Consider the following 57,671-nt stretch of genomic DNA (forward strand, 5'->3'; position numbering starts at 1 on the left):
AATCAACTACTCACCAGAGGCACATCCGGTGTTCTATGGCAAACCCCTTCTGCTATAAGTATACCTAACGGAACAGGTACTAGCGGACAACTTGCATTATGGTCTGGAACAAATAGTTTGCAAGGAACTTCAAATCTTTCATGGGGAACAAGCTTACAAGTTTCAAGTTTGACCAGCGCAGGCTCTGACGATCCAATTTTTGAGGTGAGAAATAAGGATGGCAAAGTAGTGTTCGGTGTTTACCAAGGAGGCGTTAGGGTATATGTTGAAGATGCAGTGGTTAAAGGAGCAAAGGGTGGATTTGCTGTTGGTGGTCTTTCAAACCAAGCGAAGGCACTACCTGTAGAATATTTTCGCATAACCCCCGATAGTGCTCGTATCTGGGTTAAAAACACCCCAACGGTTAAAGGGGCAAAAGGAGGATTTGCTGTCGGTGGTCTATCAAATCAAGCTAAGGCAGGAACTCTAAATGAACTAATGTATATTGGTTCCGATAGTGCGCGTATTTATATCGATGATACACCATCAAAAGGAGCCAAAGGGGGTTTTGCTGTAGGTGGTCTTTCGAATCAAGCAAAAGGCGGTAGCGCTAACTACTTTAATGTTTCAACAAATTCAACCGGAAATATTTACCCAAGTCAGAAACGAGTAATGTGGTATCCTCTTAAAAATGCTTTCTTGGCTGGTCAGGTTATTATCGAAACACCTGATAGCGTTGGTGTAAATTCCTTTGCGACAGGATTCGAATCAAAGGCAAAAGGGAATTACAGCCAAGCATTGGGATATAATGCTATTGCTCGTGGACAATATTCTACGGCAATTGGGTATCAAGCTTTAGCACATAAAAATAACTCATTTGCCTTTGGTTATCAGGCCAAAGCAACATCTGATGATTCGTATGCCTTTGGTTCTGGGGCTCAAGCATCTGGAAATAAAAGTTTTGCCTTCGGTTCCGTTGGTATAGACTCAACCGGAACTGTAACCGGCAATACCAAAGCAACCGGAGATTATGCATATGCGTTTGGTTTAGGCTCTATAGCATCAGGAAAAGCATCGCTTGCTTTTGGAGCAAATAATATTGCTAGCGGTTCATTCGCCACTGCAATTGGATACAAAACAAATTCAGGGAACTGGTACTCAACAGCAATGGGCGGATATACAACTGCGAGCGGCTTTTACACTGTAGCAATGGGGTATAAGTCCACAGCATCAGGTATTGCTTCGTGTGCATTTGGTAACCAGTCAACTGCAAGCGGTGTATACTCGTTTGCATGTGGAGATGGTGCTAAGGCAATTGGCGCACGATCAGTAGCACTTGGTGCCTTTTCTAATGCTCAAGGAGCTTACTCTTTCGCAGTAGGTTATTCATCAATAACAGGTCCATCGGCAACCGCTGCTACCGCATTAGGTCGCGAGACAAATGCAAGCGCAACATACTCAACAGCAATTGGGTATCAATCTGCTTCGAGCGGAATATACAGCTTGGCTGGAGGCAATGTATCAACAGCAAGTGGAATATCATCCATAGCACTCGGTGATCATGCCAGCGCATCTGCAAACTATTCAATCGCCCTTGGAAGAAATGTTACCGCTTCAACACAATATGCTATTGCAATAGGAAATACAACAACTGCAAGTGGTGATAATTCTACGGCTTTTGGAAATCAAACAACAGCCGTTGGAAAATATTCTTTAGCCGTTGGTTATGGTTGCACAGCAAACGCCTATTCCTCTACAGCAGTAGGCTCTTATAATGTAATAGAAGGTACGCCAGGTTCTTGGGTTGCTACAGATCCAATATTTGCGGTTGGTAATGGAACATCCTCATCGAGTCTAAGCAATGCGGTTACTGTTTATAAAAATGGTACGATGAAACTGAAAAGCAATTTCTACCCTGATGCTGATAATGCGGCCACTTTAGGTACATCTTCTAATAGATGGAATATTCTTTATTCTGTGAATGGAACTGTAGCTACCTCTGATTTAAGATTAAAAGACAATATTATAGAGATATCGTATGGTTTAGCAGAACTTCTAAAACTTAAACCCGTTAGTTTTCTCTGGAAAAAAAGTCCTCAGGAAGGGAGAAAACTTGGATTTATAGCACAAGATGTTAAGCCAATTATTGGTGAAGTGGTTAATGAAGGGGATGATCCAGATAAAACATTAGGTATAAACTACAGTAGTATTATCCCCGTTATTGTTAAAGGGATGCAGGAACAGCAACAGATTATTGATAGTCAAAAACAACAGATTAATGAGTTGATGGAAGCCAATAAAAGATTATTAGAAAGGGTTGAGAAACTTGAAACTTTGAATAAATAGTAGACAATAAAAAACGGGCAGGTTCTAATCAACCTGCCCGTTTTTTATGCTTTACCTAAAAATGGATTATTCCTAATTTTTGAAGAATCATAAATATTGTCCAAAGAATTATTAATATCCAAACTAATGTCCTCAACCATGCTTTCCCTGTATGTGCATTAACATAACGAAGGAGTAATATTAAGACTAAAAGGATTAATATTATGTACTGCCAAAAATGAATTTTTGGTGTTGGAAAACTTCCTTGATAAAGCAATTCCCCCATTACATTAATTTTTATATCTGGTTTTACATTTGGTGGAATGTTTACAATTGTATAGGTATAACTACCATTCAAGTTATCCTTTGCAGATTTTACAACACCCTGCTTTGGATCTACACTAAACTTTATTCTCGATAAATAACCTGGACCGATTAAGTGTCCAAACTTATTCTTGGGTTTAACTATAATAGTTGCTATTCTACTTTTACTGTCGTGTGTTGTTGTGGCTGGGGGTGTGGTTATCGTTGCATCAATTTCTGTAGCACTAGGACTAATCTGTCCAAATTTAAAAACGGCAGAGTATTGTTTCTGTCTTTCAAATTTTCCATAACCCGGAATTTCCCCATTAACAATATATAATAACTGATAAATCCCTGTTAAATCAGTATTTTTATAATGTCCTGTAAATAACCCATTTGAACTTTCAGCAAGATCAATAATTTGACTTGTAGGTAAAAGTTCTTTATAAAATGAGCTATCGCTTTGAATTAGGTGTAAATATTTTGTTTCAGCACCTGATGCAACATCTTTTAATGAATCAGTTCTTCTATCAGTATAGTTCGCAAGTAAATCGCCTAAATCGTCTCCGGGTTTAAGAAGTACAACCTGAACTTTGTTTCCAGCACCTGTTAACGGTTTCCCTGCATAAGATATTTTAGCATTTAAATTAAGCGTATCACCTACAGTGTATACAGCCTTTTGAGGTTGACAGCTAAAACTAACAAAGTGATCATCAACAAAGCAGGTTAATGAGTATTTTTTTGAAGAAGTGCCTGAAAGTGTTAAGTTCCAATTACCTTCAGAACCTACTAATTCTGGTGTGAGGATTGGTAATGGCAAGCTAAGCGTTTTGTAAAATGTGCCATTTGTAACATGTACAAAGGAGGTTAAATCTTTTCCCCCTTTTTCGAGTTTAAATGTGACATTAGTAGCATTGGGATTAATGAATTCAAAGTACAATTTTGTTACATTTCCATTAATAGGAAACGAATAGGTTGTTCCTGTTGATGTAAGAAATCCTGTTTTTTGCGAAACAATCTGTGGGCTACTCCCCGATAGCATATTTGCGAATTGATTCTGGAAGAAATTATAAATATCACCTTCTTCTGCACCAGTAGTTGTTGTTAATGCCACTCCTCCATTTGCCTCTGCAATGTGAGCCAAGACTTCTGGTACTAATGTAATATCCCCCATACCTATTGTATAGTAATGGATGCTGTCAAGGCTATTACATGGTCCACTATTTAAAACGTAACCACCAGGTGAAAGAGTTACACCATCTGGGTTAACCAAAGGTTGAACATTCTGAAGTCCATCAGTAAACAGTAAAACCAACTTGCGAGCATTAATGGGATTATTATCATCAAGTTTTAACTTTGAGTTTAGTAAACCCTTTCCCATTGCCGTTAAAAAGGTTGGTCCTCTCCCAGACATATCTGCTTGAACAATAGAACTCGATCTTGTGGGATCAGAATCGGATGTTATTGAGATAAATCCAGCGTTCATTGGACTTCCGGGTTGTGTAATATTTGTGGAGAAATAAGTTGCCGCAATAGAGTCTTTATCCTGTCTAAATGTTTCAAGTTTTTGAACAAAAAGCAACACAGCATTCTTCAATACCTCCCAACGAACAATTGTCCCTCCCGGAACTGGAAGCGACATACTTCCAGACATATCCAAAACTAGTACAACTTTGATGGGATCGCGAAGAATTGGGAGGTAATATTTTTGTCTATCGGAAGTCCCATCACTACCACTAATTGTCTCGAGGTCTAATTCAATAAAGTTATTCACTTCTGGTCTACAACTGCTAGCGGCAAGCATTTCAACCTTACCATCAGTAGTGAAATTAATCGCTCCTTCGCTACAATTTGTAACCTGAGTAAAAATAAAAGATATATCAGATCTTGTGATACCGGCCTTTAATGGGATTGAAAAGGAATAACTTTCTCCGTATTTTGCGGGTGGAAGAGTGATAATGCACCCTGTATATGGAGCCGTTGAACAAGTTGAAGAGAGGCTTCCTCCAGGATAATCTGTAACTTCTCTGCTTATAATATTTTGAGAGTAAAGTTTATGATTAAAAGAACCCAGAAAAACTAACAAAAGGACAAATGGCAAAATATTTATACCTCTTCCCAAAAGGTATTTTTCAGTTTGGTAGTTCATGGCTTAAAAAGATTAGGTAAGTGAATGGTTTGTAAAAACTTACTGCTAAATACGTTGCACAATCTCCCCCACAAAATATCCAAAAATAAAAATACAAAAATATTTTATATGCAATTAAAATTTGCAAGGTTTTTTATGGTAAATGAAAATCTATTCTTCAGTTTATCATAAATATGTTTATTCTTCACTTTTGATTTAAAAAATTGTACGGACTAATCAAAAAGTTAATAAATCCTCAATGATTAAATATCAATAACGATTCTTACTAGCAAATTTGAAACAATCTTCACCCTGAAAAGGGTGATTCATTATTGTTCTAGGCAACATCCATGTGTAAAATAGAACTCATTAGAACTGACCGAATTTAAAATTTCCTAAAAATAAACTTCATTAGAACAATATTCATACCCTCTGTCTATAAATTTGTTAGAACTATTTAGTCTATATCAATAAAATGAAAAAGGTGACATATAATATCGAAATGATTGTCAAATATCTCCTCGGTATCGTTGTGATAGATTAAATATTATTATAAATTGACTGCTTATTAAAATCATCAATTTGGAAAAATTTTACTAATTAATATTCCCCAAATGAAAAGGATAATGTTAGTTGCGCTGTTTCTCTTAATGGTAACAGCAGCATTTAGTCAAACAACAAATGGTTTCAATTACCAAACTGTTGTCCGAAATGCAAGTGGAACGGCTCTATCAAATCAAACTGTAACGTTCCATATCATTTTAACGAATGGCGATGGTTCAATCACTCATTATTCTGAAAATCAGAATATAACTACAACTCAATTTGGTATTGCTAACTTGGTGGTTGGCCAAGGAACAGTTGAAACAGGTATATATAACAATATACCATGGAACTCTGGTGATATTGTGATGAAGGTTGAAATCAAACTTTCCGGAAGTTCAACCTTTACAGACATGGGGTCAGTTATTTTAAGGCCTGTTCCTTTTGCAATGTATGCGCTTAATGGCCAACCTGGACCTCAAGGGCCAAAAGGAGATCAGGGTATTCAGGGTGTAAAAGGGGATACGGGGGATCAAGGAATTCAAGGAGTTCCCGGTCAAGATGGTAGAAGTTTAACAAATAAAGGTACTTGGGTTTCTGGAACAACCTATTCACATGGGGATTATGTTTTTGCTTTGGGATCGGTAAACCCAAGTTCTATGTGGATAGTAAAATCCAATACATCTTTTGTTTCAAACACTCAACCTTCCAGTGATACGGGTAACTGGACAGAATTTGAAGCACCTGTTGGCCCTCAAGGGATTCAAGGAATCGAAGGGAAGGAAGGCCCCCAAGGAATACAAGGCCCTCAGGGGATTCAAGGGGTTGCAGGAACAGGTTTAACCAACAGGGGTAGTTGGAGTGGAAGTGTTTCTTACCTATCTGGCGATTATGTGTTTGATAGATCAACCGCTAGCGCCTCGGTAAATTCGATGTGGATTTGCCAACAATCCGTTACGTCTTCAACACAACCCTATCAGGATCTTGCCCACTGGGTTGAGTTTGAGGCTCCCGCTGGACCTCAAGGAATACAAGGTCCTCAAGGAGTTAAAGGGGATGCAGGGCCAACTGGTGATACGGGTCCTACTGGTCTTCAAGGTAATGGAATTTCACAAACCATTAATAATGGCGACGGAACCTATACTTTTAAATACACTGATAATAGCCAGTTTACAACTTCAAACCTTACAGGACCTCAAGGAGCAAAAGGAGATCAGGGAATTCAAGGCATTCAAGGGATAGCTGGAAATCCGGGTGCTGCTGGCTCTGATGGCATATCAATACAGTGGCTAGGAACACTTACAACAAGACCTGCTTCACCCACGCTAAATCAAGCCTATTATAATAGTACTACTAAACTTGCGGAAATTTGGACTGGCTCTGCTTGGGGTACCCTTGCTAAAGACGGAGCCACAGGAGCTACCGGTGCTACTGGTACTACTGGTACTACTGGTGCTACTGGTGCAACTGGACCAAATGGGATTTCAGTGCAATGGATAGGCTCTTTGGCTTTGCGGCCATCTTCACCAACATTAAATCAGGCTTACTACAATACTGTAACAAAAATATCAGAAATATGGAATGGCTCCTCATGGAATACGATTGCTCAAGATGGAGTTATGGGGGCAACCGGAGTAGCCGGATCGAATGGAACTAATGGAACTAATGGAACTAATGGGAGCAATGGCGTTTCAATTCAGTGGTTAGGAACATATACTATAGCACCATCATCACCAACGTTAAATCAAGCTTATTATAATTCCAACGATAAAAAATCTTATGTTTATAACGGTTCAACTTGGAATATTTTAGCTCAAGATGGCTCGACAGGTGCTCAGGGGATTCAAGGTATACAAGGTATTCAAGGAATACAAGGAACACAGGGACCTGCTGGTACGGGTCTTACAAATAAAGGGAATTGGACAAATGGGGCATCTTATGTTTCAGGAGATTATGTGTTTAATAGGTCTTCCTCCAATCCTGCAGTGAATTCAATGTGGATTTGCCAGTTAGCTCTTACTTCAACAGTTCAGCCCTACTCAGATCTTCCGCATTGGTCAGAATTTCAAGCACCTGCTGGACCACAGGGGCCACAAGGAAATACAGGGGCAACTGGGGCTAATGGAACGAATGGAGTTTCAATTCAATGGCTAGGAACTTTAGCAACTGCACCCGCATCTCCTACAATTAATCAAGCCTACTATAATTCAACAAGTAAAATATCCTATATATATAATGGATCTTCATGGAGTATTCTGGCTCAGGATGGCGTACAGGGGCCTCAGGGAATTCAAGGAATTCAGGGGCCTGTTGGGCCGCTTGTTTCAGGAACATCAGGACAGACTCTATATAACAATGGCTCAACATGGGCTGCCACCTCTTCCTTAATTAATGATGGTGTAAATGTCGGTATTGGTACAACACCAACTCAGAAATTGGATGTAAACGGTAGCTTGCGATTAAGAAGCACTCTTTACGACTATAATAACCTACCGGGTTCTTTAAATCAAATTCTTACTAAAGGAGCATCAGGAGTTCTCTGGCAATCGCTTCCTACTTTGGGCTTAACAAATGGGACAGGAACTTCTGGTCAGGTTGCATTATGGAGTGGTACTAATAGCCTGCAAGGTTTATCCAATATAACATGGGCATCAAGTCTTCAAGTTGCAAGTAACCTAACCGCCCTACCCGATGATCCTATTTTTGAGGTTAAGAACAAAGATGGCAAAGTTGTTTTTGGAGTATACCAAAGTGGTGTGCGTGTGAATTTTGATGATTCACCTACTGCGAAGGGTGCAAAAGGGGGATTTGCTGTTGGAGGCCTTTCAAACCAAGCAAAAATAGCACCCTATGAGTATCTTCGTATATCACACGATAGCGCAAGAATCTATGTAAATGATGCATTAGTTAAAGGAGCAAAAGGGGGATTTGCTGTTGGAGGCCTTTCTAATCAAGCAAAAGGAGGTGCTAATAATTTTATGAAGTTAACACCGGACAATTATTTTATTGGGCAACAAAGCGGAAGCCAAAATACTACAGGTTTATATAATTCATTTATTGGCTACCAATCAGGGTTGTCTAATACAACAGGCAATAATAACGTTTTTCTTGGTTTTTCCTCTGGATATACAAATAGCACTTCAAGTAATAATGTTTTCCTGGGTTATGAAAGCGGTTACTCATCAAATAGTACTTTCGGTGGAAATGTTCTTATTGGATATCAGGCTGGAAGAAATAGTACAACTGCTTACTATAATTCTGTAGTAGGTTATCAGGCTGGATTTAACAATTCTGGAAATTATAACTCGCTTTTTGGATATAATGCAGGTTATACAAATACTGGAAATTATAACTCGTTTTTTGGGTATAACGCAGGTTATTCAAATTCTGGAAACTATAATTCATTTTTTGGGTTTAATACCGGTAGTTCCAACACAGGAAGCTATAATGCTTTCTACGGATGGAACTCAGGTAAAACAAATACCGGCAACTATAATGCTTTTTATGGTCCTTACGCAGGATATAACAACGATGGTGTTGCAAACTCATATGTTGGTTATCTAAGTGGGTATTATAATCAAACTGGTGGCTACAACGTTTTTATGGGCAATCAATCTGGGTATAAAAATACAACAGGAAGTAGCAACGTGTTTATTGGAAACCAGAGTGGCTATAATAACACTACAGGACAGTATAATACTTTTATAGGTTATCAAACTGGATATACCAACAACGCCAGCTATAACTCATTTATTGGATACCAATCAGGATATGCAAATTCTACTGGACAGTACAACACTTTTATGGGTTACTATGCTGGAAGAGCGAATACCACAGCAAGTAGCAATTTATTCTTAGGCTACCAAAGTGGTTATAGTAATACAACAGGCTCATCTAATATTTTCATGGGTGAAAGTGCTGGTTACAATAATTTAACGGGGCAACACAATGTGTTTATAGGAAGATTTGCTGGTTACTCAGGCACGCTTATTCATAGTAACATATTCATTGGGGATAGCGCAGGTTACTTCTCAAACAATCAATTTGCAACCAATAACGTTTTCCTAGGTTATGCCGCTGGTAAAAATACTCAAAGTTATAATAACGTTTTTATTGGCAACCAAGCAGGATGGAGTAATACAAGTGGTCAAAATAATATCGCAATTGGCGATATGGCTGGATTTAAGAACACTTCAAGCCAAAACGTTTTCATTGGTACATCAGCGGGTGAAAAAAATACTACCGGATTCTTTAATATTATGATAGGTAGATGGACTGGTAAAAACAACACAACTGGAGCGCAACAAATTCTTATAGGTGGTGGAGCAGGAGGCTCTCTAACTACTGGCGGCGAAAACGTTATGATTGGAAATAATGCCGGAGCAGTGAATACTACTGGAATTGGTAACGTTTATATTGGAACAAGTGCAGGGTGGAGTAATACTGGTACAAAAAACATCTTTATTGGTTATAAAATAGGATATGCCGCATTCCAAAATGTTTCCAACGCATTAGTAATCGGAACTGATGTTAACGGCGCAACACCCCTTTTATATGGAGAGTTTGATAACAAAATTCTAAAATTTAATGCCAATGTTGCTGTTAATGCAGATCCTACCTCTTCAAAATTCTACTCATACGACGACAGAACTACTGCTGTTGATGATCCTGCAATAATAGGAGAACATACGCTTAATACAACCAGCTATGGAATCGGGGTAAGAGGAATTGGTGGTTATTACGGAGTGCAGGGTTTATCAACAGTTTCGGGTACTGGTTCGCGCACAGGGGTTCGCGGTAATGCATCTGGAGGATCTTCAAACTTTGGAATTTATGGGTATGCAAGTGGAACAACCACGAATTACGGGATTTATGGTTATGCTACAAGTGGAACAACTAATTATGCTGGCTATTTTGCTGGAAATGTAACCGTAACAGGTACTTTCTCAAACCCTTCGGATAAAAATTTGAAGAAGAACATTAATCCTCTTACTGGTTCACTTAAAAAAGTTCTTAACCTTCAAGGCGTTACTTATGATTGGAAGTCTGATCAGGAATTAACCGATTTTAGAAAATCATCTGATTCAAATGGCAAGGAAGAGACCAGGAAATTTAACTTCCCAAAAGGAACTCAGATTGGTGTAATTGCTCAGGATGTTGAGAAAGTTCTACCTGAACTTGTGCAAACCGATGGTGAAGGGCTAAAATCTGTTGATTATATTAAGATGATACCCATTCTAATTGAAGCAATTAAGGAACAACAGAAGCAGATTGAAAAATTATCGGAAGAACTTGAGGCAATAAAAGCTAAGAAGTAGAAAATTTTTAAATTGTAAAAAAGCCCGAGGCAGATCCTTCGGGCTTTTTTACTCGAATATGTGTGCCAAAACATTTTTAAATGCAAGAGTTTGCCATATAAAAAAGGATTAAGTTATATTTGTATAGATCATAATTACCAAATTTTATCTATTTTTAATGATTATTCATATTTCGCTTTGATATGAAAGTCTTTAGGCTATTATTCATATTTATTTTTTGCGGTACAAGTCTGATTGGACAGGTTGTAAACAAACTTGGCCATCCATTATTACGGAATTTTACACCTGAGGAATACGGTGCTAGTGAGCAGAATTGGTCCGCTATTCAGGATAAAAGAGGTGTAATGTATTTTGGGAATCTAGACAAAGGGATTCTTGAGTACGATGGTAGGACATGGCGTAAAATTGCCATTCCCAACAACTCAGAGGTGCGTTCTCTTGCAATGGACGATAAGGGGACTATCTATGCTGGAGCCATTGGTGAATTTGGCTATCTGTCGCCAGACATTCAAGGTAATTTGAAATATGTATCATTGAATACTTTTAATAGAGATAGTTTTAAAGTATCTAATATTTACAAAACTTACTATTACAATAATAAAATCTACTTCTGTTCCAAGAAATATATTATTATCTATAATAAACAAAATACCAAAATAATTGATATTGAAAAACCGGTGGATTGTGCAAACTTTTTTTCTTTTATTGTCAATAATCGGTTCTACGTTGGAAGTTATGTTAAAGGATTAAGAGAGTTAGTTAACGATTCCCTTGTGAATGCAACCAATGGTGGCTTTTTTAAGGATAAGAATATTTATTTTATTTTGCCAAATAAAGATGAGCATGTAATTATTGGTACCGATGTTGGATTTTACATATACAATCAACGCACGGGTGAGATTAAACAATATACTGATAAATCAAACTTAATAAATAAGATCCTTGAAGAATCTATCGCTTATCATGCCTTGGAGCAACCAAATGGTAACTATGGATTTGCATTTCCACTTTCAACCAAGTATAACTATCTTGAAACGGAAAAAAATGGTGTCCCCTATGAAGCCATTAATCCATCTATAGGATTAAAAGATCCATCTATCACTTTTCTGTACCGTCCATCCGAAAACATTTCTGAGCAACCCTTGTGGTTAACTCATTTTAATGGGGTTTCAAGGGCGGAAATTCAATCACCCTTTCGCAGATTTGGAGAGGAATCGGGATTCGAGGGTTCAATTATTGATATTATTCGATTCAATGGTACGTTATACCTTGCTACGCTAAAAGGACTGTATAAGCAGGTAGAGGACAACGGTTTTTTAAAGTTTGTTCCAGAACCTATTGTAAACTCAAATACTTGGTCGTTCTTAAAATTTAATAATCCCGAAACGGGAAAACAATCTTTATTGGTAGCATCATCTTCAGGTATTTTTGAGATAAACGAGAGGGGGATTATAAAATCTATAAGTGAAGAGTTTAAACGTTATGCAAATATTGTTGGCTATTTTCTTTTTCAGTCAAAAACAGATCCTTCAACTCTTTACGTTGGAGATCAAAGTGGTTTAATTGGAATTCGATTTGTAAAAGGGAAATGGCGTCTTATCGGTGAAGGTAGAATTAATAAGAAATTTTTAAAGTCTAACATCCGAAGTATCGATGAGGATACTAATGGAGCCCTATGGTTAGGCACTTATGTCGATGGTGTGGCTAATTACAACCCAAAAACTGATAGTTTAAAATTCTTTGGAATTGAAAGTGGACTACCAACACTTAAAGAAATTCAAGTATTGAATTATAAAAATCAGTTCTTCTTTTGCACATCAAAAGGTTTCTACAAATTCGATTCAAAATTAAATAAGTTTATTCCCACTGGTTTACCGGGTGATTCAACAAAACTTTTTGATCATGGTATAAATCGAGTTGCTCGTATCCCCAAAGGATTTGTTATGGCCTGTTTTAATAAAACCACTAACTGGATTGAAACCATTGAATCAGATAGCACTGGAAAATATATTATTGATGATATTCCATTCAAACGATTACCCGATAAATTTAGTGACGCTCTTTTTGTAGATGATGATGGAACTATTTGGATTTCAAAAGCCAATGAATTATATAGTTTTAATCCAAAAACTAAAAGGAACTATAAAAGTACATTTAATGCTTTAATCAGAAAAGTTACATCTAGAGATGACTCCGTGCTTTTCAATGGTACCTATAGAATCAAGTATTTTGATGGCCGTTACCTAACCTCATTAATACAGCAGCCTGAGCAAATATATAAGCTACCTTACCATTTCAACCGATTAGTCTTTGAGTACAGCGCTACCTTCTACGAGAAAGAAGAGGATACTCAGTTCAGCTATCTACTTGAGGGATCTGATGAAAGTTGGTCCATTTGGAATAAAAAAACAGAGGCAACCTATACCAACCTAAAGGAGGGTAATTATACGTTTAAAGTTAAGGCTCGAAATATTTACGGAACCGAGAGCACCGTTGCAGAGTATAAATTCTCTATAACACCCCCTTGGTATCGTACTATTCTTGTCTATATAATTTATGCATTGCTATTTATTGCTCTTGTATGGATTCTTGTTCGTTTGAATTCCCGAAGGTTAATTGCAGAAAAGGAGGCGCTCGAACAAATTGTTAAGGAACGTACCGCAGAAGTTGTTGCACAAAAGGATGAAATTGAAGTTCAGAATGAAAAAATATCCATTCAAAACGAGGAGATCAAAAGCAGTATTCATTATGCAAGTCGAATCCAAGGGGCAATTCTTACACCAGACGAGCAAATCCAGAAGGTTTTCGATGAGTATTTTATCCTTTTCTTACCTCGCGACATTGTTAGTGGTGACTTCTACTGGATTACAAAAGTTGGTACAAAGAAGATTTGCGTTGTAGCCGACTGTACAGGTCACGGTGTTCCTGGAGGATTTATGAGCATGCTGGGTATGTCATTCATCAGCCAGATTATTAGTAAGGGTGGATCCTACCATCCCGGAGATATTCTAAATCAGCTCCGTTCATCTGTTATCAACTCACTACACCAAACGGGCGAAGTTGGTGGTAGTAAGGATGGAATGGACATTGCTATTTACGTAATTGATGAGGAAACCAATATACTTGAGTTCTCCGGAGCAAATAATCCTCTTGTACATATTAGAAATAATGAACTAACCCATATCAAGAGTGACAAGATGCCAATTGGTATTCACCTACGTGCAAATGAGCCGTTTACTACTCACACTATTCAACTGCAACCAGGTGACTGTGTCTATACCTTCTCCGATGGTTACGCTGATCAATTTGGTGGACCCGACCAACGTAAGTTTATGATAAAGAACCTGAAGGACTTACTTCTTGAAATACATCTACTTCCAATGACTGAGCAGAGAGAGCGTCTTCACAAAAACCTTCTCGACTGGCACAAAGATTCTCCACGAATTGATGATGTTGTTGTTATGGGAGTTAGAATTTAACATAAACAATTATATTCATTACTATCTGAATTTTTCTAATTTTGCTTGAACCCTAAAAACTAAAGTTTTGGAAATTAATATCGTTATCAGGGAACTTCTGGCAAAACACAATTATATCAGCCTCCCTGGCCTTGGAAGTTTTGTTCAAACATACGAACCAGCACACCCTTCAGCAGATGGAAATAGTTTTATTGCTCCTAAGCAAACTGTTACCTTTGATGATTCGCGAACTTTTAATGATGAGGCAATTGAGAATTACCTTTGTGAAAAAACGGGAATTAGCCATTCAAATGCTTCTGAATTGCTCGCAGAGCATGTGAAAAAAATAAATGAGTATGTCAATAGTGGTAAAGAATTCATTTTTGAAAATGTTGGTGTTCTTAGCAGAGATAAAAAAGGTAAAATACGTTTTGAACAAGCCAAAGAGTTAGATATTGCAATATCTACCTATGGTCTTAAAGACATTGTTGTTTCAAAAACCAATTTCAAAGTTGATAAACCAAAAGCAAAAACTGATTCTCAATCTATTCCAGCAAAAGCAGAAGTTCATCCGTATAAAAAATCCTCTACACCTAAAATTTTAATCGGGGTCTCTATTTTCATGGCTATTGCGGTACTGTCCTCTATGTTTATTTTGATACCTGACTTCCGTTTTTGGAAAAAGGCTGGCGAAAGCAGTAATTCATTAACAACTACAGATACTCTTAAAAAGGTTGATACTAATTTGACTCAAACATCGGTAGTAAAGAATGACACTGTAAATTCAAAAATAGATAAAACAATTACAGATAATACTGTAAAGAAAACCGCACTATACTACAAAGAACCAATAATTCAAGAAAATAAAACGTTCTACCTTATTGTAGGGAGCTTTGGCAAATTGGAAAATGCCCGAAAACTTGCAGAAAAATATTATCAGAAAGGGTTTAAAACCGAGATTATACAAGCCAACGCAATGTACCGTGTTTCAATCAACAAATTCACTGATAAAAACATTGCGGTAAGCGAATTTAATAAATTTCATAACAATAATCCTGATGTATCTGCTTGGTTATTGGGAATATAACCGCTTTTACTTTTACCACCCAATTAAATCAATGCCTTGATGAGAAAACTAAGAACAACCATCTGGTTAGCAATATTATTGCTAATAAATTTAATAACATCTGCACAGGAAAAGCATTTAATTTCTGACCATTCATATCGAAATATTGTTCACAATCAATTTCTTAAAAGTAAAGAGCTAGCAAAAGGAAGAGCGAATATTCTCTTTGGAGTATTTAACAATCCTATTTCCCTTGAACAAAAAGAGGCTCTCGAATTCCTTTATGCTTTTATGCCCTTAAGTGATCTTGCTATGCATAATGGTAATTATGTTCTTTCGCAGGTCAACACCGCTCTTCAGGCTCGAGAATTCTTCTCCTGGGGAAAATCAATTCCTGAAGAAATCTTTAGGCATTTCGTACTACCGTATCGAATCAATAACGAGTATACCGATACCTCTCGTCAGGTTTTTTATAAGGAGATAAAAGATAGAATAAAAGGATTGTCTATGTATGAAGCCGCATTGGAGGTTAACCATTGGTGTCATGAGAAGGTAACTTATAAAGCCTCTGATGATCGTACATCTGGCCCTCTTACAACTGTTCGGAATGCTCTTGGTCGTTGTGGCGAAGAATCAACCTTTACCGTTGCTGCATTGCGTTCTGTGTGCCTTCCTGCTCGTCAGGTTTATACTCCCCGTTGGGCTCATACCGATGATAATCATGCATGGGTTGAGATTTGGGTTGATGGGAAATGGTATTTCCTTGGAGCTTGTGAACCTGAGCCAGAACCTAATATGGGTTGGTTTGCAGCACCAGTTAAACGAGCGATGATGACCCATACTGTGGTGTTTGGGCAATATCAGGGATTCGAGGAAAAACTGCAAGTTGAGGACAAGTATACTCGCATAAATCTGCTTGCCAACTACACGCAAACTAGGACGATTCCAGTAAAAGTGCTGAAAACTGATGGTAAATCTGCGGCATTTGCAAAGGTTGAATTTATGCTCTATAATTATGCTGAATTCTATCCAATTGCAACTAAATACTCCGACAGAAAAGGCATCTGTTCAGCAATTTCGGGTTATGGCGATTTAATCATTTGGGCATCGCATAATGGTTTCTATGGCTACCAAAAAGTTTCGGGTAATTCTACTGATACTATAATTGTAGTATTAACACCTCCAAATTATAAATCATTTGTAGAGCAATACGACCTTGTACCCCCTGTAACGCAGTCCATTCCTGTGACCGATGCAAATAAGGCAGCAATTAATAATCAGTGTTTACAAAATGAGGATTTGATCCGAAATAAATACATATCAACATTTATTGATTCCGCATCAATCATTAATCTAGCAAAACAGAAAGAGTTTCATTATAACCAAATTGCTACATCACTAAAAAATAGCCGTGGTAACTGGAGGGAAATTTACACCTTTATTAATAGTCTTGATTTAAAAGATACTACTGATGGTTTTACAATTCTTAGAAATATCTCCGAAAAAGATACTCATGATGCGCTAGCCTCAACACTTAACGACCACTTGAAGAGTTTATCTACTTTTCCTGTGATTGATAATACTATAAGTAAAGAGAATATTGAAAGGGACATAATATCACCTAGAATTGGACAGGAGTTTATTACACCATGGAGAAGTTTTCTACAAAAATCATTTAGTAAAAAAGATATTGAAGAGTTTAGAAAAGATCCTACGACTCTAGTTAAATGGATCTCTCAAACTATAAAAACAGACACCTTAAGCAATTACTATAACGTTCCACTAAACCCCGAAAGTGTATTCGAAATGAAGGTTGCGGATAGATATTCCCGCGATATCTTTTTTGTTGCTTCGTGTCGTAGTTTTGGTATCCCAGCTCGTATTGAATCAGCAACCCGTAAACCACAGTATTTGCAAAACAATAAGTGGGTTGATGTTCTTTTCGAAAAACAAGTAACTGTTGAATTGCCGAAAGGAGAGGTTATCCTAACGAACCAGTCGAGCGATAAAAACTTTATCCCTCAATACTACACTCATTTTACTATAGCGCGGCTTGATAAGGGTCAATTTACAACCCTTGATTATGAAACAGATCCAAATCTTAAAACATTCCCGTGTAAACTTAATCTCGAAACTGGCTATTACCGTTTAATGACCGGGAATCGACTTAACAACGGTTCTGTTAAGTGCAGAATTGAATACTTCACTGTTGAGAAGGACAAAAAGGTAGAGATTCCAATTATTGTGCTTCCCATTGAAACTCAAACAGGGGTGCTTGGTAAAGCAGATCTCGATGCAGGATTTAATTCTTTAGATGGAAAATCGGAGTTTATACTAAAGAGTTACCTTGGGAAAAAGGGTTTAGTTGTTGCCGTTATAGATCCTGATAAAGAACCCACCAAACACCTAATGGAGGATATACAATTAGTAAAATCAGGCTTTGAACAATGGGGCGGACAAATTCTCTTTATCGTTGCAAAGGATAAACTATCTAAAGACTTCAACTCTTCAATCTATAAAAACATTCCAAAGATTTCTACTTTTGGATACGATCCAACTGGCGATGTGACAGATGCCATTGATTTGATGTGTGGAAAAAACACTGGGACACAATATCCACAGGTATCGGTTATTAATGCTAATGGAGAGATAATCTTTTATTCAGAAGGATATAGCATTGGAATGGGGGAAACTATCTTGAAGAATTTGAGTAATAAGTAAATTCATGTATTTAAATTATTTAATACGATAATAGAATGTTTATCCTTGAAATATGCGCCAACTCAATTCAAAGTGCCATAAACGCTCAGGAAACTGGAGCGCATCGGGTAGAACTTTGCGAAAACCTTGCTCAAGGAGGGACAACACCATCATTTGGTTTCTTATCCCAAGCAAGAAAATTATTAAATATCAAACTTAATGTTCTTATTCGTCCTCGAACAGGAGATTTCCTCTATTCAGATTTAGAATTCAATATAATAAAAGAGGATATCAAAGCAGCCAAAGATCTTGGTGCTGATGGGATTGTTTGTGGAATTCTGCTTACTAATGGAGATGTTGACATTGAACGTACAAAAGTATTAGTTGAATTGGCAAAACCAATGTCCTTTACATTCCATAGAGCATTTGACTTTACCAATGATCCATTTAAATCTCTTAATGATATTATTTCAATTGGTGCCGACAGGGTTTTAACATCTGGGCAACAACCAACAGCCATTCAGGGAGAGCATCTAATAAGAGAACTGGTGAAACAGAGCAACGGCAAAATCATTATTATGCCCGGAAGCGGAGTGAATGCAGAAAATATTGCATACCTTCTCGAAACAGGTGCAACAGAATTTCACATGAGCGGTGTTTCATCCTTAGAAAGTAAAATGACCTTCCGAAAATTGGGAATGACACTCGGAAATCCCGATACAGATTACAAAATACAAGAAAGCAGTATTGAGAAGGTAAACGCTGTTCTTGCTATTCTTAATAAAGAATAAATACAGTATGCTGAATAGAGATATCTATAACGATTTCTTATCACATCCAAAAAAAATCTACCTGCTCTCGAATTTTTAAAAAAAACTCTGCCCGACAATATCGGGCAGAATAGAAACTATCGTTTATTACATTGAGTGTTTTATCCTAGTTCAAAGTAACCATTAATCTTAAGGAAACCCATTGAGTTCTGGTAACCAAGTATTCTGGGTAACCTTTACAATCATTATGGTTTACCAACGATAACAACGAACTAACGGTGAATTACAATTACTTTCATGCATCAGTCATACCTAAAAATATTATCTGGTATCGGACAAGATTTATTTTCATTCGTTTTATAGAACTTACTTACTTGAAAATAGGTGTTATTATATATCTCCCCAATTCCTTGAGGTCTACCACGAAAAACTACGGCAGCAGTATAAACATTAGTGCCATAAAAATCATTGTTGTATATCCAAATATTATTACCTGCATAACAATTGTATGGATTACCATGTATATCAAAATGATGATCTATTCGAGCTCCTTTCGAATTCCTAACCTCGTTATAAGAGGCATCGTAACTAGGTTGATTCAGAGCATCTCCTCCACCTGCAATTGCATGCCGATTGTTGTCAAAATAATTATGATGGATATAAGCAACCCCCGCATCGCTAACCATTACCCCATAACCCATTACTTCATCTTTAGCATAACCCAATTCTGCATTTTCATCATCAAATAAATTATTCGCAATATTATCATGAAAATTATTCGCATAAACTTCATTTTGACCAGGACTCCTAAAGGAAGTGGCTGCACCAGGAAATCCTGAAATGTCACAGTTTTGAACTTTGCCATAATTCGCACTCGGTCCAAAATAGATTCCACTGGCACCGCTATAACACCTCATGGGCGAAGCAGAAGGCCATGGACCTTTGATTTTTAATCCTTCAATGGTCACATGCTCCCCATCAGTCAAAAACAAGGTACGTGTTCGAGGAAGGTATGCCGCCGTTATTGTCTTTCCGCCTGATCCATATGATGTTCCACCACCTGAAATCGTTGTGTTCGATGGGATATTGATACCATAATCAGCATCACTATAAATATTGGCGGTTATATTAATAACGCCACCACTATTATTTTGGGCTATCTCTGCTAATCGTGCCTTTAGCTCTCCCCATGTTGAAACACTGTAATATGCTGAGACTTTCTTTCTTGGTGAAACATTTTCATCAATTTTACTTTTTTCAGTAATATCTGCTTTATCACAGCCTACCATTATGCTGCCAATAAAAAGCAAACTAAAAATCATTCTTAATTTAAACATAAACTTTCTTCCTTTTTTATTTAATTATTATTATGGTTTATTGCTCTTTTAAACTCCTTCTTATTTGTCCAAATTACAAATGAGCAATTTTTGTAATTGTGGTTTTCTATAATATTCCTTGTGGGTAGGTCAAGAATAGAAGAAAAATAAGTTGTAAAAAATTATCCGCTTAAGCTTTATCTATATAAAATTATACATTTTTTTATTTTAAACAAATATTATCGACAGTTTTAATGAAAAAGAAATTCTCAATTCTTGTACTCTCCGTTTTTCGGTCTTAATTATTTTCTCTGCTTAACGTTAAGTTAACATTCCTCCCTAATTCTTAACATAGAGTTAATGTTCTCATAATCATGAGGCAATATTCTTGCTATTCCTTTGTATCAGAAAAAAAGACTAAAACGAATAACGGATGAAAAAACATTTAACTCTATTTACACTTTTATTACTAGCATTTACTGCTAACACTTTTGCGCAAGAATCTAACAATCCTATTGATACTCTTGCAAACTACGTTCAAAAGATGAATACCACCGTAACTACCCTAAGCAAACTGAAAATTTCTGGATATTTTCAGTTTCAAGCCCAAAAGGCAGACTCAATGGGTGTTAAATCTATGGCTGGGGGTAACTTCGGAGCCAATCAGAATAACCGTTTTGGGGTTCGCAGAGGTCGTATTAAGTTTGCATACGCTGGAAGGCTTAGCAACTATGTAGTTCAGTTCGATGTAACTGAAAAAGGGTTTGCTACAAAGGATATATATGCAAATTTCACCGATCCTTGGATGCAAGCCTTCACAATACAAGGTGGTGTTTTTAACCGTCCGTTTGGTTACGAAATTCCATTCTCATCATCACAGCGCGAAAGCCCAGAACGTTCAAGATTTACTCAAACTCTATTTCCACAAGAACGTGATCTTGGTGCAATGCTAACCTTCCAGATGCCTAAAACTTCCCCTTGGAATTTTCTAAAAATTGATGCTGGTTACTTTGCAGGAAACGGTATTGGCCAGGAGTTTGATAATAAGAAAGATTTTATTGGTCGTATCAGCATTTTAAAAATTACTCCAAATGAAAAAATTCGCTACGGTCTAGGTTTCTCATACTACAACGGCGGAGTTTACCAAGCCAGCGTAAATTCTTATAAGATGTGGGAATCTGATGGGGTGAAAGGCTTCTACCGAGATGATACACAAATAGCAAAGGGTGCTTTTGCAAAAAGAGAGTATAAGGGATTTGATGCCCAAGTTTCCATAGAATCTCCAATTGGTATAACAACGCTTCGTGGTGAATATGTTATGGGTGTTCAACCGGGTCAAAGTGGTTCATCAACAAGCCCCAATTCTGGTTCAACAGACTTTACCGCAACAGGATACGATACCTATGTCAGAAATTTTAATGGTGGGTATTTTTACTTCGTTCAATCTATTTATCATACCCCGCTTACCATTGCTGTAAAATTTGATTTTTACGATCCAAATATCAAAATATCAGGCAACGATATAGGAAAAACCTCAACAACAGAAAGTGCAATAAATGCAAAAGCCACCAACGCTACCGATTTAAAATATACAACCGTTGGATTAGGTTTGCTCTACGCTGTTTCAACTAATGTAAAATTCACTTGTTACTATGATATGCTTAAAAACGAAACAAGTAATAATTTAAAAAACTACAAAAACGATTTATCTGATAATGTTTGGACAATCAGAATGCAATACAAATTTTAATTAGAAACTAAATATTATGAAAAGAATAATTATTTCAATCATCGCGTTAGCCTTTGCAATCAATGGCCAAGCGCAGAGAATTAAAGGTAGTGATACTATGCTTCCCCTATCACAGAAAGAGGCAGAGGTTTTTATGAAAGCTAATCCTTCTGCAAAAGTTACAGTAACAGGTGGTGGCAGCGGAGTGGGTATTGCTGCACTTATCGATGGTACAACTGATATCGCTCAATCATCACGTCAAATCAAAATGGACGAGAAGATTAAACTTCAAGAAGCAGGCATAACCTATAAAGAAGTTGTTGCCGCTTGGGATGCACTGGCCGTTGTTGTAAACCCAAGTAACCCAGTTAGCCAACTAACTCGTGTTCAAATTGAAGGGATTTTTACAGGTAAAATAACAAACTGGAAAGAGGTTGGTGGTGATGATATGCAGATTATCGTTTACTCACGGGAATCAAGCTCTGGTACATACGAATTCTTCAAAACAAGCGTAATGAAGAACAAGAATTTTGCAAACAATGTGCTGAGTATGCCAGCAACTGGTGCAATTATTCAAAGCGTTAGCCAAACTAAAGGGGCTATTGGATATGTTGGTTTAGCTTATGTTTCTAAAGATGTTAAAGATATTAAAGTTTCCTATGATGGAAAAACATTTGTTGGCGCTTCAATGGAAACAGCAAAAAACAAAACCTATCCTATCATTCGTCGCCTATACTACTATTATAATGTAAAGGTTGAAAGTAAGGTAAAAGCATACTTTGATTTTGTACTATCCCCAGAAGGTCAAAAAATAGTTGAACAGGTTGGTTACGTGCCTTTATAATTGTATCAAGGTTTAGGTTGAGAGATTCCGTAGTCCCAAATGGGTTACGGATATTTCCGTTTAAAAATAGAGTAAAAATGACAAGACCATTCTATAAAAAACTATTCGAGAAAATTATCGAGGGAATTCTCGCTCTAAGCGGAAGCATTACAAGCCTTGCTGTTCTGCTTATAGTAATTTTCCTATTCAAAGAGGGACTTGGTCTTTTTAACCGAAGCCCAATTGCCGAAGGATTTGTACTAGCAGTTAATAAAAACAATCCTGTTAGTATAATTGATTCCAAAACAGTTAAGCTAATTTTTGATCAGGAGATTACCAACTGGGAATCGATTTCAGGTAAAAAAGATACTATCATCCTATTTCGTTTAGAGGATATTAATTTATACTATACTGAGACACAGATAGGATCAAATCTTGAAAATCTTCCAACATGTATCAGCAGATTAACCGATAGCATTCCCAATATCATTGCGTTTATTCCTCAAAGCTACACCAAGGAAAACTTTAAGGGAAAGGTTATACTACCCCGAAATATTAAAGTCGGAGAGTTTTTTGGAGGAAAAGAGTGGTATCCTACGGCAGAACCATCGGCACAATTTGGAGTGCTACCATTACTGTTGGGCACACTTTGGGTAAGTTTAGGCGCCATTCTACTGTCGCTTCCTTTAGGGCTAGCAGTTGCAATATACATGGCAGAGGTTGCTAAACCCAGAGTTCGAAATATTTTTAAGCCCATTATCGAACTACTGGCTGGTATTCCATCTGTAATATATGGTTTCTTTGGTCTTGTAGTAATTGTTCCGCTTATTCAGAGCCTCTTTAATCTACCGGTTGGCGAAACAGCATTAGCGGGAAGTATTATTCTAGCCATAATGGCTCTACCAACAATAATAACCATTGCAGAAGATTCAATCCGAACAACTCCTCGCTCTATGAAAGAGGCTAGCCTTGCGCTTGGAGCCAGTCGTTGGCAAACAATCTATAGAATTGTATTACCCTACTCGATATCTGGAATAACTGCAGCCGCAATACTTGGAATAGGAAGAGCGGTTGGCGAAACAATGGCGGTACTAATGGTTACAGGAAATGCAGCAGTTATACCGCATTCATTCCTCCAACCAGTAAGAACTATCCCTGCTACAATTGCTGCTGAGCTGGGCGAATCATCACAGGGAGGCCCTCATTACCAGGCACTATTCATACTTGGATGCATACTTTTCATCTTAACGCTAATTATCAACCTTACGGTTGAGTACATCTCATCACGAAATAAACTCGCTAAAAGGTAATCGATATGATTTCTGAAAAGAGAAGAAAAATTGAAAGAAGTAAACGACTCAGTGAGCGTATTGCTTTTGGGGTTTTCCGTGTGATGAGCCTTTTGGTAGTTGGATTTCTTTTTGTAATTCTTGGATTTATTGTAATTAAAGGTATTTCGGTAATCAGCTGGGACTTTATAACCAAAATGCCCGAGGACGGAATGACCAAAGGTGGTATCTACCCTGCTATCATTGGAACACTTTACCTAATTGCAGGGAGTATGCTTTTCAGTTTCCCAATTGGAGTACTATCGGGAATCTATATCAACGAATATGCAAGTAATGGATGGGTTGTAAAGTTTATACGATTGATGACTAATAACCTTGCAGGAATTCCCTCCATTGTATTCGGGCTTTTCGGGATGTCGCTTTTTGTAAACGCGCTTGGGTTTGGCGATTCAATCATAGCAGGGTCATTAACCCTAGGACTGATGACCCTTCCTGTTGTAATCAGAACTACTGAGGAGGCGTTAAAATCAGTGGATAATTCTTTCCGTCATGGAAGTTATGCATTAGGTGCATCGAAACTACAAACCATCCGAAGGGTAACGCTGCCAATTGCATACCCTAATATCATTACAGGTTTAATACTCTCAATAGGAAGAGTTTCGGGCGAAACAGCTCCTATCCTTTTTACCGTAGCCGCTTACTTTTTACCTAAACTGCCTCATAGTATGTTCGATCAGGTAATGGCTCTCCCCTACCACCTATACGTTTTAGCTACAAGTGGTACTAACATTGAGGAATCAAGACCCATGGCATACGGAACAGCACTTGTACTTATAATGATTGTTCTTTTTCTAAATCTTATGGCAAATGCGCTTCGTAGATATTTCAGCAAAAAAGTTAAAATGAACTAATAATGGCAAAAATAGAAACTTTAGATGCCAATTTATATTATGGCGATTTTCATGCACTAAAAAACATCTCCATGAAAATGGAGCTAAATACTGTTACTGCCCTAATTGGCCCTTCGGGTTGTGGAAAATCTACATACCTAAGGCTTTTCAACCGTATGAACGATTTAATTGATAATGTTAGAATTACAGGTCAAATTCTAGTTGATGATGAGAATATCTACAATAAAAATATCAATGTTGATGAACTTCGTATTAAGGTTGGAATGGTTTTCCAAAAGCCCAACCCCTTCCCCAAAAGCATATTCGAAAATGTTGCTTACGGGCTCAGAGTGAATGGCGAAAAGAACAAATCGTTTATTGAGGATACCGTTGTACACTCAATTAAGCAAGCCGCCCTTTGGGGCGAGGTGTCGGATAAACTCAATAAATCAGCGTTTGAATTATCTGGGGGTCAACAACAAAGACTTTGTATTGCCCGTGCTTTAGCTATTTCGCCATCAGTAATACTCATGGATGAACCTGCCTCGGCATTAGATCCGCTCTCAACAGCTAAAATAGAGGAGCTGATTCATGAATTGAAAAAAGAGTACACAATTGTAATTGTTACCCATAACATGCAACAAGCCTCAAGGGTAAGCGATTATACTGCTTTCTTTTATCTAGGGGAGCTTATTGAATACGGGCAAACTGTAGAGATTTTCACTAAACCAAAACTAAAGCATACAGAGAACTACATAACTGGACGATTTGGTTAAAGAAGTGCCTAGAGTACTTCGAGTTTAGAGTGCCTAAAGTAAAAAACAACCAAATATAACTCTAGGCACTTTAGGCACTCCAAACTTTAGAGCACTTGAAAACCTTCATCATATTTTAACTTGAAATTAAAAAATTTTCTACTTACAATTTATTCTAATAGTTACAAACTATGACACACTTAGATACAGAGCTTATCAAACTAAAACAGCAACTATTTGAAATGTGGTTGTTGGTAATATCACAGGTTGAAACTTCCCGCGAAGCTCTTTTAAACTTTGATAAAGGTGCTGCTTCCGAAGTCGCTTTCAAGGAGAAAATGGTCGATACCTATGAGCTAAAAATCGACCGTGATTGCGAGAATATTATTGCTCTTTATAATCCAGTAGCTCCTGATCTTAGGTTAACCTTAGCTGTTCTTAAGATTAATGCTGATTTAGAAAGAATCGGTGATTTTGCCCGTGGCATTGCTAGGTTTATAAAGAAAAGTCCCAAGAAGAGCATTAATCCCGAATTATTAAAGGTTTGCCAGATTGATGATCTCATAAAAAACGCTGTTGACATGCTTACCGATGCAAAGACTGCTTTTGAAAACGAAAACTCAAGAATGGCGTTAAGCATCTTTTCTCAAGATGATTTTTTAGATGATGTACATAAAAGTTCCAATAAAATAATTGCTGATTATATCAAGAAACATCCCGATGAGATTGATGAAGCCCTTCACCTACATAGCATTATCCGTAAGGTTGAAAGGATTGGTGACCATTGTAGCAATATAGCGGAGGAGATAATTTTTTTCCTTGAAGCAAAGGTTTTAAAGCATAGTGGGAAAAAGAAATTATAGTAAGATAGATTTAATTTTAATTTAACATCTAAGCAACACATCAATTGTTTCTTTACAAGAATTCATCAAATCTATAATGCCCGTTATAATATAGATGAATTCAGGCAATCCCGTTGTAAATTAAAAGAAACCTATTGCATGGAAAATAGCATAATAATATTGATTGTTGATGATGATTTAAATTTTATTGAATTCTTAGATTATATCCTTAGTAAGGAAGGTTATATTGTCATTAAGGCAAATTCCGGCGATGAAGCAATTGAACTTGCCAAAAGAAACAATCCCCACCTAATCCTCCTCGATATTAAAATGCCAAAAACGGATGGCATTGAAGTATGTATTGCACTAAGAAATATCCCCGAAATTAGTCATACAAAAATTGTACTTATCTCAGGCCTGTTGGACGACAAATCAAAAATAGCGGGTTTTGATGCTGGTGCCGATGATTATATTTGTAAACCCATAAAGCCTAAAGTCTTATTAGCCAGAATAGGTGCATTACTAAAAAACTTTAAACGCCCAATAATATTTAGTGATGAGAAAGATACGTTAAAGAAATTTGGAAATATCACCATTGATTTTGAAAAATATCTTGTTATTGTTGATCAGGATGAAATTACATTACCAAAAAAAGAATTCCTATTATTAAAGTTGCTATCAGCTAAACCATCAAAAGTTTTTACTCGCCAAGAAATTTTAGATCAACTCTGGGAAAATAGTATTAATCAGGGATCTCGCTTTATTGATGTACACATCCACAATCTGAGGGAAAAACTCGGATCAAACCGTATTAAAACAATCAAAGGAGTGGGATATAAATTCGATTAACATCTCCAGATTTCGACAATTTCCAATACTTCAAAATACATACTTAACCTTTTCTTAACACCGCCTTCCGTTTAAGTTAACACTAAATCAATAGCTTTGTTTTGGAAATTTTTCAATGACCATAACGGTCAAGCCGCTGATTGTGAATTTTTTAATAATTAGGCGAAATTAAAATTTATAAACAGCAAGAGCAAACAACCTAAGTTAATTCTATAACTATGAAAATTAGCATTATACTTTTCACCTCTTTCCTTGTTTTTAATATAACAATAGCCACAACGGTTCAGAATTATAAGACGATTAAGGTTGAAAATAAAATATGGATGGCTGAAAATTTTGACGCAGAAGTTCCTGGTAGTTGGTGCTATGATAACAATCCTGAGAATTGCAAAAAGTATGGTCGGTTATATACCTATGAAGCTGCACTCAAAAATTGCCCCAAAGGCTGGCACTTACCATCGGATCAGGAGTGGACAGAGCTAATAAATTTCTTGGGGGGAGAAGATGTTGCCGGTAAGGTATTAAAAATGGATGGGAAATCTGGCTTTAATGCAATCCTAGGGGGAAGCCGAATACCAATGGGTTCATTCGGCTTGATTGGAACATACGGTTGTTTCTGGACATCAACAAAATATGACAAAGCACATGCATGGTATCGCTACATTACGGATCAAAACGACTACATCATACGTACCTATTTTACGGTTTCATATGGTTTCAGTGTTCGATACGTTAAGGATTAGATGAATTTCAAAATAACGTACAATTTAGCATCAACATTTATTCTGATAACGAATATTATCCTCTAAATGTTCCACAATTTAAGATTACAAATACTATTATGGTTTTTAGGTGTCACAATTTTGGCTGCGCTATTCATTTTAGTTAACTCTTATTTCATTAATAAAAAGAATGATCTTAGTCGGATATGCCATGAATTGCAGGATACTCAGATAATGATTCTTCAGGATATTAATGTACAAAAAGATTTCTTCACCTACGATTTGATAAATCCCTTATTCTATAAAACTGGTACAAGCGAAATACTATTCGAACATCACACCATAAGCTCTGCAATTAAGCAAAAAATAGGTCAAATAAGTCAAATGCAAAGTGTTGAAACATTTAATATGGACTCAATACTATATGCTGTTACAAATGATATATTAAAATACAATTCAAAACTAGATACGGTTGTAAATCTTATAAAAAAGCGTGGCTATAAAACATCAGGACTTGAAGGACAACTTCTGGGCACGATGAAAAAAATTGAAAATTCCGGATTAGTGCCCAAAGAGATTTTATATAAGATTGATTTTTTTGAAAAAGAATATTTTATCCGAGGTGAAAAGATTTATGTTGATAGTTTGAATTTGTTAATCATCCAAATAACCAAGCAGATTAAGGCAAAAAACACTAGTAACTCATCTTATATTATCCCCTTATTAAATAGCTATAAGACAACATTTAATCAGCTAACTTACCTTGATGAAAAACTTGGCTTAAAGCATAAAGAAGGATTAAGAGAAGAACTTGACCAGTTGGCTCAGGAAATTGGTGTAAATTTTTCGCTACTTGTTGATAGTGCTGATGTTTATGAGCATAAATTAACAAAACAGCTTATATTGACCTATATCCTTGTCGGACTATTTTTATTAACTATCTCTATATCAATATCTTTTATTGTATCAAAACGCATTTCAAAGCCAATCGTATACCTATCCTCTCAAATAAACGCATTTGTAGCCAGTAAATTCACATTAATTGAAAAGATTCATACTTCAAATCCAAAAGGAGAAATTGGTCAGTTGGGGCATAACTTTATAATTCTCAGGGACGAAATCTTTGATTATCTAAACTATTTTAAGGAAAAAGTTGATGAAAGAACCGCTGAACTACTTATTGAGAAGAACAAGGTTGAGAATCAAAAAGAGGAAATTGAGACTCAGCGTGATGCGCTAAATTGCCAAAACCTGCTAATCAGCGCACAAAAGAAAGAGGTTGAGAAACAGAAAGATAATGTTTTAAGTAGTATTCGATATGCAAGTCGCATTCAACATGCCCTATTAGCGGATGAACAGCAATTAAGGAATTTAATCCCCAATTCATTCCTATTCCAAAAACCAAGGGATATTGTTAGTGGCGATTTTTGTTTTGTAGAACGAATAAAAACCAGAAGTGGCGACTTTTCAGTTGTTATACTTGCCGATTGCACGGGACACGGTGTTCCTGGTGCTTTTATGAGTTTGCTATGCTATAGCTATCTCAATCAAATCATCAAAATAAATCAACATATCAACCCAATTTACATTCTGGCAACATTAAACAATATGATTTATAGCAACTTTCATAAAAAACAAAATGATACCAAAATTTCCGATGGTATGGATATTTCATACTTGCTAATAAATAATCAAACACTTAACTGCGAATATGCAGGTGCACATAACCCCTTATATTTATTCAGGAATAATGAATTGATTGTTTTCAAAGGGGATAGGATTTCAATTGGCGATAAAAATAATATCATACGTAAAATAACAAAGCACACCTTTCGGCTCGAACCAAATGACACCATTTTTCTTTTTACCGATGGATATGTAGACCAGTCTGGCGGCGTAAATCTTGAAAAGTATAAATTTAAACGATTTAGGGAGCTTCTCATGAAAATTCATCAGCAAGATGTCGACTTACAAAAGAAGGAGCTTGAACAAGCTCTAATCGACTGGAAAGGAGACAAAGATCAAATTGATGATATAACTGTACTTGGCTTCAAAGTAGAAAACTAAAAATTACTCAGTAATTGGTAATTCAATAGCTGGTCTATCTGGTAACTCCGAAACATCAACCATTCCCTTCTTACATATTTTAATAGTCTCATTCATTAAGGTTTCGGTATCAATAATTACAGCTTGAAATCTCCCTAAAGAACATGTCCCGGTATTCAGATATATCTTTTTATTATTTAGGTAATATGTTTTGTGGGACTCAAGTTTGTGTGTATGGCTCAGAATAACAACATCATAACTCCTCAGTAACCGAAGGGCGTACTTAAGATATTTATAAGAGTTATATTTTCTGGGAACCCTATCAACCTCATCATTATATTCAACCGCTTTGAAATATAGTTTTTCAACCCATTTAAACCTAATTGCTAGTTTAAGAAGATAAAAACCAACCCGACTGATACCTCTTCCAAGGGTTGTACCATTTAAAAAATCGGCATTATGCCCGTGTTCAATGAAAATTTTCTTCCCTTGCGAATTAGTTATTAAATGAAAATTCTTTGCAAAAGGGTTAAGTAAATCATGATTTCCTCTGATGTAGATACATCCCTTGCTATTCAAAAAATCAATTAGTTCGAAGTTTTTGTCATATACCTCCTTAAAGCTATACTTGTAAAGATCGAAAACATCTCCATTTAATACAACTTGATCTATCTGGTAATAATCAATAATCTTCTTAAAAGTCTTTATAAATTTTTTTGTTTTCCATCCAAAAGAACCGAAATTATCCCCGTTGTCGATATGTAAATCCGATAAAACTAAAAGATTCATTGTACTATGAGAATTGCAAAATAAATTCCGATACCTGTGATGTTCCGTTTATCAATCCCATACGGTCTATGTTACTTCTGTAAAAATCAAACTCTGTGCTGCTTTGCATTATGCTCTTGATTACAAACGGTATTCTACTAACATTTTTCTCATACAAACCAAGCTGATTTTCGCAGATAAAATCAACATTCCCCTTTTCTTGCTCCCAAAGATAACTATTAATTATTGGGATCTTACCACACATCAGCACCTCCATAAAGGTTGATGCTCCACATTTTGTAATCACTAAATCTGAAACATTAAGTAATTCGTAAACATAATCGATAAAACCAAAAACACTTAGATGCTCGGCATTGTAAGTTCTTTTAAGTTCATGGGCACTCTCAAAAAGATTGCTATTCCTACCGCATACTATCAATATATGAACTTTAATATCAGAATTGAGTAGTTTTTTAAGAATTTTCCCGCCACGGGGTATACCATCAGCACCCCCCATAATCATTATAACCTTTGATTCTTTGGGGATGTCATATTTTATTCGAATGCTTTCTTTCATCTCATTAGCTAATCTCGATGAGAATTTTTCATTAAGGATGAATGGGAATGTATGAATTTTTTTGGGTGAAATATTATTTACTTTTATTAACTGATTTTTAAGTAGTTGACTAAAAATTATGAAATTTTGCTGCTTGTCTAGAAACCAAATTGGGTGGGCTGTAAAAGGATCTGTAACTACTATTAGAACAGGAGTTTTCAGCTGATGCTTCTTAATAATTTCGTTAACAGGTTTTATTAAAAAAAAGTGGAATATTACAATTTTATCGGGTTTATCACAGAGTATCTTTTTCTCAAGTATCGGGCGAACAAATTTAGATACTAAAATTCCTGATAAGTGGGCAATTGGTTTGATTTTGTGAATAGCATACAGTCCCTCAAAGACCCACCTTGCTTTCTCCTGTGATTTCCTATACCCATCCTCAACAATTAACTTCACAAGCGGTTGTACACCAGTAAAACCGTCAACCAAATCTACCTCATTTGTATCTCCGTAGTTCTTTTCTATCCACTGGGCGACCGATTTGGCAGGAGATAAGTGTCCTCCTCCTGTTTTTAAATAAAGAAACATTAACTTTTGCTTCATCCTGTTTTAATATTATCGGCAAAAGTAGATTCACAGTATTAACCCAATATCAATTAATAGCTATGGTATTGTTATATTATTCCATTAAACTCTCAAAATGGAATATATGTTGGTAGCATTTGCCAACTAACAATCCTTAACCTTTAAATCTTCCCATTTGATGTTTGCTCTACTATTTCAGGGATCTTGTAAAGGGCTGTTCTAATACCTTTTTCCCATCCAAAGCGAGCCATCTTGGCAAATTCACCTTTTCTTAACTTATCAATTACCCAAAGATTTACATATGTTTTGAAGGGTTGGTCTATTCCTACATTCGTTTCCAAGACCCATTCATGGTTTGCCTCTTCCTGCGGGCCCAAAGGATCGGTCATGATTATAGGAATTCCAAGAGCAGAGTAGAAAACAAGTTCACTTGGCTTTGTCCAAAGGATATGAATGTTAGAAGTTAGCTCTGCAAATTGGTGGAAGTATTCCGATAAATTTGATGATTCAACTATTTGAATATTAATTGAGTTTGGAAATTTTTTTTCTTTAAATCGTCTATATTTAGATGCTACATTTCCTTTAATCCCAGCAACAAGGTAAAGAATAATTGTGCCACTAATTATCCCCTCTTTTAAACTAATCGCTAATTTTAATCCTATATCCGAGTATGCGCCTGCACCACCAACAATGTAAGCAATTTTCAATGGAAATTCGGAGCTAATTATTTTTGGATTTTCTAGGAGGATCATTCTCTTTTGGAAATTTCGTTTTGCCTTTTCCTGATTTATTCCACCAACAAGCTCATCAGGAAAGGGAAAACCTGTTAGGTGAATCTTCTCTAGCCCTACCCCGTAACTTAACAACCTTTCGGTAGCTCTGTTACACGGAACAAAATAGTGCGTGCTACTATTATAGGGAGCATCAGCCACCCAAACTCGACTTAAATCGGAATCGCATATTTGGCAGTAAACCTGAACATCCCTTATTTTAGATAACGCAATAACTGGGGCATAAAACGAAGTAAATACAAGGGAGTGGTTATCTACAATCTCATTTATCAAACCCTTACATAGTCCCATTCCTATAATCCTTTCCAGCAGCCAAAAAGAAAAAGATTTTCGGTGTTTCTTCATTTCCTTATTCCGTGGGGGAATACTTAAAAGATTGTTCATTAACCCAAACGCCAACCAACCAAGTAATGGGAAACACTTAATCCTCGATACCACTTCATAAGTTTTAAGAGTAAATTTCCAAAACTTCTTTTCAGCGGATTTAGAACAATCCGTTTGACCAAGAATAACTAGCCTATATCCCTGCATTTCAAAAAATGGGTAAAGAGCTCTTAAATGTCCATAGCCCATTTCAGCAGTTGTTAGCAACACCTGTTTTTTGCTCATATAAAAATATTAGTGCTTTAATACATATTTCCAAACACCATAAAACATTCGAAATGAAACGCATATAAAAAATATTTGCTGCTTCTCATTTTTGGTCTACAAAATTCTATTTAAAAAGAATTGTACCGATTAATTCATTGTTATGTAATTATTAACAAACAGGTGAATTGTTTTCTGAATAAAACACGTTAAAATAAAATGATAGCGTATTGATAAAGATGGAATTCTTATACATTTGCTTTTTTAAAAATTAGAAAATTTAAACTATGACTCATCTAGATACTGAACTTATAAAACTTAAACAGCAACTGTTTGAAATGTGGTCGTTGGTGATATCGCAGGTAGAAACTTCCCGTGAAGCTCTTTTAAACTTTGATAAAGGTGCCGCTTCTGAAATTGCTTTCAGGGAGAAAATGGTTGATACCTTTGAGTTAAAACTCGATCGCGATTGCGAAAATATCATTGCCCTCTATAACCCTGTTGCTACTGACCTTCGGCTAACATTGGCTATTCTAAAAATAAATTCCGATCTGGAACGAATTGGCGACTTTGCTCGTGGTATCGCTAAGTTTGTTAAAAAATGCCCGAAAGAGAGTATTAACCCTGAGCTCTTAAAGGTTTGTCAGTTCGATGATCTTATAAAGAATGCCATCGAAATGCTTACGGATGCAAAAAAAGCATTGGAGAACGAAAATTCAAGAATGGCAGTAAGTATTTTTTCTCACGATGAATTTTTGGATGATGTTCACAAACATTCCAATAAAATCATTGGAGAATATATCCGAAATCATCCCGACGAGATTGATGAAGCTCTAAACATGCATAGTATCATCCGTAAGGTAGAAAGGATTGGGGATCATTGCATTAATATTGCGGAAGAAATTGTTTTTTATCTTGAGGCCAAGATTTTAAAGCATAGTGGGAAAATTAAACTCTAAGAGATAAGCGGATAGGAATATTCCTTTTTTCTTTTCTTGTAAATTACTACCTTTAATGCAGAATTTGAACTGGTATGTTATCGTGCCAGTTTTTTAATTATCTGCCAAATAATTAACGTACTAACTAGTTCAAGCAATGTTAAAAATAATCGACTTGAAGGAAGAAAAAAGCAGGGTTGCATTTTTTTCTGTTCTTGCTGCAATTGCCCTTACCTCGTTTAAACTAATTGTAGGCATTTCAACCAATAGCTTGGGAATTTTATCGGAGGCGCTACATTCTGGATTAGATCTTGTAGCCGCAATAATAACACTGCTAGCTGTTCGTATTGCGTATAAACCAGCCGATAAAACGCACAACTATGGACATGGTAAGGTTGAGAATCTTTCAGCGTTGATTGAAACACTACTACTATTAATAACCTGTTTCTGGATTATTTATGAAGCCGTACATCGCTTGGTTACCGGTAAAACCGAAATAGATGTAAGTATATGGAGTTTCGTTGTTGTAATAACATCTATTGTAATTGATATTTCACGCTCAAGGGCTTTATCGCGAGTGGCAAAAAAGCATAACAGCCAGGCTCTTGAAGCCGATGCTTTACATTTCTCAACCGATATTTGGAGTTCTGCTGTAGTACTTATTGGGTTAATCTTTGCTAGCTTTAATTTCTTCTTTGCCGATCCAATCGCAGCTTTATTTGTTGCCCTAATTGTGATTTACGTTTCATATAAACTTGGAAAGAAAGCAATTGACGCACTCCTAGATAAAAGCCCATTGGACACCGTTTCGAAAATTGAAGCCATTCTAGAATCAGCAAAACAGATTACACGATACCACGACCTTAAAGTACGTACCATGGGTGCGGAAACACTGGTTGAAATGAATATACACGTAACACCGGGTATCACTATTGAAGCGGCTCATCAGATTTCACATGAGGTTGAGCATGAAATTAAAAAATTCGTTGAACGGTGCGAATTCCATATCCATATTGAACCTGATGAACCTGAAGATTAGATTTGTTTTTTTTGATTTAATAATTGACATTATACAGATTAAGCCGTTTTGAGTTTGATAATAGTTCCGAACTTTTTAAAAATCCGGAACTTAACAGACAGAACCGCACCCCAAGGGTAATATGATAGTAATATAAAGAAGAGACTGACTAAAATAAATTAGGCAAACTTTTAAATTTCCCCAAAAGAATAAAGTAATTGCACACTGATACAGTTTAATGAATAGACCCGCATTCATCAATAAAAACCCCTTATACCTTTAGTACTAAAAGTATAACCACCCTATATATGTTCACAATTTATTTACCCAACAAACCTCTAAATTCTGTTAAATAGTTCACTCCTCCGTTGCATATATTCTTATTTTTTATACTTTTATTTAAGCAAAACCAATAACACATAATTTGTAATGATAATTGACAAGAAGAACCGTTTGGGGTTTAGCCTCTTACCAACGCTTGGGTTACTCTTATTAATCAGTAGCTGCTGCAAGGAGAACAATGGGCCAACCAACCCAACCAATGGTCATACAACTGCTAGGTTTAACCCCAACCTTAAGTACGGAACAATGGCGGATCAGGATGGGAATATCTATAAAACCATAGCCATTGGCACTCAGGTATGGATGGCAGAGAACCTGCGAACCACCAAGTACCGCAATGGCGAGGCTATACCCAACGTTACGGGTAATGCCGAATGGGGTAACTTAACAACAGGGGCTTACTGCTACTACAACAATACCAAAGATATTGATAGCATTGCCACCTTCGGCGGGCTGTATAACTGGTACACCGTATCCGATAGCCGTGGACTAGCCCCCAAGGGCTGGCATGTACCCACCGATGCCGACTGGACAACCCTTGTAACCTACCTAGGTGATGGTGATTTAACCCTTGGCAATAGCATTGCTGGTGGAATGATGAAGGAGTCAGGGGGAATACATTGGGGTTCATTTCCAGCAGATAATAGTAGTGGTTTTACTGCGCTTGCTGGGGGGTGGAGAAACTATGATGATGGTAGTTTCGACGTTATTCATTTGTACGGGAGTTGGTGGTCCTCAATAGGTATTTACTATGCATACTTTTTTTCTTTGAACGGTAGTGAATCAAGTGTTTTCTGGGCTATCAACTATCCACGTTATGGATACTCTGTACGATGTATTAAGAACTAGATCTTTTTATAACCTATGGAAATAAAATTTCATACACATTTATTATTGAACCATTTAAACTTTAAAACAATGATGAGAAAATTGTTCAATGCCATTGGCATTATTATATTCATGTTGGTAACATGTAGCAATCTTTTTGCTCAAAATGATTTTGATGGATATAGTCCAACAACAAAGCCTTTTAAAGACCTATGCTACCCAATAAAAGCAGGGAGTAGTGTTAAAGTTCCAATTAAAGTAACGTGCAACATCACAAAAAAATTTCAGCCCTATACCGTTTCCATCGATATAAACTCCTCGTTTTACTCGGATGCCAGCTGGGTTACAATCGATAATAATAGCCAAAATGTTGATTCAAGTAAAACAATTACCTTTAACTTAACCATTAAACCCACTGCAACCCCTTACATAACCCCCGATGGTCAGTACCCTTTCGAACTTTCTTTTATTGTTTACAACAAGGACAATGCTCGTATCTACCCTACCTTTACAAAACCCGCATTTAAATTCTGTTAAATAGTTCACTCCTCCGTTGCATATATTCTTATTTTTTATACTTTTATTTAAGCAAAATCAATAACATATAATTTGTAATTATAATTAGCATGAAATATCGTTTGATGTTTAGCCACTTACTAACGCTTGGGCTGCTCCTATTAATCAGTAGCTGCTGCAAGGAGAACAATGGGCCAACCAACCCAACCAATGGTCATACAACTGCTAGGTTTAACCCCAACCTTAAGTACGGAACAATGGCGGATCAGGATGGGAATATATATAAAACCATAGCCATTGGCACTCAGGTGTGGATAGCCGAGAACCTGCGAACCACCAAGTACCGTAATGGCGAGGCTATACCCAACGTTACGGGTAATGCCGAATGGGCAAGCCTAACAACAGGGGCTTACTGCTACTACAACAATACCAAAGATATTGATAGCATTGCCACCTTCGGCGGGCTGTACAACTGGTACACCGTATCCGATAGCCGTGGCCTAGCCCCCAAGGGGTGGCATGTACCCACCGATGCCGACTGGACAACCCTTGTAACCTTCCTCGGCGGTGGTGATTTAACCCTTGGCAATAGCATTGCTGGGGATATGTTGAAGGAGGTTGGCAATGCTCATTGGTACTCTTATCCCGCCAATAATAGCAGTGGGTTCACTGCACTTCCTGGTGGGTGGCGGAATTACAACAATGCTCGTTTCAACTACATTCGTAGCGAAGGTGTCTGGTGGTCTGCTACTGGAGTTTACTATGCATACTTTTTTTCTTTAGACTGCTGTGCCTCCAATGTCTTCTGGGCTATCAACTATCCACAGTATGGCTACTCCGTTCGATGTCTCAGAGATTAGGTTATTAGACAAATATTCCTTGGTTAATAGTGATTTTATTTCCTGTAATTTTGAATTTTTTACATGTTAATATTAAATTAAGTATTACTAAATCAATCAAATTTTAAAGCTATGATAAAAAAATTACTCAACTCTTTTGGTGTTGTTCTACTTCTATTGGTAATAGGTGGCAATACCCTTGCTCAGGATGATTTTATTGGAAAAAGTCCATCAACTAATAAATTTGGAGATTTATGCTATCCTATTCAAGCGGGAAAGAGCGTTAAAGTTCCTATAACAGTAACCTGCAATATCACTAAAAAATTCCAGCCCTATACCGTTTCCATCGATATAAACTCCTCGTTCTACGAGTATTATAGCTGGGTTACCATTGATAATAATAACCAAAATGTTGACTCAAGTAAAACAATTACCTTTAACTTAACCATTAAACCCCCTGCAATTCCTTACATAACCCCCGATGGACAGTACCCTTTCGAGCTATCTTTTATTGTTTACAACAAGGACAATACCCGTATCGACCCTACCTTTACAAAACCCACATTTAAGGTTATTGTAGATAATTCAGCACCCGTAAAACCCACCATATCCCCTTCGAGTAAAACGAGTAGGTCTATAACAATTTCTGGGTGCAGCAGCTTTGATCCCTTGGAATTATCATCATCTTACTCCCTTGCGAATGATACTGCTGGGGTTTATGGAATGAGAAGTTTGACCCATACTTTGAAGAAATCGTCAGATAATTCAATTGTACAGAATGCAACGTTAGCGTATAAGGATACGAGAGATTTTTACAAATTCAGCACTCTTAGCCCCAACACTACCTATAAAGCAACCGTTACAGCCACTGATTTGGCTGGGAATAAGAATATTTCCTCGGAAATAACAATTACCACCCCGCCAGCCCCTCCCGCCAGCTGTGCATTCACAAGCACGTACTGTAGTGCTACTCTAACATGGCCTAATTCATCTGGTGCAACGGGTTATTACGTGTACGATGATGCGCGTAACCTGATTACACCAACCCCTATAGGAGCAAATTCCTATACAAAAACGGGGCTATCGGCAGGTAAAGCATTCAGCTTTTACATAGCAGCGGTGAGTAGTATAGGGGGAACATCTGAGCTAAGCACCCTTTTTACCACCACAACACCGACCATGCCTACCCCGTCAATTTCAGGTCCTTCCATAGTATGCTCCTCGGGTGCCACCTTTACCGCGGTGAACCTACCTGCCAGCTGCTCCATTTCTTGGGATCGATTCCCCAATTTAAGCCAACCGTCATCATCGGGGAACTATGCCACATTTGCATCAACAGGGAATGGGACAAGCTGGGTTAAGGCAACATTCGATTCGGGCTGCGGGAGTACTTACAGCTACTATAATGTTACAGCGGGCTCACCAGTACCGGGAACTATTGCCATAGAATTTGATGCGCCCCCAAGAAGGTTTACCGCCACCATTGATGGCGTAGCCACCGCTAACACGTACAAATGGTACCTGGATGGGGTTTTAAAATATACCACACCCAATACCAGCGTTATTTTTCAGAGGCAGCTGAACAACTGCGGACATGTTTACTACGTGGATGTGGTAGAGGAGAACGCCTGCGGCGTGTCAAGTATAAGTCATGCTGAAACCGTTGAAGATCCCTGCTACTACGGTTTTACCATTTTCCCTAATCCAGCATCGGATAATATTACGTTAACAATTGGTAGTGCAGATAATGCCTCTTCAATGGGTAATAGCTCAACAGGTACAACGGCTCTAGCCTCAAAATACATCTCAACGAAAGCCTATACAATCCGTGTTTTAGATAGTTTTGGCGCGTTAAAAACTACGCTTAATAAATCGGGTGAGTCGGTTACTCTACCAGTTGGTAATCTAAACAATGGGGTTTACATTGTTGAAATAAATGATGGAAAAAATGTATATAGGCAACAGCTGGTTGTAAAGCACTAGCTAAAAGCTAAAAAGCCCTACTCCAAACCGCACCCTAAAAGTTGTATATAACAACTGGGGTGCAGTTCTTTTTTGTAGGGCTTCTTTTTAAGCTATACAACTTAAAATTCTGTACCATTAGAACTAAATTTTTTACGGCTTTAACCTTTTCTTAGAGTTTTCATAATTGCTGCTTTTTAGGTTAAACATTAAACTTTTAATGTAGATTATTTCCAAATATAATCTATTGGTTGAGGGTCACCTCCGCTAATCTTAGTCATTTACTTTGGAGCTAACACAACCAACGTGTTCATGTTTTTCTTTGAATTTTTTGTTTTCATAATTGCTGCTTTTTAGGTTAAACATTAATCTAATTCTTTAAAAGAATAAATTATTTCTTAGTACTTAATAAAATCTTTTGGCGTAGCTTCTTCACCACCTGAAATCTTCACCATTTGTTTTGGGGTTAACACGGTTAATGTATTCAAGTTTTTTTTTGTGCTTTTTGTTTTCATGGTTTTTAATTTTTTAAGTTCAACATTAAACTATTTGTAATAGAGTGATTTATTTAAAAATAAAATCTTTTACTGTACCTTCTCCAGAAGGTATAGGTTCACCACCACCCGAAATCTTAGCCATTTGCTTTGAAGTTAACCCAATCTGTGCGTTCATGATTTTTTTTGTACTTTTTGTTTTCATGATTTCATTTTTTTAAAATTAAACAATAGTCTATAAATAAAACGTAATATATTAGCATCAAATATAGACTTAAGCAAGCATCATTATGAAATTTCTTCTGATATTTTGCACTTTTAGTATTATAGGTATCAAAACATTATGTACTCCCTCCGATACAACTTATATAAAGAAAACGTAGGATAAAGCGTGGGAATATATTGAATCTGGGAATAACGGCAAAGCCATCCCTCTATTGGAAGAGATTGTTGCAATCAAAAAAAACAGTTCAGTAGATTTTAATCCTCAATACTTTAAGTTGTATAATATTTTGGGGGTATTGTACCAAAATTCGGGGCGTTTTCAAACTGCATTGGATTATTACCGCAAGGCATTGGATGCTACAAATGATAACGATGAAAAATCTTTAATGTACGGAAATCTTGGTGCACTTTATTTCAAACAGGGTGAATACGCTAAAGCAATAAACTACTACTCCTACGCATTAGCTCTATTTGAGAAGTCAAAACATCTGTCTGGAAAAAAAGTCTTTATGATATACCATAACTTGGGCTTTGCATACTATAAAGCGGGTCTGTGGGAAAAATCGTTATACTATTATCAGAGAAGCATAACTAAAGCAAAGGAGAATCATATAAGTGAACTAGGTGATACGTACTATAATACTGGTTTGGTGTACCAAAAATTAGGAAGATTAAGCGAAGCGAACCAGTATCATCTCCTATCCATCCAGTGCTATACGAATGAGTATGGATTACGGCACTACAAAACGGCTGTGTCCTATATCAACTACGCACAGTACCTGCTAGCAGTAAACAATTTGGCAAAGAGTTGGGAGTACTACGCCAAGGCTTACCAAGTTTTATCCCAAACCGTTGGGCTAAAGCACCCGTACACCTCCACCTGCTTTATAAGTATGGGTGATTACTGTTACTCCAGAAAGGATTACCGCAGAGCATTGTCGTACTACCAGCAATCGCTTATAGCCCAAGTTTACCCATTCAACGATACATCAATTCTGGCGAACCCCAAAGGCGAAGTTCTTCCTAATATCCAACTGATTGAAATACTAAAGGACAAGGTCAGAACTCTTACAGCATACTCAAAACAGCAGAATAGCTCTTCCTATCTTCTGGCGGCTTAGGAAAACTATCGGCGATTAAAGAAAGTTAAAGTTATTTTTCAATTATTTCTATACCTATTGGAAATCCATCACCTCCAGTAATCTTAATCATTTGCTTAGGAGTTAACACAACTAATTTGCTCATGCTTTGTGTCTTTTTTGTTTTCATGTTTTCTAGGATTTTAACGTCCGTTCAAAAAAAATTAAGATTATTTTTCTATTATTTCTTTGATTGTTGGAAAACCTTCTCCACCAGTAATTTTACTCATTTGTTTTGGAGTTAACACAACCAACGTGTTGATGTTATTCCTTGATTTTTTTGTTTTCATAATTGCTGCTTTTTAGGTTAAACATTAATCTAATTCCTTAAAAGAATAAATTATTTCTTAGTACTTAATAAAATCTTTTACTGTAACTTCTCCAGAATCACCTCCAGCAATCTTTGCCATTTGCTTAGATGTTAACACAACTAATGTGCTCATGCTTTGTACCTTTTTTGTTTTCATAGTTTCTGGTTTTTTAAGTTAAATAACTATTTTTCAATTATTTCTTTGCCTGTTGGAAATCCGTCTCCCCCGATAATCTTGGTCATCTGCTTAGAGGTTAACACAACCAACGTGTTCATGTTTTTCTTTGATTTTTTTGTTTCCATGGTTTCTAGTTTTTAAGTTCAACATTAAATTACTTATAAAAGAATAGATTATTTCACAATAAAATCTATTGGTTGAGGTTCTCCACCAATAATTTTACCCATTTGTTTTGGGGTTAACATGTTTGAAGTGTTGATGTTTTTCATTACATTTTTAGTTTTCATAATTGCTGCTTTTTAGGTTAAACATTAATCTAATTTATTAAAAGAATAAATTATTTTTAGTACTTAATAAAATCTATTGGTTGAGGGTCTCCACCAGTAATTTTACTCATTTGACTTGGAACTAACACAACCAATGTGTTCATGTTTTTCTTTGAATTTTTTGTTTTCATAATTGCTGCTTTTTAGGTTAAACATTAATCTAATTCCTTAAAAGAATAAATTATTTCTTAGTACTTAATAAAATCTTTTGGCGTAGCTTCTTCGCCACCTGAAATCTTCACCATTTGTTTTGGGGTTAACATGTTTAGTGTGTTCATGCTTTTTTTTGTACTTTTTGTTTTCATGGTTTCTGTTTTTTAAAGTTCAACATTAAATAGAATAGATTATTTCCAGATATAATCTTTGGGTGTGGCTTCTTCACCACCTGAAATCTTCACCATTTGCTTTGGGGTTAAAACCTTTAAAGTTTTCTTGTTTTTCTTTACAATTTTAGTTTTCATGGTTTCTGTTTTTTAAAGTTCAACATTAAAAAAGTATATCTTTGCTTCAAATATAGGCTTTAAGCAAGCATTATTATGAAACTTCTTTTGGTATTTTGCACTTTTAGTATTATAAGTATCAAAATATTATGTATTCCCTCCGATACAACTTATATAAAGAAAACGTATGATAAGGCACGAGAATATATCGAGTCGGGGAATAATGGCAAAGCTATTCCTCTACTGGAAGAGATTGTGGCAATCAAGAAAAGCAGTTCAGTAGATTTTAATCCGCAGTACTTTAAACTGTATAATATTTTAGGAGTATTATACCAAAATTTGGTGATACAACTCACATAAACAAAACGATTAAAACCCTGAATTCATTCAGGGCTTTAAAATTAAGGCTATAGAAAATAATGATTATTTTTCTATTATTAATTTACCTGTTGGAAATCCGTCTCCCCCGATAATCTTGGTCATCTGCTTAGAGGTTAACACAGCGATTGTGTTCATGTTCTTCTTTGTTTTTTCAGTTTTCATGGTTTCTGTTTTTTTAGTTAAACAATTACTTTTCAATTATTTCTTTGATTGTAGCTTCTTCTCCACCTAAGATTTTAGTCATCTGTTTAGGTGTTAACACAATTGCAGCGTTCATGTTTTTCTTTGTTTTCATGGTTTTTAGATTTTTTGGTTGAACATCAAACTATTTGTAAAAGAGAATATCTTTGCTTCAAATATAGGCTTAAGTGGATATTATTGTGAAAATTTTTCTAATAACTTACTTTCTTATCCTTACGGCTAGCAACGCCATAGGCATTTCACCCGATACAACTTATGTGAAAAACGTGTACGATAGGGCGTGGTGGTATATAGATATTGGAGAAAATCAGAAAGCAATCCCTTTGCTTGAGGAGATACTTCGAATTAAAAAGGATGACAGTTTAGATTTCAAACCAAAGTTCTTCAAGCTATATAACACCCTTGGGGTTTTATATAGAAGACAGGGAAGTATCACAGCAGCAATAGAGTGTTATAGTAAGGCATTAGAAGCAGAGTCGGATAAAAACAGTAAAGCAATAGTATATAATAATCTAGGAGGTTTATACGCATTGCAAGGGGAGTATAACAAAGCGATTAGCTATAATAACTTTGCTTTATCTGAATTAGAAGACAATTCCCAAAAAGAGAATATTCAAAGGATAGTCTATATATACCATAATTTAGGTTTAGCTTACTATAAAATAAGTCAATGGGAGAAATCATTATCCTACTATTTAAAAAGTTTGCAATTGGCGAAGGAGTTCAATGTAAAAGATGTAGGCGATACGTACTATAATGTTGGCTTGGTATACCAAAAATTAGGAAGATTAAGCGAAGCGAACCATTATCATCTCCTATCCATCCAGTGCTATACAAGTGGGTACGGATTACAGCACTACAAAATGGCTGTGTCGTATATCAACTATGCGCAGTACTTGTTAGTAATAAACGATTTGGCAAAGAGCTGGGAGTATTACACCAAGGCTTACCAAGTTTTATCCCAAACGGTTGGGCTAAAGCACTCGTACACCTCCACATGCTTAATGGATATGGGTAATTACTGCTACGCCAGCAAGGATTACCGCAGGGCATTATCGTATTACCAGCAATCGCTAGCTGCCAAAGTTTACCCATTCAACGATACATCAATTCTGGCTAACCCAAAGAGCGAGGTTTTCCCCGATATTAAGCTGATTGAAATACTAAAAGCCAAAGCGCAAGCCCTTGTTACCTATTCAAAGCAATTGCATAGCACAGATTACCTCGTGTCTGCTCTGGAAACCTATCAGCTTACGGCGGGTTATATTGAGAAACTTCGTATGGGGTACTCCTACGAGAGCTCTAAGCTGCAAATCTCATCGCACGAGCACGAGGTGTTTACTGCCATTGTGACTATTGCCTACCAGCTATACCAACAAACGAATGATGTGGGGTACAAAGCCCTTGCCTTCGAGTTTGCAGAGCGGGGCAAGTACGGCGTTCTGCGTCAGCTCCAGAGCGAGAACATGGCACGGAGTAGAGCGGATATTCCCGATAGCGTAACCAGCAGGGAGCTTAGAATTAAAGAGCGGATTAGTAGCCTTCAGTACACCATAAACGAGGAGAGCAAGCAGGAACGCCCAAGTACCGACAAGCTGGAAAAGCTGAATGCCGAGCTGTTCAGTTTGGTAAGGGAAAGCGAGCAACTCATGGTGGATTTAGAAAGCAGCTACCCAACATACTACAAACAAAAGTACAACAATCAGGTGGTAAGCATACCGCAACTGCAAAAGGCAATGAGCAAAAGTGAGGCTGTACTCGAATACGTTATGAGTGATAAGGAGTTGTACACCTTTGCTATAACCAGAGATACATTCTTACTCCTGAAACAGGAAACCGATAGCATTTTCCGCTCAAAGCTCGATTTTTTTATTTACGCCCTGCACAGCGGGTACTCAACGGATTACAGGGATTATAAGGATGCAGCGTATACCCTTTACAGTAAACTTGTACTCCCCGTTGAACACCTGCTGAAAGGGAAAAACCTGCTGATAATCCCCGATGGAAAGCTAGGCCTTACCCCTTTTGAGGCTTTTACCGATACGCCTTACAGGGATAACGATAGGTGCAACTACGGCACTGAATTGTACCTGCTTAGGAAATACCCCATTGGCTACGCCTACTCCGCCACCCTTTACAGCAATTCCCTGAACAACGATTACAAAGGTTCTCCTAATTTCCTTGGGGTTGCGCCAGATTATAAAAACTCTAGGGACTCGCTAAAGAGTATTCCTAGGGGGATGCGGAGCGTAAGGAAGTTAGCCCTGCTAACGCAGGGAAAATCCCTAACGGGAAGCAATGCAACGGAGGCGAATTTTAAGAAATACTGCAATAGATACGGTATCGTCCATTTCTACGCGCATGGGCTGGAGGATACCCTTAACCCAGCCAACTCAAAGCTTGCTCTGTCCACACCAACCGATTCCACCGACGATGGCTACCTGTACGCATGGGAGGTTTATAACATGCAGATGAACGCCCAAATGGTGGTGCTAGGTTCGTGCTATTCTGGTTCGGGACGTTTATTGGAAGGGGAAGGGGTGCTAAGCATAAGCCGAAGCTTTATGTACGCTGGCAGCCAATCGGTGGTGATGTCGCTTTGGGCAGCAGCGGATAGATCCACCAATGATATACTGAACAATTACTACATGAACCTGCTAAAGGGAATGCGGAAGGATGAGGCTTTACGGCAAGCCAAGCTGAAGTACCTTACCACTGATGATCCTGTTGATACGCACCCACGCTACTGGGCTGGCATAGCTGTAAGCGGAAATCAGAATGCGCTTTATCGCTATTGGATTCTAAAGAAAGTGATACTTGTTGCCAGTATCATAATGACCCTAATCATCCTTGTTTGGAAACGGAGAACGATAAGGGGGTTGTTGAGTGGAGTGGTAAAATAGCTATTTGCAGACTCTTCCAGGTTGGGCAACGCTGGAAGGTCTTTGTTCAAGAAATAGGAAATTAACCACGAAGTTCTTTAAGAATTTGCTTGGCTTTCTTGTAATTGTAATCATTCCTTTCCACTATTGACCTAAAAGTATCAATAGCCTTATTCCTGTCACCAATCTTAAGGTAGCAGAGCCCAAGGTACCATCTAACCTTTGGGGTGTATTCGAGTTGTTTACGGCTAGCCAAAACCTCCTCAAGATAGCCGGTGGCAAGTTTAAAATCGCCAGTCTCCATCAGGGTAAAACCAATAAATAAGTTTCGTTCAGCTTCAATGTTTATATAAGAGGGTAAGTCCTTCAAAAGTAGGATTGCATTATTATAATCACCCTCCATATACTTCTGCTTGGCAACTCCTAGAGCGTTGTTATTGAATAGGTAAAAATCTTGCTGACTAAGCGGGGCGTAATATTCTGCATATAGCCTGTCCTCCAAAGGATCGCTGGATTGCATATTGTAGCCTATTGTTATACCCACAATAAGCATTACTAGTATTGATGCAGCGGCAAACCAGTATTTAGATCTATTACTTATAGAAGTTTTCTTTATTATGGTAATACTAGGGGTGTTTATGCTAGGTTGTTCCTGAGATGCATTGTAGTTTTTAAAAGCTTCCTCCAGCTGTTTTTTTAGAAGAAGCTCCTCCGAAGAGCTACTTGTTTCCTTAGGCTGATCAACCTTACTGAAAAGCTCCATATTTTTTATTAACCTGCTCTCGTACTCAAGTCGCTGGGCTGGGTTCATCTCATTATCATAGTAACGCTTCGTATCGATTTTAAATTTTTCTTCCTGATGGATTTTTGCTAAACGCTCATCCTTGATTAATGCATTCGCAACTAATGACATATTTTCTTCTGAAAGCTCATTTAGTATAAAAGCTTTAATCATATCTCTGTTAATCTCTAAGCTCATATATAGTATATTTTATTTACGGTGTATATTAATGATTACAATATTAATAAAAAACATTAAGACAACAAGTAAACCAAATTATTTTGTTAATATAAGTAGCACTAAATACGTATTTAGTGTTTTAGAAGATTCGTTTGCTAAAATATTATTTATGTGTGAAGGTAAATAGTTTAATGGATTCTAAAAATAACATCGGGATAAAAATATAGATAGTTTAAACATATTTACCTCAGCTTTTAAGTCCAAGAGCTCTTTTTTACCGTTGATGAATTACCCGTAAGCTAAATTTAGCTATTCTTTTATTTTTTTATTTTTCATAAGCTGAGCGGGATAGTTTACCATTCGTTTGGGAGCGATCTGGTGGAAATAGGACTCCATCCAAACGGTTTGGGAGGGGGTTAAATCTTCTGGAAGTACTTCTAAACCGTTTGGGAGCTAGCTGGTGAAAAAGAGGTTCTTCCCAAACGGTTTGGGAAGGGGTTAAATTCCCCCAAGGTGTCTCAAAACCGTTTGGAAATTATCTGGTGGGGATAAAGTTCCTCCCGCACGGTTTGGGAGGGATTAAATCTCCCGTAGGTAGCATCTAAACAATCCCGAATTGCATACTTTTCTATTATTGGCATAACTTTTGGTCTGTGCCGAACCGTGGGGAACGTCCTACCAGTAGCGGAAGGGTACGGAAATATCCCCGCAAAATTATTCGCCTTTAAAATACAATTTTATCATTAATTCAAGTTTTACTGAATACAGTAAACGCAATGTTTAACCAAAAAAATTACAGCTATGATTAGTACCGTAAACTTTTCACTTTTCCCAAGCGATGAGCTTTTTACCTTTACCAAGGGGGCATTAACCATTGTGGAGGAGAAACGATCAAAAATTCCAACGTTGGTTCCCTTTCTGGATAAGGCCAACCAGCAGCTTTCCCTTTACCAGAATGCCCTTGAGCGTGCCAGGAAGAATCCCTACACCCGGCTGCTAGCCGAGAAGGATGCCCTTCGCGATGCCTCATTTTTGGTACTACGCACCTACATGGAGGCAATGAACTACCGAACCAAGGAGGGATGGTCGTACGCATCGTCAAAAATACTTGAGGTAATCCGCCGCCATGGGTGGAGTGCTGCCTCAATGGGATATAAGGCAGAATCGGCAGCTATAAATAATATCACCTCCGAGCTGCGAGGCAAATGCGCTACCGAAATTACATTCCTAAACGCCGAGGAGCTCCTTGCCGAGCTGGAAGCCGATCAGAAGGCATTTGAGGAAACCTCCCACCAGAACGTAAAGAGTGCCCCAACCAACGAGCTTACAATATGGGATGTACGCCCCTCATTAACAAACTCATTAAAATCGCTTTTCACGTTTATCTCACTGCTCAACTCATCCGCACCTACTCGTGATCTTACGGATCTTGAAACGGTGCTTAGCGAGCTAATTGTCCGTTCGCTGGCTACGGTGAAAGCTGCTGATACCCGCTCTGAGAGTCCGAAGAAGAGCTCCGCATCCCATGAGGTAGCTAGTGAGCAGGAAACGGTTAATTAAGAATAATCCTGTTCGTATTTGGTTTGAGCGAAGCCCTAAAGCTTCGCTTTTTGCTGTTTATAAGTTAGAGTCTTGCTGTAGTTCTTGTTGTCGAAACCATCAAAAGTTTTTTCACGCAAAAGAATCTATGAGTTTCTATGGGGAAAAAATTGCAAGGTAGGCGGGCGCACTATAGATGTTTACATTAGTAAAATCCGACAGGAAATAGGGTTGGGATATATAAAAACGACTAAGGGGATTGGATACCAGCTCGAATAGTTACTCGCTTTAATCCTTCTCTTTTTATTAACCTGATTTTAATATTCAGCTAATATTGATAGTCTTCCTTTGCATCATTAATTAACTCAAATAACATGTTGCAAAAAGGACTTATTACCGTACAGCGTTTTCTAAGAAGAATCCTTCCCGTTTTAATCATCACTTGTGGAATTTCGAGTTCTCTTTTCGCTCAAACAGGCTCAATAGAAGGGTTTGTAATTGATAAAAAAACAAATGAGACCCTAATTGGTACAGGAATACTAATTGATGGTACCACCAAGGGTGCAGTTACAAATGTTGATGGTCAATACCAGATAACCAATATCAACCCAGGAAAACACTTTATAAAAATATCATACGTTGGTTATTACCCGATACTGATTGAAAATATAATTGTTGAAGCCAATAAAACCACTCAACAGAATATCCTTATGGATGCCTCCGATGTTAGCATTGATGAAGTAGTGGTAAGCGGAAAGCGTAGGACAAACACCGATGAAATGATGATTTCGTCAATAAAATCAAGCCCACTATTAGTAAGCAGTATCTCTGGACAACAAATACAGCGTTCTCAGGACAAGGATGCTTCTGAAGTTGTTAGACGTGTTCCGGGGATTACAATAATTGACGATCGATTTATAATTGTTAGGGGGTTAAATCAAAGATATAATAATGTATGGTTGAACAATGCGGCAACCCCAAGTAGCGAAACGGATGTAAAATCATTTTCCTTCGATGTGATACCTAGCGGTCTGATTGAGAATATTATGATTTATAAATCGGCAGCACCAGAATTTCCCGCTGAGTTTACAGGTGGGTTCATTAAAATAACCACCAAGAATATGCCTGTAGAAAATTTTACTAATATTGATTACTCATCCTCCTATAGAACCAGTTCAACATTCAAGGATTTCTATAGCTATAAAGGAGGTAAAATGGACTGGCTTGGATTCGATGATGGTACAAGGGCTTTACCCAAAGGCTTTCCATCGGATTTAAAATTAGTAACAGATCCAAGCACAATTAATGATTTGAGCAAAGCTTTTAACAAAAACTTGACTGCTACATCCTCAACTGCTCGCCCTGATCAAAAGTTTGGAATAACACTAGGAAGAAAAATAAAGTTTAAAAATGCGATGCTTGGTAATACCTCATCCTTAAGCTATAGCAATTCTCTAGACTATAACCCAATCAACAATAATAGTTTTACCTCATACAACATTCTTGATGATTTACCAAGCTATAGGTTTAAGTATGAAGATAATCAGTATACAAACAACGTTAAGTTTAATCTACTTCATAGTTGGGCACTTTATATTAACCGAAATAATAAAATTGAATTTCGAAATCTATTCAATCAATCTAGTTTTACAAGAACAACATTAAGAGATGGTTACGATTATTATAGTAGCATCGCTATCCGCTCATATGAGCACCGTTTTATGAGCCGATCAACTTATTCTGGACAATTAAGTGGGGAGCATACCTCTATTGAAGGCATATCAAAACTTGATTGGAATGTTGGTTACGCTTACGCAAATCGCCTAGAACCAGATAGAAAGGTTTTAACCACAAAACTAAATGAGAATACCGGCAATTACGAACTTGCACTACCAAATACAGCCAACCCACGATTAGCAGGACGCTTATACCTTGATAACCACGAACACATTTTCTCTAACGGGGTAAACTATGAGAGATATTTCGATTTTGGTCATCTGCCCCCTATGTTAAAGTTCGGTTACTATCTGGAGTATAAAAACCGTAAGTTTAATGCCCGAAATATAGGTTATGCCAATGGAAGTAATTTCTACCCAACATCCGATTTTCTTTCCCTCCCTTTCGATCAAATATTTAAGGATGAGAATTTTGACTACTCCAATGGGCTAAAGATTACAGAATCAACGAATAAATCTGATTCCTATAAATCAGACAATACATTGATTGCAGGTTACATGGGTTTAAATATGCCTTTCACGCTAAAACTTAACCTTTACTTTGGGGTAAGAGCAGAACAAAATAGGATGACTCTTTCCAGTTTTGAACCCGGGGTGAGTACTCCTGTTAAAGTTGATAATAATCGATTTAACCTATTTCCATCTGCAAATATCAGCTATAAAATCAACGATAAAAATGTGATTCGTTTTGCTTGTGGACGTTCAATTAACCGTCCAGAGTTTCGTGAAATTGCTCCATTCGTTTTTTACGATTTTAACGATGTTGCAGGTTACTCTGGAAATCCTGGTTTAAAGGATGCTACAATACAAAATTTCGATCTTCGTTTTGAAAATTATCCATCATCCACCGAGACTTTTTCATTAGCCCTGTTCTATAAATCATTCTATAATCCTATTGAAATGGTATACGTTGATGCAGGTAGTGGATTACAATACTCATTTAATAATGCAAATGGCGCAAAGAGTATGGGAGTTGAGCTAGATATAAGAAGAAGTCTTGAATTTATTTCAATCCTTAAAAACTTTAGCGTTGTTTTGAACGGTTCATTAATTAATAGTAAGGTTATTTTCCCATCGAATACCACTGAAAAAAATAGACCATTATACGGACAATCACCTTATATTGCTAATGCGGGTATTTTTTACCAAAACCCATCCAATGGGCTAGCAGTTAGCATACTTTATAACATAATGGGAAAAAGAATTATTGTCGTTGGACAATTAGCTCAGAACCCCCAAGATAATATTCCCGATCTTTACGAAATGCCTCATAATCTTATAGATATTACTATTACTAAAAAAATAGGTAAGCATTTTGAGCTGAAAGGTGGAATCAAGGATCTACTAAACGAAAAGTACAGATACCAACAAAGTTTTAGCTTCTTTAAAACTTCTGAAAATGCTCAGGTTACAAGAAACCTAAATACAAAAGAATTCCAAAAAGGAACTATTTTCTCATTAGGCCTATCATATAAGTTTTAAGAGTTAACGTTAAATAAATATTATCAATGTTAAGTTATTGTTATTTAAACGATTAATTAATGATTATTTAACTCAGGATTAAACTCAAGCTAAATACTAACCCTCAACTTTGCATAAAATGAATTCACAAATTAAATTTTGATAAAAATGAAAACTATTAGAAAAAGTTTTAATCTTGTTGTCCTCATGTTAGCCATTGTATCAATGGGCTTAACTTCCTGTAAAAAAGAGGATAAAAATGTAACCGGAATTACATTAGATCAATCTACACTTACAGTAAAAGTGGGCGAATCTAAACTACTAACCGCAACTGTTGCACCAGTTGATGCGGATACTAAAACTGTAACATGGAGTTCCAGTGACATAACTGTTGCTGCTGTTGGTAATGATGGTACAGTACTAGGGGTTAAAATTGGAACGGCTACAATCACCGTAACAACAATCGATGGTGCTAAAACTGCTACTTGTAATGTTTCAGTAGGTCAAGCAGGTAATCAAGTTACTATGCAGGGTGAAGTTAAAGGGAATAGAACACTTTCTGCTGACTCTACTTACCTTCTAAAAGGTTTTGTTTATGTTATTAATGGCGCTACACTTACAATTCCTGCAGGTACTGTTATTAAAGGTGAAAAAGCAACCATGGGTAGTTTGATTATTGAAAAAGGTGGTAAAATTGATGCCCAAGGAACAGCTGCTCATCCTATTGTTTTTACATCAAACCAAGCTCCTGGTGCTCGTACTTATGGTGACTGGGGAGGTGTTATCCTTTGTGGAAAAGCCATTATTAATCAAACAGGCGGTGATGCACAGGTAGAAGGTGGCCCAAGATCACATTATGGCGGAACCGATAATACCGACAATTCAGGTATTATGAAGTATTGCCGTATTGAATATGGTGGTTATCCTTTCCAACCCGATAAAGAGATTAATGGTTTAACATTCGCAGGTGTAGGTTCTGGTACTACAATTGACTATATCCAAGTTTCATATTGTGGCGATGATTCATTCGAATGGTTTGGTGGTCAGGTTAACTGTAAACACCTTATTGCTTTCCGTGGTCAGGATGATGAATTCGATACTGATAATGGTTTCAGCGGCAAACTTCAGTATTTACTTGGTCTTCGCGATTACAGAAAAGCTGACGTATCCGGTTCAAATGGTTTTGAATCTGATAATGATGCTACTGGTTCTGGTAATTCACCTATAACAAGCCCAGTATTTTCAAATGTAACCTTAATTGGGCCAATGGATACAACCACAAAAACAAGTTATAGTTCAGATTTCAAACGTTCAATGCACTTAAGAAGAAATACTAAACTTTCAGTATTCAATTCAGTATTTGCGGGTTGGCCAACTGGATTATATTTAGATGGTAGCACCACATGGGCTAATGCACAAAGTGGCGATTTACAAATGAAAAACTGCGCTTTGGTTGGTATGAAATTGAACTATGAAGTTCCATCAGGCAGCTCATTTACAGCAATCGATGTTCAAAACTGGTACACAGATGCATCAAAGAATAATACAACTTATGTTGGTCCATTAAAGGCTAAAATTAAAGGAGCGTTCCTAACCTCAACTGAATCGACAGTTCCAGTTGTTCTTCCTCTAGCTGGTTCACCACTTTTAACTGGTGCTGATTATACAGATACTAAACTAACCGATGCTTTCTTTATTAAAACGGGTACATTCATTGGAGCATTTGGTGCTGAAGATTGGACTGCGGGTTGGGCTAATTGGAATCCACAACAAACAACATACTAATTGGGGTTAATGTTTATTCTTTTTTTTCTATTAAGATGCCTCTTAAGTGGGGCATCTTCTTTTTTATACCTTTTTCATTAACGCAGCTAACTGTTTTTTACTATATAATCTTTTACTAAAACGTAAAATTCACCATAAAAAATCAAGAAAACAGAATAAATAAAAATTCTACCTTTACACCTCCTTTTTTCCTCAAACCAAATTATTTAATCATTTTATATCATAATTGATTATCTTGCCATAAAACAAAAAACATCAAGTTTAAAAGAATATGATAATAAGTAACGAATATATTAATAAGTCAGCTATTATAGCAAAGAATAAAAATGTTACCTATAGCGAACTATTCATAAGTATAGAGCAATACTCTCAACTTTTTAATAATAGGAACTACAAAAAGGTAGCCATCTACTCCGAAAATTGTATTGAGTGGATTTACGCATTCTACGCTGCTTTACAAAATAATTGCATTGCTGTTCCAGTCGACTTCATGGCTTCAAACGAAGATGTTACGTTCATTCTAAACGATTGTAAACCTGAACTGATTTTCTCAAGCTCTGGGCAGAAGGTTGAACTTGAACGTATAATGCAAGGGTTAACCTATAAACCAGAAGTGCTTATTATCGGGGAGATTGAACTCCCTAAAGTAGAAGAACAGGTGAAACCTGTAGAACTGAAAAATATCGACCAAACAGCTGTAATAATATATACATCAGGCACAACCGGAACCCCTAAAGGGGTTATGCTCTCATACAAAAGTATTATTGAAAACATTTATGGAGTATCAAAGCATGTCGAAATTTTCACTCCTGAAAGAGAAGTGCTTATGCTCCTTCCATTGCATCATGTATTCCCATTAGTTGGGACAATGATGGCTCCTCTTTTTGTTGGAGGAACAATTGTTATGTCCCCCTCGATGCAATCTGCTGATTTGATGGAAACTTTTAAGAATAACCATATCGCTATTATGATTGGTGTTCCTCGATTTTATGAGTTAATCTATAAGGGTATAAAAGCTAAAATTGATGTGAGTTTTGTTGCTCGTAGCTTGTTCAAAATTGTAGGAATGACGGGTAGTAAAACTTTAGGGAAAAAGATTTTCGGAAAAGTTCATCGCAGTTTTGGAGGTCAATTGCAGTTTCTTGTTGCAGGTGGTGCTGCACTAAACAAGGAGGTTGGCCGTTTCTTTAAAACCCTCGGTTTTGAGGTTCTCGAAGGCTTTGGCATGACCGAAGCGGCCCCTATGATTACATTTACAAGACCAGGGAATGTGCTAATTGGTTCTCCTGGTCATCCGCTCCCAGGTCTTTTGGTTGAAATTAGGGATGGTGAGATTATTGCAAAAGGGCCAAGTATTATGCAAGGCTACTACAATAGGGCTGAAGAAACAGCAGAAGTGCTAAAAGATGGTTGGTTATATACTGGTGATCTTGGGCGAATTGATAAAAAGGGATTTCTTTTTATCACCGGTCGCAAAAAGGATATAATCGTTCTATCAAATGGAAAAAATATTAACCCGGTTGAAATTGAAACAAAACTTGATAAGGCTTCACCCTGCATTAAGGAAGCTGGGGTTTATATGCATAATGATTCGCTAAATGCGGTTATTTTTCCCGATTATAAAGTTCTTTCAGATTTAGGGGTAAAAGATCCTGAACTCTACTTCCGTGAAACAGTAATGCCCGAATTTAACAAGGTGCTTAGCTCCTATAAACGTATCATGCACTTTACATTGGTTAAGGAAGAGCTTCCAAGGACTCGTCTACTAAAACTTCAACGATTCAAACTCGTTGAGATGGCAGAAAAACCTAAAAAGAAAAAGGGCAAAACTGAACATCCAGATAACGAAGAGTACCACGCAGTTAAAACCTTTATTGAGAGTCAGGTTGACATGGAGATATCCCCAGATGATCATCTTGAGTTCGATATTGCACTTGATTCGTTGGGTAGGCTTTCGCTAATCGATTTCATTGAATCAAAATTTGGAATTAAGCTCGATAACGATAAACTTTTAAGATTCCCTTCGATCAGGGCAATGGTTGATCATATCAGAGAGCATAAACTTTGGCACAAAGCTGAAGGGGTAAACTGGACAGAATTACTTAAGGATAAGGTTCATGTGAAATTGCCCAAAACTTGGCCAACCCAGAATATAATTAAGAGCATTGCCAAGGGAATATTTAAAATCTACTTTAAATTCAGAGGCGAGGGTACTCAAAATATTCCCGAAGGACCCTGCATAATTGCGCCAAACCACCAAAGTTTTCTGGATGGGCTACTTGTAGCATCTTTCATTAAACGCAAAACCTTTAAATCAACCTACTTTTACGCTAAAAAGAAACATGTAAACAATTGGTTTTTAAGTTTTTTGGCCAGTAAGAACAATGTAATTGTAATGGATATCAACAATGATCTTAAGGAGTCAATCCAAAAACTTGCAGAAATACTTAAAAGCGGAAAGAAAATTATCCTTTTCCCTGAGGGTACACGCACAAAAACTGGAGAACTAGGTGACTTTAAGAAGACCTTTGCAATTCTAAGTCGCGAACTAAACGTTCCTATTGTACCTGTTGCAATTGCTGGTGCTTATTCGGCCTTTCCAAGAGGATCAAAAGTGCCAAGGCTTCGAACACCAATTATGGTTAGTTTTTTAGCTCCTGTTTATCCAATTGAGTATGATTTGGAATCGCTTGTTGAAAAAGTTAAAGGATTAATTGGTGAAAAAATTTCGGAATAGTTGATTATATATGTTGCATCTAAAATAGCTTGCATTTTTGATGTGGCTTTAAATGGGAATTATGTAAAAACAAGTCAGTGCTTTTTTGAAATTCGTTACATCCGTATTTTGGTGTGGAAAGCCAATCTTGCTACGAAACACTCCCTCACACTAATTTTTCCTTCATAACAAATTGTATCCACCAATTCAACGCACGCATAATAAATTATAATTCAAACAAATACCTAATTGTATGAAAGGTACAATCAACCCAATTTGCCTTTCAGGTGGAGGTAGTTGCGATAGTATAGGTGAAACCTAATACGCTAAAACGCGCAATGAGCGGACGCATAAGTTGCAAAAGTTAGGCCTCGTTACGCAACTAGCAGTAGTTTGTCTAACAAAGATGATGAAACCTGTCACCACGCTGGATGAAATAGGAGAAAGGAATATCCTATAAACGGTGAAACCAGCGGGGCTGCTCGTAGTATTTTGTTGCGTGTGCGTCAAAGGTAACACATGAACGTGGGAACTTTCAAAGAAAGTGTTTGCTGAAATATACGCATGAGTTGATACAAATATTTTAATAATAAAAGAAATATTTCAACCGTTTCTGCTAATTTCCATAAGCTTATCTACGTTTTTAATTTCAATTGTTTTTTCCTTAAAATCAATAATGCCTTCTTTATTAAATTTTTTTAGAATTGTAATCACGTTTTCTCTTGAACAAGCAGCATATTCAGCTATTTCAACTCTGCTTAATGACATTTCGAAGACCTTTTTTTTGTAAACATTTTTTGATAAATACAATAAAACATCTGCAATTCGACCATTAGCTTGCCTGTGAGCAAGACTAACATAATTTTCAATCGCAGCTTCAAACATGCCAATTGAATGCCTAAAAATATTTGATGCAAACACGCTATTTTTTTCTACTAAACGGCTTATTACTTTATAATCTAACAGACATATATCACATTCCTCAACAGCAACCAATGAAAACACATTAGTATCTTTAAAAAACATATTAACACAACCAAGAAACTTTTGTTCAGAAAGCACACTCACAATCAAATTACGACCACGTCTGTCTTCATATGCCATTTTCACAATGCCTTTATATAGAAACGCAACATGTGTAGCCTTCGTTCCTTGTTTTATAATAGTTTCATTTTTCTTATAACGCAATTGTCTAGCAGTATTTCTAATTATTCTAAAATCATCAACGGGTATGTTTCCACACAATAATATTTTAAATGAGCAGTCGTCACAACCAAATGAATTATTAACAATATCCATAAAATGCTCTTTA

Annotated in this window: 37 protein-coding genes (1 of these 37 cut by a window edge); 29 read left to right on the forward strand and 8 right to left on the reverse strand. The window is 36.9% G+C overall.

What is annotated here, in order from left to right:
• A protein-coding gene (locus HOO91_13385; GenBank protein NOU18542.1) for a hypothetical protein crosses the window boundary here: on the forward strand, window positions 1–2,325 show its 3' portion. Its footprint begins 792 nt before the window's first position; the window shows 2,325 of its 3,117 coding nt (coding positions 793–3,117); its start codon lies beyond the left edge, outside the window; it ends in the stop codon at window positions 2,323–2,325.
• Between the two features lie 55 nt (window positions 2,326–2,380).
• Here HOO91_13385 and HOO91_13390 read toward each other — a convergent pair whose 3' ends face one another.
• Entirely contained in the window at window positions 2,381–4,756 is a 2,376-nt protein-coding gene (locus HOO91_13390; protein NOU18543.1) for a VWA domain-containing protein, read from the reverse strand.
• A gap of 593 nt (window positions 4,757–5,349) precedes the next feature.
• On the opposite strand from HOO91_13390, the gene HOO91_13395 reads away from it, so the two are divergent.
• From HOO91_13395 to HOO91_13415, 5 genes are all read left to right on the forward strand, one after another.
• Complete coding sequence (locus tag HOO91_13395) at window positions 5,350–10,596, forward strand: hypothetical protein (GenBank protein ID NOU18544.1); 5,247 nt, start codon at window positions 5,350–5,352, stop codon at window positions 10,594–10,596.
• Between the two features lie 182 nt (window positions 10,597–10,778).
• A complete protein-coding gene (locus HOO91_13400) occupies window positions 10,779–14,075 on the forward strand; it encodes a SpoIIE family protein phosphatase (GenBank protein NOU18545.1) in 3,297 nt (1,098 codons plus the stop codon).
• A gap of 67 nt (window positions 14,076–14,142) precedes the next feature.
• Window positions 14,143–15,141: a hypothetical protein gene (locus tag HOO91_13405; GenBank protein NOU18546.1), complete on the forward strand. Its 999-nt coding sequence runs from the start codon at window positions 14,143–14,145 to the stop codon at window positions 15,139–15,141.
• A gap of 39 nt (window positions 15,142–15,180) precedes the next feature.
• Entirely contained in the window at window positions 15,181–17,841 is a 2,661-nt protein-coding gene (locus HOO91_13410; protein NOU18547.1) for a transglutaminase domain-containing protein, read from the forward strand.
• Window positions 17,842–17,876: 35 nt separating this feature from the next.
• Window positions 17,877–18,611 carry a copper homeostasis protein CutC gene (locus tag HOO91_13415; protein ID NOU18548.1) on the forward strand — a complete coding sequence of 245 codons (735 nt, stop codon included), beginning with the start codon at window positions 17,877–17,879 and terminating at the stop codon, window positions 18,609–18,611.
• Between the two features lie 281 nt (window positions 18,612–18,892).
• Here the strand turns inward: HOO91_13415 and HOO91_13420 are convergent, their stop codons facing one another.
• A complete protein-coding gene (locus tag HOO91_13420; protein NOU18549.1) occupies window positions 18,893–19,927 on the reverse strand; it encodes a hypothetical protein in 1,035 nt (344 codons plus the stop codon).
• Between the two features lie 412 nt (window positions 19,928–20,339).
• On the opposite strand from HOO91_13420, the gene HOO91_13425 reads away from it, so the two are divergent.
• From HOO91_13425 to HOO91_13465, 9 genes are all read left to right on the forward strand, one after another.
• Window positions 20,340–21,656, forward strand: coding sequence for a hypothetical protein (locus HOO91_13425; protein ID NOU18550.1), 1,317 nt, complete (start codon window positions 20,340–20,342; stop codon window positions 21,654–21,656).
• 16 nt (window positions 21,657–21,672) lie between these two features.
• A complete protein-coding gene (locus tag HOO91_13430; protein ID NOU18551.1) occupies window positions 21,673–22,479 on the forward strand; it encodes a phosphate ABC transporter substrate-binding protein in 807 nt (268 codons plus the stop codon).
• 77 nt (window positions 22,480–22,556) lie between these two features.
• Complete coding sequence (gene pstC, locus HOO91_13435) at window positions 22,557–23,768, forward strand: phosphate ABC transporter permease subunit PstC (protein ID NOU18552.1); 1,212 nt, start codon at window positions 22,557–22,559, stop codon at window positions 23,766–23,768.
• A gap of 5 nt (window positions 23,769–23,773) precedes the next feature.
• A complete protein-coding gene (gene pstA / locus HOO91_13440) occupies window positions 23,774–24,658 on the forward strand; it encodes a phosphate ABC transporter permease PstA (GenBank protein ID NOU18553.1) in 885 nt (294 codons plus the stop codon).
• A gap of 2 nt (window positions 24,659–24,660) precedes the next feature.
• Complete coding sequence (gene pstB, locus HOO91_13445) at window positions 24,661–25,413, forward strand: phosphate ABC transporter ATP-binding protein (GenBank protein ID NOU18554.1); 753 nt, start codon at window positions 24,661–24,663, stop codon at window positions 25,411–25,413.
• A gap of 170 nt (window positions 25,414–25,583) precedes the next feature.
• Complete coding sequence (gene phoU, locus HOO91_13450; GenBank protein NOU18555.1) at window positions 25,584–26,255, forward strand: phosphate signaling complex protein PhoU; 672 nt, start codon at window positions 25,584–25,586, stop codon at window positions 26,253–26,255.
• 138 nt (window positions 26,256–26,393) lie between these two features.
• On the forward strand, window positions 26,394–27,083 hold the full coding sequence (locus HOO91_13455; protein ID NOU18556.1) for a response regulator transcription factor: 690 nt from the start codon (window positions 26,394–26,396) through the stop codon (window positions 27,081–27,083).
• A gap of 218 nt (window positions 27,084–27,301) precedes the next feature.
• Window positions 27,302–27,826, forward strand: coding sequence for a hypothetical protein (locus HOO91_13460; GenBank protein ID NOU18557.1), 525 nt, complete (start codon window positions 27,302–27,304; stop codon window positions 27,824–27,826).
• 66 nt (window positions 27,827–27,892) lie between these two features.
• Window positions 27,893–29,872 (forward strand): serine/threonine-protein phosphatase, encoded by a 1,980-nt coding sequence (locus tag HOO91_13465; protein NOU18558.1) that lies wholly within the window; start codon window positions 27,893–27,895, stop codon window positions 29,870–29,872.
• A 3-nt stretch (window positions 29,873–29,875) separates the two neighbouring features.
• Here the strand turns inward: HOO91_13465 and HOO91_13470 are convergent, their stop codons facing one another.
• The 3 genes from HOO91_13470 to HOO91_13480 form a co-directional block, all read right to left on the reverse strand.
• Complete coding sequence (locus HOO91_13470) at window positions 29,876–30,640, reverse strand: hypothetical protein (GenBank protein NOU18559.1); 765 nt, start codon at window positions 30,638–30,640, stop codon at window positions 29,876–29,878.
• Between the two features lie 4 nt (window positions 30,641–30,644).
• Window positions 30,645–31,781 carry a hypothetical protein gene (locus HOO91_13475; protein NOU18560.1) on the reverse strand — a complete coding sequence of 379 codons (1,137 nt, stop codon included), beginning with the start codon at window positions 31,779–31,781 and terminating at the stop codon, window positions 30,645–30,647.
• Between the two features lie 143 nt (window positions 31,782–31,924).
• On the reverse strand, window positions 31,925–33,163 hold the full coding sequence (locus tag HOO91_13480) for a hypothetical protein (GenBank protein NOU18561.1): 1,239 nt from the start codon (window positions 33,161–33,163) through the stop codon (window positions 31,925–31,927).
• Between the two features lie 266 nt (window positions 33,164–33,429).
• On the opposite strand from HOO91_13480, the gene phoU (HOO91_13485) reads away from it, so the two are divergent.
• The 9 genes from phoU (HOO91_13485) to HOO91_13525 all read left to right on the forward strand — a co-directional run bounded on the left by phoU (HOO91_13485) (window position 33,430) and on the right by HOO91_13525 (window position 46,182).
• Complete coding sequence (gene phoU / locus HOO91_13485; protein NOU18562.1) at window positions 33,430–34,101, forward strand: phosphate signaling complex protein PhoU; 672 nt, start codon at window positions 33,430–33,432, stop codon at window positions 34,099–34,101.
• A 136-nt stretch (window positions 34,102–34,237) separates the two neighbouring features.
• Window positions 34,238–35,119: a cation transporter gene (locus tag HOO91_13490; GenBank protein NOU18563.1), complete on the forward strand. Its 882-nt coding sequence runs from the start codon at window positions 34,238–34,240 to the stop codon at window positions 35,117–35,119.
• 408 nt (window positions 35,120–35,527) lie between these two features.
• Window positions 35,528–36,289 (forward strand): hypothetical protein, encoded by a 762-nt coding sequence (locus HOO91_13495; protein ID NOU18564.1) that lies wholly within the window; start codon window positions 35,528–35,530, stop codon window positions 36,287–36,289.
• Between the two features lie 69 nt (window positions 36,290–36,358).
• Window positions 36,359–36,805 carry a hypothetical protein gene (locus HOO91_13500; GenBank protein NOU18565.1) on the forward strand — a complete coding sequence of 149 codons (447 nt, stop codon included), beginning with the start codon at window positions 36,359–36,361 and terminating at the stop codon, window positions 36,803–36,805.
• An 89-nt stretch (window positions 36,806–36,894) separates the two neighbouring features.
• Entirely contained in the window at window positions 36,895–37,644 is a 750-nt protein-coding gene (locus tag HOO91_13505; protein ID NOU18566.1) for a hypothetical protein, read from the forward strand.
• A gap of 111 nt (window positions 37,645–37,755) precedes the next feature.
• A complete protein-coding gene (locus HOO91_13510) occupies window positions 37,756–39,606 on the forward strand; it encodes a T9SS type A sorting domain-containing protein (GenBank protein NOU18567.1) in 1,851 nt (616 codons plus the stop codon).
• Between the two features lie 910 nt (window positions 39,607–40,516).
• Complete coding sequence (locus HOO91_13515; protein NOU18568.1) at window positions 40,517–41,425, forward strand: tetratricopeptide repeat protein; 909 nt, start codon at window positions 40,517–40,519, stop codon at window positions 41,423–41,425.
• Window positions 41,426–42,793: 1,368 nt separating this feature from the next.
• A complete protein-coding gene (locus tag HOO91_13520) occupies window positions 42,794–43,057 on the forward strand; it encodes a hypothetical protein (GenBank protein NOU18569.1) in 264 nt (87 codons plus the stop codon).
• A gap of 401 nt (window positions 43,058–43,458) precedes the next feature.
• Window positions 43,459–46,182, forward strand: a complete 2,724-nt coding sequence (locus tag HOO91_13525) for a CHAT domain-containing protein (protein NOU18570.1) — start codon at window positions 43,459–43,461, stop codon at window positions 46,180–46,182.
• Window positions 46,183–46,243: 61 nt separating this feature from the next.
• Here the strand turns inward: HOO91_13525 and HOO91_13530 are convergent, their stop codons facing one another.
• Both HOO91_13530 and HOO91_13535 read right to left on the reverse strand, forming a co-directional pair.
• Window positions 46,244–47,140: a hypothetical protein gene (locus HOO91_13530; protein NOU18571.1), complete on the reverse strand. Its 897-nt coding sequence runs from the start codon at window positions 47,138–47,140 to the stop codon at window positions 46,244–46,246.
• 835 nt (window positions 47,141–47,975) lie between these two features.
• On the reverse strand, window positions 47,976–48,152 hold the full coding sequence (locus tag HOO91_13535; protein NOU18572.1) for a hypothetical protein: 177 nt from the start codon (window positions 48,150–48,152) through the stop codon (window positions 47,976–47,978).
• Between the two features lie 29 nt (window positions 48,153–48,181).
• On the opposite strand from HOO91_13535, the gene HOO91_13540 reads away from it, so the two are divergent.
• The 5 genes from HOO91_13540 (at window position 48,182) to HOO91_13560 (ending at window position 56,380) form a co-directional block, all read left to right on the forward strand.
• On the forward strand, window positions 48,182–48,682 hold the full coding sequence (locus tag HOO91_13540; GenBank protein NOU18573.1) for a hypothetical protein: 501 nt from the start codon (window positions 48,182–48,184) through the stop codon (window positions 48,680–48,682).
• Between the two features lie 87 nt (window positions 48,683–48,769).
• The gene (locus HOO91_13545) at window positions 48,770–48,940 is read left to right on the forward strand and encodes a winged helix-turn-helix domain-containing protein (GenBank protein ID NOU18574.1); all 171 of its coding nucleotides are present in this window, start codon (window positions 48,770–48,772) and stop codon (window positions 48,938–48,940) included.
• Between the two features lie 95 nt (window positions 48,941–49,035).
• Window positions 49,036–51,879 carry a TonB-dependent receptor gene (locus HOO91_13550; GenBank protein ID NOU18575.1) on the forward strand — a complete coding sequence of 948 codons (2,844 nt, stop codon included), beginning with the start codon at window positions 49,036–49,038 and terminating at the stop codon, window positions 51,877–51,879.
• Window positions 51,880–52,026: 147 nt separating this feature from the next.
• Entirely contained in the window at window positions 52,027–53,643 is a 1,617-nt protein-coding gene (locus tag HOO91_13555) for an Ig domain-containing protein (protein NOU18576.1), read from the forward strand.
• Window positions 53,644–53,914: 271 nt separating this feature from the next.
• The gene (locus tag HOO91_13560) at window positions 53,915–56,380 is read left to right on the forward strand and encodes an AMP-binding protein (protein NOU18577.1); all 2,466 of its coding nucleotides are present in this window, start codon (window positions 53,915–53,917) and stop codon (window positions 56,378–56,380) included.
• A gap of 582 nt (window positions 56,381–56,962) precedes the next feature.
• Here HOO91_13560 and HOO91_13565 read toward each other — a convergent pair.
• On the reverse strand, window positions 56,963–57,658 hold the full coding sequence (locus tag HOO91_13565) for a Crp/Fnr family transcriptional regulator (protein ID NOU18578.1): 696 nt from the start codon (window positions 57,656–57,658) through the stop codon (window positions 56,963–56,965).
• Window positions 57,659–57,671: the final 13 nt, after the last annotated feature.

Source organism: Bacteroidales bacterium, from assembly GCA_013141385.1.
Taxonomy (GTDB): Bacteria; Bacteroidota; Bacteroidia; order Bacteroidales; family Tenuifilaceae; genus UBA8529.

Excerpts from the sequence above, each read along its gene's own strand:
- HOO91_13390 (NOU18543.1), bottom strand. The coding sequence starts at position 4,756 with ATGAACTACCAAACTGAAAAATACCTTTTGGGAAGAGGTATAAATATT.
- HOO91_13400 (NOU18545.1), top strand. The coding sequence starts at position 10,779 with ATGAAAGTCTTTAGGCTATTATTCATATTTATTTTTTGCGGTACAAGT.
- phoU (NOU18562.1), top strand. The coding sequence starts at position 33,430 with ATGACTCATCTAGATACTGAACTTATAAAACTTAAACAGCAACTGTTT.
- HOO91_13465 (NOU18558.1), top strand. The coding sequence starts at position 27,893 with ATGTTCCACAATTTAAGATTACAAATACTATTATGGTTTTTAGGTGTC.
- HOO91_13565 (NOU18578.1), bottom strand. The coding sequence starts at position 57,658 with ATGGATATTGTTAATAATTCATTTGGTTGTGACGACTGCTCATTTAAA.
- HOO91_13460 (NOU18557.1), top strand. The coding sequence starts at position 27,302 with ATGAAAATTAGCATTATACTTTTCACCTCTTTCCTTGTTTTTAATATA.
- pstB (NOU18554.1), top strand. The coding sequence starts at position 24,661 with ATGGCAAAAATAGAAACTTTAGATGCCAATTTATATTATGGCGATTTT.
- HOO91_13520 (NOU18569.1), top strand. The coding sequence starts at position 42,794 with ATGAAACTTCTTTTGGTATTTTGCACTTTTAGTATTATAAGTATCAAA.
- pstC (NOU18552.1), top strand. The coding sequence starts at position 22,557 with ATGACAAGACCATTCTATAAAAAACTATTCGAGAAAATTATCGAGGGA.
- HOO91_13480 (NOU18561.1), bottom strand. The coding sequence starts at position 33,163 with ATGAGCAAAAAACAGGTGTTGCTAACAACTGCTGAAATGGGCTATGGA.
- HOO91_13475 (NOU18560.1), bottom strand. The coding sequence starts at position 31,781 with ATGAAGCAAAAGTTAATGTTTCTTTATTTAAAAACAGGAGGAGGACAC.
- HOO91_13420 (NOU18549.1), bottom strand. The coding sequence starts at position 19,927 with ATGTTTAAATTAAGAATGATTTTTAGTTTGCTTTTTATTGGCAGCATA.
- pstA (NOU18553.1), top strand. The coding sequence starts at position 23,774 with ATGATTTCTGAAAAGAGAAGAAAAATTGAAAGAAGTAAACGACTCAGT.
- HOO91_13510 (NOU18567.1), top strand. The coding sequence starts at position 37,756 with ATGATAAAAAAATTACTCAACTCTTTTGGTGTTGTTCTACTTCTATTG.
- HOO91_13455 (NOU18556.1), top strand. The coding sequence starts at position 26,394 with ATGGAAAATAGCATAATAATATTGATTGTTGATGATGATTTAAATTTT.
- HOO91_13415 (NOU18548.1), top strand. The coding sequence starts at position 17,877 with ATGTTTATCCTTGAAATATGCGCCAACTCAATTCAAAGTGCCATAAAC.
- HOO91_13560 (NOU18577.1), top strand. The coding sequence starts at position 53,915 with ATGATAATAAGTAACGAATATATTAATAAGTCAGCTATTATAGCAAAG.
- phoU (NOU18555.1), top strand. The coding sequence starts at position 25,584 with ATGACACACTTAGATACAGAGCTTATCAAACTAAAACAGCAACTATTT.
- HOO91_13505 (NOU18566.1), top strand. The coding sequence starts at position 36,895 with ATGAAATATCGTTTGATGTTTAGCCACTTACTAACGCTTGGGCTGCTC.
- HOO91_13530 (NOU18571.1), bottom strand. The coding sequence starts at position 47,140 with ATGAGCTTAGAGATTAACAGAGATATGATTAAAGCTTTTATACTAAAT.
- HOO91_13470 (NOU18559.1), bottom strand. The coding sequence starts at position 30,640 with ATGAATCTTTTAGTTTTATCGGATTTACATATCGACAACGGGGATAAT.
- HOO91_13425 (NOU18550.1), top strand. The coding sequence starts at position 20,340 with ATGAAAAAACATTTAACTCTATTTACACTTTTATTACTAGCATTTACT.
- HOO91_13395 (NOU18544.1), top strand. The coding sequence starts at position 5,350 with ATGAAAAGGATAATGTTAGTTGCGCTGTTTCTCTTAATGGTAACAGCA.
- HOO91_13535 (NOU18572.1), bottom strand. The coding sequence starts at position 48,152 with ATGAGGCATCGCGAAGGGCATCCTTCTCGGCTAGCAGCCGGGTGTAGG.
- HOO91_13540 (NOU18573.1), top strand. The coding sequence starts at position 48,182 with ATGAACTACCGAACCAAGGAGGGATGGTCGTACGCATCGTCAAAAATA.
- HOO91_13410 (NOU18547.1), top strand. The coding sequence starts at position 15,181 with ATGAGAAAACTAAGAACAACCATCTGGTTAGCAATATTATTGCTAATA.
- HOO91_13495 (NOU18564.1), top strand. The coding sequence starts at position 35,528 with ATGATAATTGACAAGAAGAACCGTTTGGGGTTTAGCCTCTTACCAACG.
- HOO91_13490 (NOU18563.1), top strand. The coding sequence starts at position 34,238 with ATGTTAAAAATAATCGACTTGAAGGAAGAAAAAAGCAGGGTTGCATTT.
- HOO91_13550 (NOU18575.1), top strand. The coding sequence starts at position 49,036 with ATGTTGCAAAAAGGACTTATTACCGTACAGCGTTTTCTAAGAAGAATC.
- HOO91_13555 (NOU18576.1), top strand. The coding sequence starts at position 52,027 with ATGAAAACTATTAGAAAAAGTTTTAATCTTGTTGTCCTCATGTTAGCC.
- HOO91_13430 (NOU18551.1), top strand. The coding sequence starts at position 21,673 with ATGAAAAGAATAATTATTTCAATCATCGCGTTAGCCTTTGCAATCAAT.
- HOO91_13500 (NOU18565.1), top strand. The coding sequence starts at position 36,359 with ATGATGAGAAAATTGTTCAATGCCATTGGCATTATTATATTCATGTTG.